Annotated in this window: 44 protein-coding genes, 1 tRNA gene and 2 rRNA genes (1 of these 47 running past the window's edge); 32 read left to right on the top strand and 15 right to left on the bottom strand. The window is 69.9% G+C overall.

Annotation, left to right across the window (positions count from 1 at the left end):
• Both GB932_RS12380 and rrf read left to right on the top strand, forming a co-directional pair.
• A 23S ribosomal RNA gene (locus tag GB932_RS12380) occupies window positions 1-885 on the top strand (it extends 2,215 nt beyond the left edge of the window).
• Window positions 886-1,033: 148 nt separating this feature from the next.
• Window positions 1,034-1,150, top strand: a 5S ribosomal RNA gene (gene rrf / locus GB932_RS12375).
• 88 nt (window positions 1,151-1,238) lie between these two features.
• On the opposite strand, the gene GB932_RS12370 is transcribed toward rrf, so the two are convergent.
• Entirely contained in the window at window positions 1,239-2,393 is a 1,155-nt protein-coding gene (locus tag GB932_RS12370) for an acyl-CoA dehydrogenase family protein (protein ID WP_156761007.1), read from the bottom strand.
• A 364-nt stretch (window positions 2,394-2,757) separates the two neighbouring features.
• On the opposite strand from GB932_RS12370, the gene nrdH reads away from it, so the two are divergent.
• The 4 genes from nrdH (at window position 2,758) to nrdF (ending at window position 6,661) form a co-directional block, all read left to right on the top strand.
• Window positions 2,758-2,991 carry a glutaredoxin-like protein NrdH gene (gene nrdH, locus GB932_RS12365; RefSeq protein WP_156761006.1) on the top strand — a complete coding sequence of 78 codons (234 nt, stop codon included), beginning with the start codon at window positions 2,758-2,760 and terminating at the stop codon, window positions 2,989-2,991.
• 124 nt (window positions 2,992-3,115) lie between these two features.
• The gene (gene nrdI / locus GB932_RS12360; protein ID WP_231916165.1) at window positions 3,116-3,511 is read left to right on the top strand and encodes a class Ib ribonucleoside-diphosphate reductase assembly flavoprotein NrdI; all 396 of its coding nucleotides are present in this window, start codon (window positions 3,116-3,118) and stop codon (window positions 3,509-3,511) included.
• Window positions 3,493-5,655 (top strand): class 1b ribonucleoside-diphosphate reductase subunit alpha, encoded by a 2,163-nt coding sequence (gene nrdE, locus GB932_RS12355; protein ID WP_156761005.1) that lies wholly within the window; start codon window positions 3,493-3,495, stop codon window positions 5,653-5,655. The genes nrdI and nrdE overlap by 19 nt, the downstream gene beginning before the upstream one ends.
• 31 nt (window positions 5,656-5,686) lie before the next feature.
• The gene (gene nrdF, locus GB932_RS12350; RefSeq protein ID WP_156761004.1) at window positions 5,687-6,661 is read left to right on the top strand and encodes a class 1b ribonucleoside-diphosphate reductase subunit beta; all 975 of its coding nucleotides are present in this window, start codon (window positions 5,687-5,689) and stop codon (window positions 6,659-6,661) included.
• Between the two features lie 54 nt (window positions 6,662-6,715).
• On the opposite strand, the gene GB932_RS12345 is transcribed toward nrdF, so the two are convergent.
• From GB932_RS12345 to GB932_RS12325, 5 genes are all read right to left on the bottom strand, one after another.
• A complete protein-coding gene (locus GB932_RS12345; RefSeq protein WP_156761003.1) occupies window positions 6,716-7,762 on the bottom strand; it encodes an NAD(P)-dependent alcohol dehydrogenase in 1,047 nt (348 codons plus the stop codon).
• Window positions 7,762-9,252 carry a mannitol dehydrogenase family protein gene (locus tag GB932_RS12340; protein WP_197517462.1) on the bottom strand — a complete coding sequence of 497 codons (1,491 nt, stop codon included), beginning with the start codon at window positions 9,250-9,252 and terminating at the stop codon, window positions 7,762-7,764. The genes GB932_RS12345 and GB932_RS12340 overlap by 1 nt, the downstream gene beginning before the upstream one ends.
• Window positions 9,249-10,061: a carbohydrate ABC transporter permease gene (locus GB932_RS12335; protein WP_156761002.1), complete on the bottom strand. Its 813-nt coding sequence runs from the start codon at window positions 10,059-10,061 to the stop codon at window positions 9,249-9,251. The genes GB932_RS12340 and GB932_RS12335 overlap by 4 nt, the downstream gene beginning before the upstream one ends.
• The gene (locus GB932_RS12330; protein WP_156761001.1) at window positions 10,061-11,008 is read right to left on the bottom strand and encodes a carbohydrate ABC transporter permease; all 948 of its coding nucleotides are present in this window, start codon (window positions 11,006-11,008) and stop codon (window positions 10,061-10,063) included. Before GB932_RS12330 ends, GB932_RS12335 begins: the two co-directional genes overlap by 1 nt.
• 66 nt (window positions 11,009-11,074) lie before the next feature.
• Window positions 11,075-12,439 carry an ABC transporter substrate-binding protein gene (locus tag GB932_RS12325; RefSeq protein WP_156761000.1) on the bottom strand — a complete coding sequence of 455 codons (1,365 nt, stop codon included), beginning with the start codon at window positions 12,437-12,439 and terminating at the stop codon, window positions 11,075-11,077.
• Window positions 12,440-12,624: 185 nt separating this feature from the next.
• Between GB932_RS12325 and GB932_RS12320 the strand changes: the two genes are divergently transcribed.
• Window positions 12,625-13,581, top strand: coding sequence for an AraC family transcriptional regulator (locus tag GB932_RS12320; RefSeq protein ID WP_156760999.1), 957 nt, complete (start codon window positions 12,625-12,627; stop codon window positions 13,579-13,581).
• Between the two features lie 9 nt (window positions 13,582-13,590).
• Here the strand turns inward: GB932_RS12320 and GB932_RS12315 are convergent, their stop codons facing one another.
• On the bottom strand, window positions 13,591-14,688 hold the full coding sequence (locus GB932_RS12315) for a serine hydrolase domain-containing protein (RefSeq protein ID WP_156760998.1): 1,098 nt from the start codon (window positions 14,686-14,688) through the stop codon (window positions 13,591-13,593).
• A gap of 98 nt (window positions 14,689-14,786) precedes the next feature.
• On the opposite strand from GB932_RS12315, the gene GB932_RS12310 reads away from it, so the two are divergent.
• Window positions 14,787-15,584: an alpha/beta fold hydrolase gene (locus GB932_RS12310; RefSeq protein ID WP_156760997.1), complete on the top strand. Its 798-nt coding sequence runs from the start codon at window positions 14,787-14,789 to the stop codon at window positions 15,582-15,584.
• Window positions 15,585-15,750: 166 nt separating this feature from the next.
• On the opposite strand, the gene GB932_RS12305 is transcribed toward GB932_RS12310, so the two are convergent.
• On the bottom strand, window positions 15,751-16,398 hold the full coding sequence (locus GB932_RS12305; protein ID WP_156760996.1) for a YigZ family protein: 648 nt from the start codon (window positions 16,396-16,398) through the stop codon (window positions 15,751-15,753).
• A 144-nt stretch (window positions 16,399-16,542) separates the two neighbouring features.
• Between GB932_RS12305 and GB932_RS12300 the strand changes: the two genes are divergently transcribed.
• Complete coding sequence (locus GB932_RS12300) at window positions 16,543-19,050, top strand: DEAD/DEAH box helicase (protein ID WP_156760995.1); 2,508 nt, start codon at window positions 16,543-16,545, stop codon at window positions 19,048-19,050.
• 75 nt (window positions 19,051-19,125) lie between these two features.
• On the opposite strand, the gene GB932_RS12295 is transcribed toward GB932_RS12300, so the two are convergent.
• Entirely contained in the window at window positions 19,126-20,583 is a 1,458-nt protein-coding gene (locus GB932_RS12295; RefSeq protein ID WP_156760994.1) for a MinD/ParA family ATP-binding protein, read from the bottom strand.
• A 250-nt stretch (window positions 20,584-20,833) separates the two neighbouring features.
• Here GB932_RS12295 and GB932_RS12290 point away from each other — a divergent pair, with 250 nt between their 5' ends.
• Window positions 20,834-22,348, top strand: coding sequence for a glyceraldehyde-3-phosphate dehydrogenase (locus tag GB932_RS12290; protein WP_197517461.1), 1,515 nt, complete (start codon window positions 20,834-20,836; stop codon window positions 22,346-22,348).
• A gap of 59 nt (window positions 22,349-22,407) precedes the next feature.
• Here the strand turns inward: GB932_RS12290 and GB932_RS12285 are convergent, their stop codons facing one another.
• Complete coding sequence (locus GB932_RS12285; protein WP_156760993.1) at window positions 22,408-23,004, bottom strand: ArsR/SmtB family transcription factor; 597 nt, start codon at window positions 23,002-23,004, stop codon at window positions 22,408-22,410.
• 80 nt (window positions 23,005-23,084) lie between these two features.
• Here GB932_RS12285 and GB932_RS12280 point away from each other — a divergent pair, with 80 nt between their 5' ends.
• The gene (locus GB932_RS12280) at window positions 23,085-24,359 is read left to right on the top strand and encodes an MFS transporter (protein WP_156760992.1); all 1,275 of its coding nucleotides are present in this window, start codon (window positions 23,085-23,087) and stop codon (window positions 24,357-24,359) included.
• A gap of 15 nt (window positions 24,360-24,374) precedes the next feature.
• Here the strand turns inward: GB932_RS12280 and GB932_RS12275 are convergent, their stop codons facing one another.
• Window positions 24,375-25,136: a GntR family transcriptional regulator gene (locus tag GB932_RS12275; RefSeq protein WP_156760991.1), complete on the bottom strand. Its 762-nt coding sequence runs from the start codon at window positions 25,134-25,136 to the stop codon at window positions 24,375-24,377.
• Window positions 25,137-25,288: 152 nt separating this feature from the next.
• Here GB932_RS12275 and iolC point away from each other — a divergent pair, with 152 nt between their 5' ends.
• From iolC to GB932_RS12225, 10 genes are all read left to right on the top strand, one after another.
• The gene (gene iolC / locus GB932_RS12270; RefSeq protein ID WP_156760990.1) at window positions 25,289-26,239 is read left to right on the top strand and encodes a 5-dehydro-2-deoxygluconokinase; all 951 of its coding nucleotides are present in this window, start codon (window positions 25,289-25,291) and stop codon (window positions 26,237-26,239) included.
• Window positions 26,236-27,141: a class I fructose-bisphosphate aldolase gene (locus GB932_RS12265; protein ID WP_197517460.1), complete on the top strand. Its 906-nt coding sequence runs from the start codon at window positions 26,236-26,238 to the stop codon at window positions 27,139-27,141. Before iolC ends, GB932_RS12265 begins: the two co-directional genes overlap by 4 nt.
• A gap of 22 nt (window positions 27,142-27,163) precedes the next feature.
• Window positions 27,164-28,687 (top strand): CoA-acylating methylmalonate-semialdehyde dehydrogenase, encoded by a 1,524-nt coding sequence (locus GB932_RS12260; RefSeq protein ID WP_156760989.1) that lies wholly within the window; start codon window positions 27,164-27,166, stop codon window positions 28,685-28,687.
• A 14-nt stretch (window positions 28,688-28,701) separates the two neighbouring features.
• A complete protein-coding gene (iolD, locus tag GB932_RS12255) occupies window positions 28,702-30,636 on the top strand; it encodes a 3D-(3,5/4)-trihydroxycyclohexane-1,2-dione acylhydrolase (decyclizing) (protein WP_156760988.1) in 1,935 nt (644 codons plus the stop codon).
• Entirely contained in the window at window positions 30,633-31,550 is a 918-nt protein-coding gene (locus GB932_RS12250; protein ID WP_156760987.1) for a sugar phosphate isomerase/epimerase family protein, read from the top strand. The genes iolD and GB932_RS12250 overlap by 4 nt, the downstream gene beginning before the upstream one ends.
• 24 nt (window positions 31,551-31,574) lie before the next feature.
• The gene (gene iolG, locus GB932_RS12245) at window positions 31,575-32,585 is read left to right on the top strand and encodes an inositol 2-dehydrogenase (RefSeq protein WP_156760986.1); all 1,011 of its coding nucleotides are present in this window, start codon (window positions 31,575-31,577) and stop codon (window positions 32,583-32,585) included.
• A complete protein-coding gene (locus GB932_RS12240; protein WP_156760985.1) occupies window positions 32,585-33,358 on the top strand; it encodes a TIM barrel protein in 774 nt (257 codons plus the stop codon). Before iolG ends, GB932_RS12240 begins: the two co-directional genes overlap by 1 nt.
• A gap of 156 nt (window positions 33,359-33,514) precedes the next feature.
• Complete coding sequence (locus GB932_RS12235; RefSeq protein WP_156760984.1) at window positions 33,515-34,501, top strand: substrate-binding domain-containing protein; 987 nt, start codon at window positions 33,515-33,517, stop codon at window positions 34,499-34,501.
• 57 nt (window positions 34,502-34,558) lie between these two features.
• Window positions 34,559-35,602 (top strand): ABC transporter permease, encoded by a 1,044-nt coding sequence (locus tag GB932_RS12230; protein ID WP_156760983.1) that lies wholly within the window; start codon window positions 34,559-34,561, stop codon window positions 35,600-35,602.
• Window positions 35,599-36,396, top strand: coding sequence for an ATP-binding cassette domain-containing protein (locus GB932_RS12225; protein ID WP_156760982.1), 798 nt, complete (start codon window positions 35,599-35,601; stop codon window positions 36,394-36,396). Before GB932_RS12230 ends, GB932_RS12225 begins: the two co-directional genes overlap by 4 nt.
• 99 nt (window positions 36,397-36,495) lie before the next feature.
• On the opposite strand, the gene fdhA is transcribed toward GB932_RS12225, so the two are convergent.
• Window positions 36,496-37,713 (bottom strand): formaldehyde dehydrogenase, glutathione-independent, encoded by a 1,218-nt coding sequence (gene fdhA, locus GB932_RS12220; protein WP_156760981.1) that lies wholly within the window; start codon window positions 37,711-37,713, stop codon window positions 36,496-36,498.
• 143 nt (window positions 37,714-37,856) lie between these two features.
• Here fdhA and GB932_RS12215 point away from each other — a divergent pair, with 143 nt between their 5' ends.
• The 7 genes from GB932_RS12215 to GB932_RS12185 all read left to right on the top strand — a co-directional run bounded on the left by GB932_RS12215 (window position 37,857) and on the right by GB932_RS12185 (window position 45,847).
• Window positions 37,857-39,107 carry a helix-turn-helix transcriptional regulator gene (locus GB932_RS12215; protein WP_156760980.1) on the top strand — a complete coding sequence of 417 codons (1,251 nt, stop codon included), beginning with the start codon at window positions 37,857-37,859 and terminating at the stop codon, window positions 39,105-39,107.
• A gap of 94 nt (window positions 39,108-39,201) precedes the next feature.
• Window positions 39,202-39,732 carry an asparagine synthase gene (locus GB932_RS12210; protein ID WP_231916163.1) on the top strand — a complete coding sequence of 177 codons (531 nt, stop codon included), beginning with the start codon at window positions 39,202-39,204 and terminating at the stop codon, window positions 39,730-39,732.
• 95 nt (window positions 39,733-39,827) lie between these two features.
• Window positions 39,828-39,900 (top strand) — tRNA-Arg (locus GB932_RS12205).
• Between the two features lie 100 nt (window positions 39,901-40,000).
• A complete protein-coding gene (locus GB932_RS12200; RefSeq protein WP_156760978.1) occupies window positions 40,001-42,244 on the top strand; it encodes an ATP-binding protein in 2,244 nt (747 codons plus the stop codon).
• A 108-nt stretch (window positions 42,245-42,352) separates the two neighbouring features.
• Window positions 42,353-43,849: an aldehyde dehydrogenase family protein gene (locus GB932_RS12195; RefSeq protein WP_156760977.1), complete on the top strand. Its 1,497-nt coding sequence runs from the start codon at window positions 42,353-42,355 to the stop codon at window positions 43,847-43,849.
• A complete protein-coding gene (locus GB932_RS12190; protein WP_156760976.1) occupies window positions 43,846-44,943 on the top strand; it encodes an NAD(P)-dependent alcohol dehydrogenase in 1,098 nt (365 codons plus the stop codon). Before GB932_RS12195 ends, GB932_RS12190 begins: the two co-directional genes overlap by 4 nt.
• Before the next feature lie 46 nt (window positions 44,944-44,989).
• Window positions 44,990-45,847, top strand: a complete 858-nt coding sequence (locus tag GB932_RS12185) for a helix-turn-helix domain-containing protein (protein WP_156760975.1) — start codon at window positions 44,990-44,992, stop codon at window positions 45,845-45,847.
• Between the two features lie 96 nt (window positions 45,848-45,943).
• Here GB932_RS12185 and GB932_RS12180 read toward each other — a convergent pair whose 3' ends face one another.
• Window positions 45,944-47,158 carry an MFS transporter gene (locus tag GB932_RS12180; protein ID WP_156760974.1) on the bottom strand — a complete coding sequence of 405 codons (1,215 nt, stop codon included), beginning with the start codon at window positions 47,156-47,158 and terminating at the stop codon, window positions 45,944-45,946.
• Between the two features lie 146 nt (window positions 47,159-47,304).
• Between GB932_RS12180 and GB932_RS12175 the strand changes: the two genes are divergently transcribed.
• The 3 genes from GB932_RS12175 to GB932_RS12165 are packed head-to-tail and all read left to right on the top strand — an operon-like array spanning window position 47,305 to window position 51,754.
• On the top strand, window positions 47,305-48,873 hold the full coding sequence (locus tag GB932_RS12175) for a phenylacetate--CoA ligase family protein (protein ID WP_156760973.1): 1,569 nt from the start codon (window positions 47,305-47,307) through the stop codon (window positions 48,871-48,873).
• 3 nt (window positions 48,874-48,876) lie between these two features.
• The gene (locus GB932_RS19470; RefSeq protein WP_231916162.1) at window positions 48,877-50,724 is read left to right on the top strand and encodes a hypothetical protein; all 1,848 of its coding nucleotides are present in this window, start codon (window positions 48,877-48,879) and stop codon (window positions 50,722-50,724) included.
• The gene (locus GB932_RS12165) at window positions 50,717-51,754 is read left to right on the top strand and encodes a hypothetical protein (protein ID WP_156760972.1); all 1,038 of its coding nucleotides are present in this window, start codon (window positions 50,717-50,719) and stop codon (window positions 51,752-51,754) included. Before GB932_RS19470 ends, GB932_RS12165 begins: the two co-directional genes overlap by 8 nt.
• A gap of 59 nt (window positions 51,755-51,813) precedes the next feature.
• On the opposite strand, the gene GB932_RS12160 is transcribed toward GB932_RS12165, so the two are convergent.
• A complete protein-coding gene (locus tag GB932_RS12160) occupies window positions 51,814-53,283 on the bottom strand; it encodes an alanine/glycine:cation symporter family protein (protein ID WP_156760971.1) in 1,470 nt (489 codons plus the stop codon).
• A gap of 232 nt (window positions 53,284-53,515) precedes the next feature.
• Between GB932_RS12160 and GB932_RS12155 the strand changes: the two genes are divergently transcribed.
• Complete coding sequence (locus tag GB932_RS12155) at window positions 53,516-56,185, top strand: phosphoenolpyruvate carboxylase (RefSeq protein WP_156760970.1); 2,670 nt, start codon at window positions 53,516-53,518, stop codon at window positions 56,183-56,185.
• Window positions 56,186-56,255: 70 nt separating this feature from the next.
• Here the strand turns inward: GB932_RS12155 and GB932_RS12150 are convergent, their stop codons facing one another.
• Complete coding sequence (locus GB932_RS12150; RefSeq protein WP_156760168.1) at window positions 56,256-57,389, bottom strand: IS30 family transposase; 1,134 nt, start codon at window positions 57,387-57,389, stop codon at window positions 56,256-56,258.
• Window positions 57,390-57,671: the final 282 nt, after the last annotated feature.

Here is a 57,671-nt window from a genome sequence, read left to right as displayed (position 1 = left end):
AATTGCACTACGAGTAAAGATGCTCGTTTCGCGCAGCAGGACGGAAAGACCCCGTGACCTTTACTATAGCTTGGTATTGGTGTTCTGTGTGGCTTGTGTAGGATAGGTGGGAGACTGTGAAGCGATCACGCTAGTGATTGTGGAGTCGTTGTTGAAATACCACTCTGGTCACTTGGGACATCTAACTTCGGACCGTGATCCGGTTCAGGGACAGTGCCTGGTGGGTAGTTTAACTGGGGCGGTTGCCTCCCAAAGAGTAACGGAGGCGCCCAAAGGTTCCCTCAACCTGGTTGGCAATCAGGTGGCGAGTGTAAGTGCACAAGGGAGCTTGACTGTGAGACTGACAGGTCGAGCAGGGACGAAAGTCGGGACTAGTGATCCGGCAGTGGCTTGTGGAAGCGCTGTCGCTCAACGGATAAAAGGTACCTCGGGGATAACAGGCTGATCTTGCCCAAGAGTCCATATCGACGGCATGGTTTGGCACCTCGATGTCGGCTCGTCGCATCCTGGGGCTGGAGTTGGTCCCAAGGGTTGGGCTGTTCGCCCATTAAAGCGGTACGCGAGCTGGGTTTAGAACGTCGTGAGACAGTTCGGTCCCTATCCGCTGCGTGCGTTGGAAGTTTGAGAGGATCTGACCCTAGTACGAGAGGACCGGGTTGGACGAACCTCTGGTGTGCCAGTTGTACCGCCAGGTGCATGGCTGGTTGGCTACGTTCGGGATGGATAACCGCTGAAAGCATCTAAGCGGGAAGCCGGCCTCAAGATGAGACTTCCATGGGTTTCGGCCCGTGAGGCTCCCAGCAGATTACTGGGTTGATAGGCCAGATGTGGAAGCACGGTAACGTGTGCAGCTGACTGGTACTAATAAGCCGATGACTTGATAACACTTCGTTCTTCTTAACGATCTTCGCGTCCACTTTGTGGTTCTCAGGGTATGGTTTGCGCCGTACTTGTGGGGACAAGTAAACAGTGTCCAGCTGTTGAAGCACAGGTTTGCCTGCGCCTCTTTTGAGGGGTGTGTGGTGGTAGGTGTTTCGGTGGTTATTGCGAGAGGGAAACGCCCGGTTACATTCCGAACCCGGAAGCTAAGCCTCTCAGCGCCGATGGTACTGCACCGGGGACGGTGTGGGAGAGTAGGTCGCCGCCGGACTTCACGTAGACGAAAGGGTCGCCCAATGCTGGGCGACCCTTTCGTGCATTCTGGGGCCATCCGTTCGCGGATGGCCCCTTCTTCGTGCCTACGCGTCGAGCCAGGCTGCGGCTGCGGCCTGCCGCGCCGAGTCGGGCGACGAGGGATGGAAGGTGCCGGCGCGCACATCTCGCACGAGGCGCGAGAGCTCGTGGGCGCTGCGGAATCCGCCGCCGCCGGCGCTGGTCGCCGCATCGTCGACGATGCGCTGCGCTGTCGTCACCGCGCGGTGCTTCATACCCGACAGGAGGGGGAGCCATCGGGCGCCGTGGTCGACGACGTCGTCGATGTCTCGCGTGAGCGCCGCGAGCTCGAGGAGGATGCCGTCGTGGGCGATCGCCATGTCGCCGATCCGTGCGCGCACGACGGGATCCTCGCCGCGCCGCTTTCCCGTCTTCTTCGAGACGCGTCCCGTGACCGCCTCCGAGGCGAGCTGCAGGGCGCGGCGGCCGATCCCGGCGTACACCGATGCCACGAGCAGTTCGAACGCCGCGAAGATCGCGAACTGCAGGGGGTCGACGCCGTCCGCGGGATCGATGACGCGGACGATGCGATCCGCCGTCGCGCTCGCACCGTTCAGCTCGGTCGTGCGGCTCTGCGTGCCGCGCATGCCGAGCGTGTCCCAGTCGTCGCGGGTCACGACGCGCTCGTCGCGGGGGAGGAACGCGAACACGAGTCGTGGGTGGTCCGGATCCGTGTCGTCGCGTCCGTGCACGCCCAGGGACGTCCAGACGGGCGCGAGGGAGGTGAAGATCTTCGTGCCCGTGAACGCATAGCCGCCGTCCGCTGTCGCCGTGGCCGACGTGTCGCTGTCGAAGAGCACGGCGTCGCCTCCGGCCTCGCTGATGCCGAAGGCGAGGATCTCCCCGTCTGCGGCGCCCTCCTGCACGAAGGCGAGCGCGTCGTCTCCGCGATCGCGGAGGATCCTCGCGACCGCCGTCCACACGAGGTGCATGTTGACCGCGAGGGCAGTCGCGGGCGCCGCGGCCGCGAGGCGCTGCTGGAGAGCCGATGCCTGCGCGAGGGAGAGGCCGGCGCCTCCGCGATCGGCCGGGACGAGGATCCGCAGGTAGCCGCAGTCCTGCAGCTCCGCGAGGTCGGCGTGCGGGAAGACGTTGTCTCGATCGACGTCCGCGGCGCGCGCTCGGACCCTCTCGAGGAGGTCGTCGGGTAGGTGTGCGGCGGGGTCGAAGTCGGCGGCCATGCGGCCAGCCTACGGGCGCCGAGGGGCCCGAGGACGACACGCCGACGGCCCGCTCGACACGCCGGTCCCATCGATTCACAGCCCTTCGTTTGTCAGAGGTCCCGCGTACCGTCGGACCTGTGGACAACTGGTCGCGGCAGCGGGCGCGAGGCGCGCATTCTCGCCGATCGAGTGGGTCGCGCACGACCTCGCTCCTGTGCATGGATCGGTGCAGAAACCTGTGGACGAGCGGTGGAGAGCGGTGGAGAATGACAGTGATGTAACTACTACCCCTTGTGGTCGCCCCCAAGGGTGACACCTATATGTAGTATTGAGGTCCCGGCGGTGCACCGCCGGAGCAGACACTGGTTCAGGAGGGGATTTCATGGCGATCACGGTCTACAGCAAGCCGGCCTGCGTGCAGTGCAACGCGACGTACCGCGCACTGGATGCGAAGGGCATCGACTACCAGGTCACCGACGTCTCGGAGGACGCCGCGGCGCTCGAGCAGGTCAAGTCGCTCGGCTACATGCAGGCGCCGGTCGTCGTCGCCGACGAGGACCACTGGTCGGGCTTCCGTCCCGACAAGATCGACGAGCTCGCCGCGCGCCTCGCGTGACCCGGTCGCTGGCGCGGCAGGAGAGGAGCACCTCGTGACCACCGTGACAGCGACCTTCTCCTCGTCCTCGCTCGACGGCTCCGCCCCGGCGGGGCCGTCGCATGGACGCGGGGCCGATGTTCCGCTGATCGTCTACTTCTCGAGCGTGTCGGGCAACACCGAACGCCTTGTCGAGAAGCTGGGCATGCGGGCCGTGCGGATCCCCCTGCACCGTCGCGAGGATCCCCTCGAGGTGAACGAGCCGTTCGTGCTCGTCACCCCCACATACGGCGGCGGGAACGGCGAGGGTGCGGTGCCCAAGCAGGTCATCCGCTTCCTCAACGACGAAAGAAACAGGCGGTGGATCCGCGGAGTCATCTCCACGGGGAACACCAACTTCGGCGACGCGTACTGCATCGCGGGAGACATCATCAGCCGCAAGTGCCGGGTTCCGCACTTGGACCGGGTGGAGCTGTTCGGCACACCCGATGACGTGGTTCGCGTGAGCGATGGATTGGAAACATGGTGGAAGCAGCAGTGAGCACACAGCAGCTCGACTACAAGCACAACCCCGCGTTCGAGGGGCTCGACTATCACGGGCTCAACGCGATGCTGAACCTGTACGACGCCGACGGGAACATCCAGTTCGACGCCGACAAGCGCGCGGCCCGCGAGTACTTCCTGCAGCACGTCAACCAGAACACGGTGTTCTTCCACTCGCTCCGCGAGCGCCTCGACTACCTCGTCGACAAGGAGTACTACGAGGGCGCCGTCATCGAGAAGTACGACTTCTCGTTCGTCGAGCGTCTGAACGACTTCGCGTACGGCAAGAAGTTCCGCTTCGAGACGTTCCTCGGCGCGTTCAAGTACTACACGAGCTACACGCTCAAGACGTTCGACGGCAAGCGCTACCTCGAGCGCTTCGAGGACCGCGTCGTCATGACCGCCCTCGCGCTCGCCGACGGCGACGAGGACCTCGCGTGGAAGCTCGTCGATGAGATCCTCTCGGGCCGCTTCCAGCCGGCGACGCCCACGTTCCTCAACGCCGGCAAGGCGCAGCGCGGCGAGCTCGTCAGCTGCTTCCTCCTGCGCATCGAAGACAACATGGAGTCGATCGCCCGCGGCATCAACTCTGCGCTGCAGCTGTCGAAGCGCGGCGGCGGCGTCGCGCTGCTGCTGTCGAACATCCGCGAGGCCGGCGCCCCGATCAAGCAGATCGAGAACCAGTCCAGCGGCATCCTGCCGGTCATGAAGCTGCTCGAGGACTCGTTCAGCTACGCGAATCAGCTCGGCGCGCGCCAGGGCGCGGGCGCGGTGTACCTCAACGCGCACCACCCCGACATCATGCGGTTCCTCGACACCAAGCGCGAGAACGCCGACGAGAAGATCCGCATCAAGACGCTGTCCCTCGGCGTCGTCGTGCCCGACATCACGTTCGAGCTCGCGAAGAACGACGAGGACATGTACCTCTTCTCTCCGTACGACGTCGAGCGCGTCTACGGCGTGCCGTTCGGCGACATCTCGGTGACCGAGAAGTACCGCGAGATGGTCGACGACCCGCGCATCAAGAAGACGAAGATCAACGCGCGGCAGTTCTTCCAGACGGTCGCCGAGATCCAGTTCGAGTCGGGCTACCCGTACGTCATGTTCGAGGACACGGTCAATCGTGCGAACCCGATCGCCGGCCGCATCAACATGTCGAACCTGTGCAGCGAGATCCTGCAGGTCAACACCCCGACCACGCTCAACACCGACCTGTCGTACGACCAGATCGGCAAGGACATCAGCTGCAACCTCGGGTCGCTGAACATCGCGCTCGCGATGGACTCGCCCGACTTCGGCCGCACGGTCGAGACGTCGATCCGCGCCCTCACGGCCGTGAGCGACCAGAGCCACATCGAGTCGGTGCGGTCGATCGAGGACGGCAACGACAAGTCGCACGCCATCGGCCTCGGTCAGATGAACCTGCACGGCTACCTGTCGCGCGAGCGCATCTACTACGGCTCCGAAGAGGGCATCGACTTCACGAACATCTACTTCTACACGGTGCTGTACCACGCGCTCCGTGCGTCGAACAGCATCGCCGCCGAGCGCGGTGAGACGTTCGAGGGCTTCGAGAACTCGACGTACGCGTCGGGGGAGTTCTTCGACAAGTACGTCGAGCGCGAGTGGGCGCCCGAGACCGAGCGCGTGGCGGAGCTCTTCGCGGGGCACCACATCCCCACGCAGGCCGACTGGATCGCCCTGAAGGAGCAGGTCCAGGCGCACGGTCTCTACAACCAGAACCTGCAGGCCGTCCCGCCGACCGGATCCATCTCGTACATCAACAACTCGACGAGCTCGATCCACCCGATCGCGTCGAAGATCGAGATCCGCAAGGAAGGCAAGCTCGGCCGCGTCTACTACCCGGCGCCGTTCATGACGAACGACAACCTCGAGTACTACCAGGACGCGTACGAGATCGGCTACGAGAAGGTCATCGACACGTACGCCGCGGCGACGCAGCACGTCGATCAGGGACTGTCGCTCACGCTGTTCTTCCCCGACACGGCGACCACGCGCGACATCAACAAGGCCCAGATCTACGCGTGGCGCAAGGGCATCAAGACGATCTACTACATCCGACTCCGCCAGATGGCCCTCGAGGGCACCGAGGTGGAGGGCTGCGTCAGCTGCACGCTGTGACGCACGCACCGGACATTCGAGAGAGAACACGATGACTGAGAAGCTTCAGCTCCTGGATCACGTCCAGGCCATCAACTGGAACCGCATCGACGACGAAAAGGACGTCGAGGTGTGGAACCGCCTCACGAGCAACTTCTGGCTGCCCGAGAAGGTGCCGCTGTCCAACGACATCCAGTCGTGGAACACGCTCACCGATGACGAGCAGCGCCTGACGATGCGCGTCTTCACGGGCCTCACGCTGCTCGACACGATCCAGGGAACGGTCGGCGCGGTGTCGCTCATCCCCGACGCCCTCACACCGCACGAGGAGGCCGTGTACACGAACATCGCCTTCATGGAGTCGGTGCATGCGAAGAGCTACTCGTCGATCTTCTCGACGCTGAGCAACACGCCGGACATCGACGCCGCCTTCCGCTGGTCGGTCGAGAACCCGAACCTGCAGAAGAAGGCCCAGATCGTCATGGAGTACTACCGTGGCGACGAGCCTCTCAAGCGCAAGGTCGCGTCGACCCTGCTCGAGAGCTTCCTCTTCTACTCGGGCTTCTACCTGCCGATGTACTGGTCGAGCCACGCGAAGCTCACGAACACGGCCGACATGATCCGCCTCATCATCCGCGACGAGGCCGTGCACGGCTACTACATCGGGTACAAGTTCCAGAAGGGTCTCGAGAAGGTCGACCAGGCGACGCGCGACGAGATCAAGGACTACACGTTCTCGCTGCTCTACGAGCTCTACGACAACGAGGTGCAGTACACGCAGGATCTCTACGACGGTGTCGGCCTCACCGAGGACGTCAAGAAGTTCCTGCACTACAACGCCAACAAGGCGCTCATGAACCTCGGCTACGAGGCCATGTTCCCCGCCAGCGTCACCGACGTGAACCCCGCGATCCTGTCGGCGCTCTCGCCGAACGCCGACGAGAACCACGACTTCTTCTCCGGATCCGGATCCTCCTACGTGATCGGCAAGGCCGTTTCGACGGAAGACGAGGACTGGGACTTCTGACGTCCCGCCGCACGCGCTGAGGGCCGCCCCGCTCGGGGCGGCCCTCTCCGTGTCTCACCGTCCCGGATACACGACGGCCTTGAGCTGGCCGGGCTCGCCGCCGACGGCCAGCGCGCCTTCCGCCTCCGCGAGACCGAACCTCGCCGTGACGAGTCCGTCGAGATCGACCTTCCCGCTCGCGACGAGCTCGATCGCGAGCGGCCACGTGCCGGTGTAGCGGAACACGCCGCTCAGCCAGATCTCCCGGTTCCGCAGGAACGAGACGGGGAGCTCGACGTCGTCGGCGCCGAGCCCGACGAGGATCACCCGCCCGGCAGGCCGCACGGCGAGGATCCCCGACCGCACGGCGGCGGGCGCGCCAGTGGCGTCGATGAACGCGTCGACGTCGAGGCCCTCGACCGAGTCCGTGAGCGGATCGACGACGCGGGTCGCCCCGAACCGACCGGCGAGCTCCCTACGACCGGCGTCGATGTCCGTCACGATGACCTCGCTCGCGCCGAACGCGCGCGCCGTCTGTGCGAGGATCACGCCGATCGGCCCGGCGCCGGCGACGAGCACGCGGCTTCCCGGTCCGACGTCCGCGCGACGGCACGTCCATATCCCGACCGAGAGCGGCTCCATGAGCGCGGCCGCCTCATCGGAGACCGCGTCGGGAATGGCGAACGCGAAGTCGCTCTGGATCGCGATGAGCTCCGCGAACGCGCCGTCCACAGGCGGCGTCGCGAAGAACTCCATTCGAGGACAGAGGTTGTACCGACCGGCCCGGCACTGGCCGCAGCGGCGGCAGGGGCGCTGCGGCTCGATCGCGACGCGTTCGCCGATGCGCGCGGGATCGACGTCGTGGCCGACGGCCTCGATCCGCCCCGACAGCTCGTGGCCGAGGATGAGCGGGCCGTCGACGACGAACGGGCCGATGCGCCCGTGCTCGTAGTAGTGCACATCGCTGCCGCACACGCCCACGGCCGACACCCGGACGAGCACCTGGTCCGGCTCGAGGGATGGCACCGCGACGTGTTCGATCGCCAGGGAATGCGGGGCCGTCAGCACGGCCGCCCGCATCTTGGCCGCAGCTGCTCCGGTCATGGTCGACGTGGCGGGCATCAGCGCGTCCCCTCGAGGAGGCGCTCGAGCGTCGCACGGGCGCCGAGGCCGTGGAGGTCGTCCAGCGCGGCGCGGTAGGAGGCGGCGAATCGGTCGTCGTCGACGAGGTCCCCGAACAGGCTCCGCTTCTCGAGGAACGCCAGCGGGTGCTCGCGCTGCGATCGCGCGAGCGGCGTGAGCTCGTCGGCGAGCGCATCGACGACGTCGATCGGCGCACCATCCTCGCCGACACCCTCGGCATACCGCGCCCAGCTCGCGATGATCGCGGCCGCATAGGCGACGGATCCGCCCGTGCGGGCCTGTTCGCGGACGACGGGCACGAGCCACTTGGGGATCCGATTGGACGAATCCGCGCACAGCCGGGCGACCGTGTCGCGCACCGCCGGATTCGCGAATCGCGCGATCAGGGTGCGCTTGTAGTCGTCGAGGTCCACGCCGGGCACGGCACGCAGCGTGGGCGTGCCCTCGAGATCCATGTATCGGCGCAGGAACTCGGCGATGAGGGGATCCGCGGCTGCGTCGTGCACGAGCCGGTACCCCATCAGGTGCGCGAAATAGCACAGCCCCTGGTGGCTGGCGTTGAGGAGGCGCAGCTTCATCAGCTCATAGGGCTCGACGTCCTCGACCATCTGGACATCCGCCTCCTCGAAAGGCGGGCGTCCGAGCGGGAAATCGTCCTCGATGACCCATTGGAAGAACGGCTCGCAGACGACCGGCCACTCGTCGCGCACCCCCGTCCGCGCCGCGACGGAGCGGACGTCCTCCGGGGTCGTGCCCGGGGTGATGCGATCCACCATCGAGCTCGGGAACGAAACCTCGCTGCGGATCCAGGCACCGAGCTCCGGATCTCTCGCGGTCGCGAACGCGGCGATGACGCGCGCCGCGACGTCGCCGTTGCCCTGCACGTTGTCGCACGACAGCACCGTGAACGGCGGCACGCCGCGCTCGCGGCGGCGCCGCAGGGCCTCCACCACGAACCCGAAGGCGGTCGTCGGCACGTCTCCCGCGATGTCGGCGGCGACGGCGGGCGTCGACAGATCGAACTCGCCGGTGATCTGGTCGATGTTGTACCCGCCCTCGGTGATCGTGAGCGAGACGATGCGTGTCTCCGGCGCCGCCATCCGCTCGATGACGGCGTCACGATCATCCGGCGCGAACAGGTAGTCGACGATGCTGCCGATGACCGCGGTCTCCTCGCCGCCATCGGCGCGCCGGACCGTGAGGGTGTAGAGGTGATCCTGCTCCTCGAGCACGGTCTTCATCCGCCGGTCGGTCTCGAGCAGGCCGACGCCGCAGATCCCCCAGTCGGTCGCCTTCCCCTGCTCGAGCAGGCGGTCGATCGTCATCGCCATGTGCGCACGGTGGAAGCCTCCGACGCCGATGTGCACGATGCCGGCAGCGATCTTGTCGCGGTCATAGGACGGGGATCCGATCGAGGGATCCAGGGTCGCGAGCGCGGTGGTCGTCAGTCGGGGAGTCGCGGCGCTCACTTGACCGCTCCCATCGCGAGGCCGCGCACGAGCTGCTTCTGCGCGAGCCACCCTGCGGCGACGACGGGCAGAACGGCGACCGTGCTGGCGGCCGAGAGGACGGCGAGGAACTGGCCTCGGCCGTCGACGAAGCTCGCCAGGAACGGCGGGACGGTGCGGGCGGTGTCGGAGGTCAGGATGCTGGCCAAGAAGTACTCATTCCACGAGAAGATGAAGCAGATCAGCGCCACGGCGGCGATGCCGGGCATGACGATCGGCAGGACGACGCGCACGAGCTCGGTGCGCAGGCTCGCACCGTCGATCTGCGCGGCCTCGATGATCTCCACCGGCACCTCGGTCAGGAACGACCGCATCATCCACACCGCGATCGGGAGGTTGATCGCGACATAGAGCCAGCTCAGCGCCGAGATGTTGTCGAGCAGGCCGAGCGCGAGCAGGATGAAGTACAGCGGGATCAGCGACGCCGCGATGGGCAGGAAGCGCGTCGAGATGAAGAAGAACAGGACGTCGGTCACCTTGGCGATCGGGCGGATGCTCAGCCCGTAGGCGCAGGGGATCGCGAGCGCGAGCACGATGAGCGTCGAGGTGACGCTCGCGATGAACGAGTTCGCGAGGTAGGCGCCCATGCCGCGATCGAAGACCGCGATGTAGTTGTCGAGCGTGAACGGGCCGAACAGCGTGGGCGGAATGTAGGCCGCCGCCTGTTCGGTCTTGAAGCTGGTCAGCAGCATCCACGCGATGGGGCCGAAGAACAGCAGGACGAGGATCCAGGTGACTGCGGTGAGCAGTCCGGCTCGGAACGCGCGCATCAGCTCCGCACCTTCCCTTCGACGAACACGCCGAACAGGGTCCGCAGCGCGATGCCGGCGAAGAGCAGGGTGATCGCGACGGTCATGACGCCGAACGCCGCCGCCTGGCCGATGTCGAGCCCGATGAACGCGCGCTCGTAGAGCAGATAGGGGAGGGTCTTCGTACCGCCCGTTCCCTTGGTCATGATGGCGATCGGGTCGAACATCTGCAGCAGCATGATGCCGCCGAGGAGCACCGCGATCTCGATGTACTGGCGCAGGTGCGGCAGCGTCATGTCGCGGAAGATGCGGATCCGGCCGGCGCCGTCGACGGATGCGGCCTCGAGGACGCTCCGATCCTGGCTCTGCAGGCCGGCGAGCAGGATCAGCATCATGAACGGCGTGAACTGCCACGTCATGACGATGATGATCGTCGCGGGCGGCAGATCCGTGTTCCAGGCGACGGGAGGCAGCCCGAGGAAGCCGAGCCCGACGTTCACGAGCCCGACGTTGACGTCGAGCATCAGGAACTTCCAGATCAGTGAGGCCGCCGCCGGCATGACGAGGAACGGCGTGATCATCAGCGTGCGGGCGAGGCCCTGGCCGAGGAAGTGACGATCCATCAGCAGCGCGAAACCGAGGCCGAGCAGCAGTGCGAGCGCCACGGAGGAGCCCGTGATCAGGACGGTCGCGAGGAGCGATTGGGCGAAGTCGGCGGTCGCGAAGACGGTGGCGTAGTTGTCGAACCACGCGAATCCGGTGTCGTCGGGCCGCAGCTGGTTCCAGTTCAGGAACGACACGACGATCGTGACGAGGAACGGGATCTGCGTGAGGACGATCGAGACGATCAGCGCGGGAAGCACGAGCATCCGTGCGGTGCGTCTCTGGGGCCGGCCGGTGGGGGTGAGGCGCGGATCCGCGCCCTTCCTCCCCCTGCCGGCCGTCGTGAGGACGGCGGTGGTGGTCATGATGTGTCTCCTTGCGGCCTGTCCCGGGGGCGGCGTGGCCGCCCCGGGAGCCGTCGGATGGTGGTCCTACTTCTGCTTCTCGCCCGCGGCCTGGGCGATGTCCTGCCCCGCGGCGAGGGCGTCCTCGACCGATGTGCGGCCGGCGATCGAGTCGGCGACCAGCTGGGCCACCTGATTCCCGACGTCCTGGAACTCGGGGATCGTCACGTACTGGATGCCGACCCACGGCTGCGGCGCGACGCCGGGCTGGTTCGGATCGACGGCGTTCATGACGTCGACGGTGATGGGCGCGAAGGCGGCGGCGGCCTCCTGATACTCGGGGATCTCGTAGGTCGAGCTGCGGGCGCCGGGCGGGACGCGGGTCCAGCCGAGCGTCTCTCCGACGAGCTGGTGATACTCCTTGCTGGTGGCCCACTTCACGAACGTGAGCGCCTCGTCGTAGTTCTTCGTCGTCTCGGGGATCGCGAGGTTCCACGACCACAGCCACCCGGCCTCGTCGGTCTCGACGACCGGCGCGTGGGCGTAGCCCATCTTGCCGGCGACGGCCGACGACTCCTCGTCCTCGAGGATCGACGCCGCCACGGACGCGTCATACCACATGGCCGCCTTGCCGCCGCTGACGAGATTGAGGCACTCCGTGAAGCTGTGCGACACGGGGTCCGGCTCGCCCGATGTCCGGAGCAGGTCGACGTAGAAGTTCACGGCCTCGGTGAACTCGGGAGAGTCGACCTGGGCGTCCCAGTTCTCGTCGTACCAGTTGCCTCCGAAGGTCTGCACGACGGTCGTGAGGGGAGCGAACAGGTCGCCCCAGCCGGGCTTGCCGCGCAGGCAGATCCCGGCGCGGTCGTCGGTGGTGAGCTCTTCGGCGAAGCCGGCGACCTCCTGCCACGTCGGGTGCTCCGGCATGGTGAGGCCGGCCTCGTCGAACAGCTCCTTGTTGTACATCAGGATCGACGACTCGCCGTAGAACGGCACGGCGTAGCGGCGGCCGTCGACGGAGGTGATGTCGGAGACGGGCTGCAGGATGTCGTCCACGTCGTACTCGGCGTCGGCGGCGAGGTCGTCCGTGAGGTCCTTGAGCCAGCCGAGCGCTCCCCACTGCGGCACTTCGTAGGCGCCGACCGTGACGATGTCGTACTGGCCGGCCTTCGACGCCACGTCGGCAGTGACGGCGGCGCGCAGGTCGCCCTCCTCCATCTGGACGAAGTTGACGGTGATGCCGGGGTTGTCCTCCTCGAAGTGACCCTTCAGCTCCTCCATGTCCTTCATCTGGGGGTTGCTGACGGTCGCCAGGGTGAGGGTGACGTCGCCGCCCTCTCCGCCGCCGGTGCCGGCGCCGCTGCCGCCGCCGAAACCGGCGCAGCCCGTGACCGCGAGCGCGCTGACGGTGAAGACCGCCCCGATCGCGCCGATGTGTCGTGTGCGAAGCATGAGAACTCCTTTGTTGTGCTCGCTGCTGTGGACCGCCCGCCGGTCGCGTTCGGGATCGCGACTCGGTGCATCGGCGGCTGTATTGAGGATGCGCGCCCGACCGATGCCGTGTCTCCGCGAAAATCATCCGGTTCTGATACTTTCTTTCCGATGAGATGCGCGAAGGAGCGCTCTGAGGGGGAGGCATGGGAACGAGGGCGTCAGGCGGAAGCCCCGCCTATGAGGTCATGCACCACCCGCCGGAGCGCGAGCTCGTCCCGCTCGCGGCGGGGGAGTCGTTCCGGTGGATGGAGCACGACTATCCGGCTCCGATCGCGCGGTGGAACTACCACCCCGAGGTCGAGATCCATCTCATCCGCAGGGGAACCGGCAACTACATCATCGGCAACACGGTCGGCGCCTTCGGTGCCGGCCAGGTCGCGATCGTCGGCTCCGGAGTCCCGCACGACTGGATGAGCGATCTGAGGCCCGGAGAGGTGATCCGCGGCCGCGACGCCGTCATCCAGGTCTCACCGGTCTGGCTGGAGCAGGCCGCTTCGGTGATCCCCGAACTCCACCGCGTGCAGGACCTCGTGCGCGACTCCGGGCGCGGGATCATCTACTCGGGGCGCACGGCGCTCGCCGCGGCCGAGGAGATCGAGCAGGTCGGGCGTACGGACGGACCGCGCCGCATCGCCCACTTCCTCGCGCTGCTCGACCTGTTCCTCGGCGCGCCCCCCGCGGAGCGGCACTACGTCGCGCACGAGCTCTATTCATCGTCTGTGGGGAGCGAGGGGCGCGCCGCGGTCGACGCGGGCCTCGCCTACGTGGTCGAGAACCTCAGCGGCGACATCCGCATGTCGGAAGCGGCACGGCTCGCGTACATGTCCGAGCCCACGTTCTCGAAGCACTTCAAGAAGGCCAGCGGCATGACGTTCACGGCTGTCGTGCGGCGGCTCCGCATCGCCAATGCGTGTCGACTCCTCGGCGAGACGGATCGGACGGTCGCAGAGATCAGCGGCGCGGTCGGCTACCGCAACCTCGCCAACTTCAACCGGCAGTTCCTCGCCGAGACCGGCGTGACGCCGACCGGATTCCGCCGCCTCGAGGAGCACGCGCGGCCGAGCGCAGGCCCGCTCGGCCTCCTCCGCGCGGGCGGGTGAGCGCGGACCTCACTGCAGATCGCGGAACAGCCCCATGACCTCCGGCCCCATCTCCACCTGCGTGAGGATCACGCGGAACGTGCCGTCGAGGTCGACGTACATGTCGGTTCCGAAGCCTCCCGACCAGCCGTAGCGGCCCGTGTTCGGGCCCGTCGTCTGCACGGCGACGCCGAAACCCCAGCCCATGCCGTTCCAGAAGCCGGGGAAGAAGCTGTCATCGGACTTCGCCGCCACGGGAACCTGGTCGGCGCGCATGAGATCGAGCATCTCCGGATCCAGGATCCGTCGCCCCGCCGAGGAACCGCCGCCTGCGAGCATGCTCGCGAACGCCGCGTAGTCGCTCGCCGTCGACACGAGCTCGGCGTGGCTGAGGTCGAACGGCGCCGGGGCGACGGAGAAGCCGTCGCCGGCCGGTTCGACCTGTGTGAGAGCGCCCGTCTGCTCGTGCCGGAATGCGGCAGGCAGCCGGTGCGCCTGATCACGCGGCACCGTGAACGCGGTGTCGACCATGCCGAGCGGGGCGAACAGCTCGCTCTCGAGGTGCTCCTCGAGGGATCCGCCGACGACGCGGCTCAGGAGGATCCCGAGGATCCCGAACGAGTGGTGATAGCGCCAGCCCGTGCCCGGCTGGAAGGCGAGCGGCAGCTCGGCGAGGGCGTCCAGCCAGTCCTGTGCGCCGAGGGCGACGGGATCCTGGCTGGCCTGCGTGCGATTCGCGATCATCGCGTCCTGCAGGGGGCATGGCGCCGTCATCATGCCGTACCCGGACATGTTCGTGAGCAGGTCGCGCACCGTGATCGGCCGATCCGCCGGCACCGTGTCGTCGAGCGGTGACCCGGTTGTGCGGAGCACGCGGCGGTCGGCCAGCTCCGGCAGCCACTCGTGCACGGGGTCGTCGAGGCGCAGACGGCCGTCCTGCACGAGCTGCAGTGCCGCGACCGCGGTGACGGGCTTCGTCATCGACTGGATGCGGACGATCGCGTCCGAGGCCAGGTCGCCCGCGGTGTCGATCTCGACGTGCCCCGTCGGACCGACGGACGCGACGACGATCCCGGGGGCCGTGCCGCGCGCGATGTGCCGTTCGATCGTCTCGGTCACCGTGCTCATCGTTCCTCGATTCGTCGTGGATGCCGAGCCCCACCATAGATCCCGACGCGCGCGGGCGGGAGGCCCGGAGCCGGATCGAGGGGAGCAGAATGGGCGGCATGCCGATCCCGCTGATCCCCGAGATGCCCGAGCCGCAGTACGTGATGTCGCGGGAGGGATTCCGCCTCGCGACCTACACGTGGGGCGACGAGGACGCCCCCGTCGTCATCTGCGTGCACGGTTTCGCCTCGAGCTGCCGCGACAACTGGGTGAACACGGGGTGGGTGCGCGAGATGCTGCGCCGGGGCTTCCGCGTGCTGGGCGTGGATCAGCGCGGACACGGCGCGAGCGAGAAGCCGCACGAGCCCGACGACTACACGATGGGGGCGCTCGTCTCCGATATCGAACTCATCCTCGACACGTACATGGTCGATCCGGTGAGCTACCTCGGCTACTCGCTCGGCGCACGCGTCGGCTGGCATGTCGCCTCCGAGCTGCCGCTGCGCGTCGAGCGCGCCGTGCTCGGCGGGATCCCGGACGGCCGCCCGCTCGGGCGCCTCGACATCGCGCAGGCGCGCGCATACGTCGATCGTGGCGAGGAGGTCACGGATCCGGTCACACGCAACTACGTCACGCTCGCCGAGCGCGTGGATACGAACGACCTGCAGGCGCTCATCGCGCTCGCGGGCGGCATGCGCTTCGGTGACGAGGATCCGGATCTCGGGAATCCGCCGCGGCAGCCGATCCTCGTCGCAACGGGATCCGAGGACAAGATCCTCGCGCAGTCGCGCGAGGTGGCGGCGGGCCTGCCGAGCGGGCGCTTCGTCGAGATCCCCGGCCGGCATCACTTCAACGCGCCGGGCGCGCGCGAGTTCCGGACGGCAGGCGTCGACTTCCTCGCCGAGGGCATCGAGTGATCCAGGCCGCGTGAACGAGGGTTCACGCCCGAGGCGGGCGTGCGGTGATCGAATGTTCACGCGGGATCTCGGGGCAAGCGGCGCCTTGGGCACGGCGCCGACGAGGGCCATCGGGCCTTCTTGACGCTCATCTTCGCAACGCTGTCGTTCGTTCGCGGCGCGGGCCCTACGTCGGAACGTCGACGACGCGGGTCTCGCCGGTGACTGCGGTGAGCGATCCCGACGACCGGGCGGCGATGTCCGACGCGAGGGCATCGATCTCACACGCGGGAACCCAGAGCTCGAAGCTCGCGGCGGCGGCATATTCGACGCCGCCGAACACGGAGTCGTGGTGCGCCGCCCACTCGCGCAGCAGGTTGTCGTAGCGGCCCGCGTCGGCGTGAGGCACGTCGACCGTGATGAGCGTGAGGGCGCGACGGCGCACGATGCGGGCGCGGTCGAGGGCCTCCGACACGGCGGATCCGTATGCGCGGACCAGGCCGCCCGCGCCGAGCTTCACGCCGCCGAAGTAGCGGGTGACGACCGCGACGATGTCGGTCACGCCGCGCTGTCGCAGCACCTCGAGCATCGGCACCCCCGCGGTTCCGGAGGGCTCGCCGTCGTCTGAGGATCGCGCCTTGTCGGCCGTGGCGCCCGTGATCATCGCGACGCAGTTGTGCCGGGCGTCCCAGAACTCCTTGCGGACGCGTGCGATGAACGCATCGGCGTCTGCGACGGATCCGACGGGAGCCAGGTGGCAGATGAACCGCGAGCGCCGGATCTCGATCTCGTGGTCGACACGCGCCGCGATCGTCGAGGGAAACGTCGCGGCCATCCCCCGAGAGTACCGTCAGCACAATGCAGTCGATCCGGCGCGGTTCGGCCCGGAATCCGGTTCCTGCCGGGAAGTGGCCGCACTCTGACTGCATTGTGTTGAGGCGGCGGCGGGGGAGGGGCGGATGCGGCAGACTCGAGGGTGATGCCTTCCCTCCTCGAATCGGCCCGCGCGGCCGGCGACGACCCCGACGCCCTGTACGACGCCTTCCTCGAGTGGTCGCTCGACAAGGGGATCGAGCTGTACCCGGCGCAGGACGAGGCCGTCGTCGAACTCGTGCAGGGGAACAACGTGATCCTGGCGACCCCGACGGGAACGGGGAAATCGCTCGTGGCGCTCGCCGCGCACGCCGTCGCCGTCGGTCGCCGAGGTCGCACCTACTACACGGCACCGATCAAGGCCCTCGTCAGCGAGAAGTTCTTCGCCCTCGTCGAGACGTTCGGCGCCGAGAACGTCGGCATGGTGACGGGCGACTCGTCCGTGAACGCCGACGCGCCCATCGTGTGCTGCACCGCCGAGATCCTCGCGAACGTCGCGCTGCGCGAGGGAGCGGACGCCGACGTCGACCAGGTGGTGATGGACGAGTTCCACTACTACGGGGATCGGCAGCGCGGGTGGGCGTGGCAGATCCCGCTGCTGCTCCTGCCGCGGGCCCAGTTCCTGCTCATGTCGGCCACCCTCGGCGATACGACCGCGATCGAGCGCGACCTCACGCACCGCACGGGGCGCGAGACGACCCTCGTCGCGGGCGCCGAGCGCCCCGTTCCGCTCCACTTCTCGTATGAGAAGCGCGCCGCTCACGAGGTCGTCGAGGAGCTCCTGACCGAGCAGGAGGTGCCCGTCTACGTCGTGCACTTCAGCCAGGCGGCGGCGATGGAGCGGGCGCAGGCGCTCGCGAGCATCAACGTCACGACGCGGGCGCAACGCGACGAGATCGCCGAGGCCCTCGGCGGGTTCCGCTTCACGACGAACTTCGGCAAGACCCTCTCGCGGCTCGTGCGGGCCGGGATCGGCGTGCACCACGCGGGCATGCTGCCGCGATACCGGCGCCTGGTCGAGACGCTCGCGCAGAGCGGCCTGCTGCGCGTGATCTGCGGCACCGACACGCTCGGCGTCGGCATCAACGTGCCGATCCGCACCGTGCTCGTCACGGCGCTGTCGAAGTACGACGGCCAGCGTATGCGCCGGCTCGGCGCGCGCGAGTTCCACCAGATCGCCGGACGCGCCGGGCGGGCCGGATTCGACCCCTACGGCAATGTGATCGTGCTCGCCCCCGAACACGAGATCGAGAACGAGCAGGCGCTGAGGAAGGCCGGCGACGACCCGAAGAAGCGCAAGAAGATCCAGAAGAAGCAGGCGCCCAAGGGGTTCGTCAGCTGGAGCGAGCAGACCTTCGAGAAGATCATCGAGGCGGCGCCCGAGCAGCTCGGTCCGCAGATGCAGATGACGTCGGCGATGCTCATCAACGTGATCGCCCGCGGCGGCGATGTGTTCGGCAACGTCCGCTCGCTCGTCTTCGACAACCACCAGCCGCGGCGCGAGCAGCTCGCGCTCGCCCGGCGCGCCCTCGCGATCTTCCGCACTCTCCGCGACGCCGAGCTCGTCGAGGTGACACCCTCCGGTGAGATCCGACTCTTCCTCGACCTGCAGCCGAACTTCGCCCTCAATCAGCCGCTGTCGCCGTTCGCGCTCGCCGCCCTCGAGCTGCTGGATCCGGCCCAGGGAGAGGGATCCGTCGGCACCGGGAACTACGCGCTCGACGTCGTCAGCATCATCGAGGCGACGCTCGATGATCCGCGCCAGATCCTCTCGCAGCAGGAGTTCAAGGCGCGCGGCGAGGCCGTCGGCGCCATGAAGCGCGAGGGGATCGAATACGACGAGCGCATGGAGCTGCTCGAGCAGATCACCTACCCGAAGCCGCTCGACGAGCTGCTGCGGCAGTCGTTCGAGACCTTCGCCTCGTCGCAGCCGTGGGTGCGCGACTTCCAGCTCTCGCCGAAGAGCGTCGTGCGCGACATGTACGAGCGGGCGATGAGCTTCGCCGACTTCGTGCAGTGGTACCAGCTCGGCCGCAGCGAGGGCCTCGTGCTGCGGTACCTGTCCGACGCCTTCCGCACGATCCGCCAGACCGTGCCGCCGGAGGCGCACACCGACGATCTCGACGACATCGTCGAGTGGCTCGGCGAGATGGTGCGCCAGGTCGACTCGAGCCTCGTCGACGAGTGGGAGACCCTCATGGCGGGCCTCGACGCGGATCCCGACGACGGCCCGGTCGTGCCGCCGTCGCCGCCCTCGGTCGTGCAGAACCGCCGTGCCTTCACGGTGCTCGTGCGCAACGCACTGTTCCGGCGGGTGCAGCTCGCGGCGCTCGAGCGCGACGACGAGCTGTCCGCGCTCGATCCGGACGTCGACTGGCCCGCCGCGCTCGACCGGTACTTCGCGGTGCACGACGACATCCTCACCGGATCCGCGGCGCGCGCACCGCAGCTCTGCGCGATCGACGAGTCGGATCGGGCGTACTGGCGCGTCGAGCAGACGATCGACGACCCGGCGGGCGACCACGACTGGCGGATCCGCGCGGAGGTCGACCTCGAGGCCTCGGCCGAGGAGGGCGAGGCGGTCGTGCGCGTGACGGAGGTCGTGCGGCTATAGATCCCACAACCCTTCATTTCTGGCACATCTCCGCACGGGAATCCACGCAGAGTTGTGCCAGAAATGAAGGGTTGGCTAGGCGGAGCCGGTGAAGCCGCGGGCGATCGCGGCCGAGGCCGCGAGCCACGCCCGTTGCGTGGCCGGGCGCAGTGCGCTGAAGTGCAGGTGGCCGTCGATCATCGCCGGGTCGAAGGGCACCTGGACGACGTCGCGCGTCAGCCGACGGTATCCGTCGACGACGCGGCGCACCTCGTTCGCGGGGGCCTTCTGGTCAGCCTGGCTCACGACCGTCACGGCGTTGGCGGCGAGCTGAGCGGAGTGCTCGTCGCGCTCCGCCAGGGCGTCGAGCAGCAGGGCGCCTGCCTCGGCGTGCTCGTCGCGCGTCGTCGTCGCCACCACGAGCTGGTCGGTGCGGTCGATCATCCGCTGCCACAGCGGATCCGACTCGTCGTTGCCCGAGTCCATCACGATGAGCCGGTAATAGCGCGCCGCGATCGAGTGGATCCGGTCGACGTCCTCGGCGCTGACGCGCTGCTCGGATGCGAGCGCGATCGGCTGCGATCGCAGCACGTCGAAGCGGTCCTGCCGCTGGTGATGCACGAAGTTCGCGACATCGGCGGCCTGCGCATCGTTGGAGAGCAGGTGCTCCGACGCCTCGAGCATGTCGTGCAGCGTGCCGTCGTGCGGCCCCTGCTCGGTGCGCCAGCCGAGGGTGCCGCGCGTCTGGTTGTTGTCCCAGGCCAGCACGCCTGCGCCTCCGAAGCGCGCGAAGGCCGCGCCGACGAGGATCGTGGTCGGCGTCTTGCCCGAGCCGCCCTTGCCGTTCACGACCGCGATCGTGCGCGGGCCCGGCCAGTGCTGCGCGACGGCGAGCTGATCGGCGCGCTCGGCGCGCTCGTCGGCGCCCGGGGCCATCCGGATCCCCATGCGCGTCATCGCGCCGCGGAAGCCGCGCGTCGCCGGATCCTCGCGCCCGTCGTCATCGCGGTCGTTCGTGAGGAACGTCTCGCGCTGCGAGCGCCGATTGTCGAACTCGTGCGCCGAGACCTGGCCGGCGGTCGGCTCTGCGTCCGCGGCGGGGTGCGCGGGCGAGGCCGCGCTCGCCACAGGGGAAGCGGATCCGCCTGCCGCCGGCGCAGGGTCGATGACCGTCATCGGCCGCGTCGCCGCGTCAGCGGACGACTGGGGGCGCGTGAGGCTCTCATCCGTCGTGCCGCCGAGAGCGGAGGCCGGACGCGGCCCGCCGGCCGCGGTGGCCGGCACGGGGCGGGGTGGGCCATCGGGGGAGTCGTATTCGACGCGCTCGTCGCCGTCGACGACGAGCGGCCACTGTCCGTCGGGCTCCGTCACGATCACCCGCGTCGGGGCGTCGAGCTGGCGCGCGATCTCGGCCGTGAGGCGGACGATCTCGCGCCGCGCGTCCTCCGCGTGGGTCGTGGCGATCTCGCGCGGCGTCTCGTCGATGACGAGTACGGCGGAACCGTCGGGATGGATCGTGGCGTGGAGCCCGTCGTCGTTGGAGCTGTCGCGCATAGCGCCCCCTTCGGTGCAAGAAGCATCGTGGTCGCCATCCCGAGCGGGCGGCATCGCTTCACAGCCTACCGACACCGCCTGTCGACGAGCATCAGGAACTCCGCCGTCGGCGCCGTTGCGTCTCGGGTAAGAACTGCGATTCTTGCGCTCTGATCGGCGCGCAGATCGCGAATACCTCTGCGTAGCCTCGAAGGGCGACAAGCTACGCGGGCGGCGCGCGCCGTCCGCCGGAACGAAGGAGTCACGCGGCGTGAGCACGCTCTACGAATCCAGCCGAATCGAGTGGGCCGAGCGCGAGGAGCTGGCCGAGCGGATGATCCCGCTCATCGGGCGCCTGTATCGCCGTCACGGCATCGTCCCCTCGATCCTGGGACGACGCCTGATCAACCGCTCGCCCATCGAGATCCTCCGCGCGCATCGCTTCACGCGGAAGGTCGGCGATCAGGTGCTGAGCCCCGTCAAGACGATGGCCGTTCTCGAGGCGCTCGAGCGGATCGCGCCGGGGCCCGCATCGATCGACGTCGCTCGGCTCGTCGCCGAGTTCGATCAGGTCGGCGTCTCCTACGGCGGGCGCGAGCTCGACGCCTTCCTGCAGTCGGAGCTCGCGGAGGTGATCGCCGCGGAGCGCAGCACGCCGACCGATGTCGTCCTCTACGGCTTCGGCCGCATCGGCCGCCTCGTGGCGCGCCTCCTCATCGCGCATCAGGGATCCGGCGACGGGCTGCGCCTGCGCGCGATCGTCGTGCGCCGCGGATCCGAGGACGACCTGCGCAAGCGCGCGGCGCTGCTGCGGCGCGACTCCGTGCACGGCCCGTTCCCCGGCACGATCGAGGTCGACGAGGAGGCGAACACGATCCTCGCCAACGGCACGCTCATCCAGGTGATATACGCGAACGATCCGTCGACGATCGACTACACCGCGCACGGCATCGACGGCGCGATCGTCGTCGACAACACGGGCCGCTGGCGCGACGAGGAGGGGCTGCGGCAGCACCTCCGGTCGACGGGCGTGAGCCGCGTGCTGCTGACGGCGCCCGGCAAGGGCGACATCAAGAACATCGTGTTCGGCGTGAACGGCGACGACATCGACCAGGGCGACGCGATCGTCTCGGCGGCGTCGTGCACGACGAACGCCATCACGCCCGTCCTCGCGGCGCTCGACGACGCGTACGGCGTGGCGCGCGGCCACGTCGAGACGGTGCACTCGTTCACGAACGACCAGAACCTCATCGACAACTTCCACAAGGGATCACGCCGCGGGCGCGCCGCGACGCTCAACATGGTCATCACCGAGACGGGCGCGGCGAAGGCCGTCGCCAAGGCGCTCCCGCAGCTGAAGGGGAAGCTGACCGGAAGCGCGATCCGCGTGCCGACGCCGAACGTCTCGCTCGCGATCCTCAACCTGCAGCTCGAGCGGGCGACGACGAAGGACGAGATCAATGCGTTCCTCCGTCAGACCTCGCTGACGTCGCCGCTGCGCCAGCAGATCGACTACAGCGAGTCGCCAGAGGCGGTCTCGAGCGACTTCGTCGGCAACCACCGCGCGGGCATCGTCGATGGGCTCGCGACGCTCGCGGACGGCGACGAGAACGTCGTCCTGTATGTCTGGTACGACAACGAGTTCGGCTACTCGTGTCAGGTGATGCGCGTGCTCGAGCGCATGGCGGGCGTGCACCCGACGATCCTCCCTCACCGAGAGCCGGTGCCGGTCGAGGCGGCCGTCGCGGAGGAGATCGCAACGGAGGCCGCGGTCGCGCTGAGCTGAGAGCTCAGCGAATCCGTCGAGGGCGGGATCCGGGGCGCCCCGGATCCCGCCCTTCTCCGTCAGATCGTGTCGTCGACGGCGAGGATGTCGAAGTCGTACATCCGGCTCTCCCCGGTGTCGGGGTCGTGCGCGGTGCGCGCCTCGTCGACGACGGCCAGGAGGCGCCGGTGGAGGGCGACGGCCTCGGCTGAGGTGAGCCGCAGGTCGATGCTCGAGAACACCCCGTGCGGTTCAGGGTCAGCGCTGCCGACGCTCGCGAGCGACCATGCGGCGAGGCGTCGGGCGCGCTCTGCGTGGTCGGCGAAGAGCTCGCGCAGCACGGTCGCAGTGAGGGCCTCATCGGCAACGGGTCGCCCCGGCTCCCGGATGTTCACCGAGACCTCGGCGGGAACCCACACGCGCTCGCGCCGATCGGCCGCGCGCGACGGATCCTCGACGATGAGTCCGCCGGCGGCGAGCGACCGCAGGTGGAAGCTCATGGTGTTCGGCGCGACGTCGAGGTCGGCCGCGAGGTCGGAGGCCCGGGCGGATCCTCGTGACTGCAGGGCGCGGAGCGCCGCGCGGCGCAGGGGGTGTGACATCGCCTTGAGCATCGCGGTCGTCGCGGTCGCGTCGTCAGGTTGAGGGGCAGCGGCATCGTCCGTCGGGGAGGCCATGTCTCGAGCCTATGCGGTGCGCGGGAAAAATCGCGCACGAATCATTGCGCAAGTATAGTTGCGCAACTACTCTTGCGAACATGAGCACCTTGACTGCCGCGGATGCGCGGCCCTCCCTCTGGCGAAATCGCGCGTATGTCACGTGGCTGGTGAGCGACACGGCCGGCGGCCTCGGCGCGGCGCTCGTCTCGTTCGCGCTTCCGCTCGTCGCGTTGGCCGTGACGGACGAACCCGTTCAGGCAGGGGTGATCGGTGGTGTGGGGGCGGCCGTGCGCGTCATGACCACGCTCGGCGGAGGCGTGCTCGCCGACCGCCGCTCGCGTGTGCGGCTCATGATCGCCGGCGGCGCCGTCGGGGCGATCATCGCGTCGGCATTCCTCGTGCTCTCCCTCGGTGACGCGCTCACCTTCTCCTCCCTCCTCGCAGTGAACGCTCTGCTCGCGGGGCGCGAGGGCTTCTTCGGCCCGGCGGGCGAGGCGGCGCTCAAGGACCTCGTCCCTGCGGCGGCGATGGGGCGCGCGCAGGCCGCGAATCAGGGACGCAACGCGGTGCTCGACCTCGCGGGCGGGCCGCTCGGCGGCGTGCTCCTCGCGGTGGGCGCGTGGCTCGTCGCCGCGGTGGTCGTGGCGTGCCAGGTGGCTGCGGCCGCGACGGCGTGGGCCCTCGGGCGACGGGCGCTCGCTCGCCCGCCCGCGGTGACGGCGGAGCGGGGCGGCGCGCTCGCCGACATCCGGCAGGGCTTCGCCTGGCTGTTCGCGCGGCGCGATCTGCGCGGGGTGCTGATCGTCGTCACGATCATCAATCTCGGGCTGTCGTCGCTCATGACGACCGTCATCTACGCGCTGCAGCAGGCGGGCCGCTCGCCCGTCGAGATCGGCTGGCTGTCGACCGGCATCGGCGCCGCGATGCTCGCCGGGGCGCTCGCCGCGCCGCTGCTCGTCGCGCGGGTTCCGGCGGGGATCCTGCTGATGGGTGGACTCACCGTGATGGCCGGCGCGGCGGTCGCGCTTCCGTTCGTCGACGCGCTGATCCCCGTGATCCTCCTCGTCGCCGGTGCGCTCTTCCTGCTTCCGGCGATGAACGCGGGGATGGGCGGCTACGTCATGGTTGCGGTGCCGACGGAGCTGGTGGGGCGTGCGAACGCCGCGTCGATGGTGCTGTCGATGGGGGCCATGCCTCTCGCGCCGCTCCTCGCCGGCGTCGGGCTCGGATGGGTCGGACGCGGTCCGACCTTGGCCGTCTGTGCGGGGCTCTGCGCGGTCGCCGCGCTGCTCGCGCTCACGAGTCGTCCGCTGCGCGCCCTCCCCGCCGAGCGCGGGTGGGCCGGACATGCCGCGCGCTTCGCCGGGGAATGAGCCGTCGGGAGCGTCCTACTTCGCGACGAGCGTGGTCTCGAAGCTGTACATGTCGGGGCGGTACACGTGCCGGCCGTACTCGACAGCGCGGCCCGACGCGTCGAACGCGACGCGCTCCATCGTGAGCAGCGGGCTGCCCGCGTCGACGTCCAGCAGGCCGGGCTCGTCGTCGTGCGCGCGGCGCGCCCCGATGTGCTGCTTCGCGACCCGGATCGTGACGCCGCGCGCCCGCATCATCGCGTAGAGGCCGCCGGTCTCGAGCTGCGCCTCGGTCACATCGGCGAACTCGGATGGCAGGTAGTTCTCGAGCACGGCCATCGGGGATCCGTCGGTCGTGCGCAGCCGGCGCAGGCGCAGCACCTCCGTGCCCGGCGCGAGGCTGAGCTTCTCTGCGACCGCCTCGGGTGCCGCGACGATCTCGTGCGTCAGGACGCGGGTGCCCGGTTCGAGAGACGAGCCCTTGAGGTCCTCGTAGAGGCTCGTCAGCTCGACCTCGCGCGTCACCTGGCCCTGCACGACCTGCGTGCCGATGCCGCGGCGTCGCACGAGCAGGCCCTTGTCGACGACCTCCTGGATCGCGCGTCGCACGGTCGGTCGCGAGAGGCCGAGGCGCTGGCCGATCGAGATCTCGTTGTCGAGGCGCGCTCCCGCGGGGATCCGTCCGGAGCGGATCGCGTTCTCGAGGCGGCTCGATATCTGGAAGTACAGGGGGATGGGCCCCGTGCGGTCGAGGTCGGCGAACAGGTCGTCGGGCCAGACGGGTGTGTCGGATGCCATGGGTCCCCCTTGGACGTCTATGTCCACACAATGTTACTCATGCGGGTGTTTGTTCGGTTGCGCGATGCCCATGTTGTGATATTGTCAGGACATATGGCGGCGAGTGATCCACTCGTCGCGGGTCCCCAGTCTCGACAACGGAGTGTGACGACATGACCGCTGCCCCCGACGTATTGGCCATCGGCCGCCTCGGCGTCGACATCTACCCGCTGCAGGACGGCGTCGGCCTCGAGAAGGTCGAGACATTCGGCAAGTACCTCGGCGGCACGGCCGCGAACGTCACGGTCGCCGCGGCACGGCACGGGCACACTCCGGCGCTCGTCTCGCGCGTGGGCGACGACCCGTTCGGCCGGTACCTGCTCGCGGAGCTCGGCCGCCTCGGCGTCGAGACGCGCTACGTCGGCACGGATCCCGACCTGAACACGCCCGTGACGTTCTGTGAGATCTTCCCGCCCGACGACTTCCCGCTGTACTTCTATCGTGAGCCCAAGGCGCCCGACATGAACGTCACGCCGGCCGAGGTCGACGCGGACGCCGTGCGCGCCGCGCGGATCCTCTGGATCACGACGACCGGCCTCAGCGAGGATCCCAGCCGCTCGGCCCTGCATGCGGCGCTCGCCGCGCGCGAGCGCCGGGAGCACACGATCCTCGACCTCGACTACCGGCCCATGTTCTGGGAGACGGCGGCGGACGCGACCGCTCACCTCGAGCCCGTGCTCGGGCAGGTCACGGTGGCCGTCGGCAACCGCGAGGAATGCGAGGTCGCGGTCGGCGAGACCGAGCCCCAGCGCGCGGCCGACGCGCTGCTCGAGCGGGGCATCGAGATCGCGATCGTCAAGCAGGGCCCGAAGGGAGTGCTCGCCAAGACCCGCGACGAACAGGTCGAGGTTCCGACGCACGTCGTCGAGGTCATCAACGGCCTCGGCGCCGGCGACGCCTTCGGCGGCGCGCTCTGCCACGGGCTGCTCGAGGGCTGGGGCCTCGAGCGCACACTGCGATTCGCGAACGTCGCGGGCGCCATCGTCGCGTCGCGGCGCGAATGCTCGACCGCGATGCCCACGCCCGACGAGGTCGAGCGGGCGCTCGAGGGGATCCGGGCATGAGCGCCCTCGACGCGCGGGCGTTCGCGGACCTGCGCGAGATGCGCGCGCGCCGGCCCGACGCGATCGGCGAGGCGTTCCGCGCCCGCCGGCGGCGCAGCCTCGTCGGCGACGACGGCAAGCTGCTGATCGTCGCCGCGGACCACCCGGCGCGCGGGTCCCTGTCGGTCGGATCCGACGCGACCGCCATGGCGAATCGCTGCGACCTGCTCGACCGCCTCGCGACGGCGCTCGAGCGCCCCGGGGTCGACGGCGTGCTCGGCACCCCCGACATCATCGACGACCTCGCGGGCCTCGGTCTGCTCGACGACAAGCTCGTCGTCGGATCCATGAACCGCGGAGGCCTGCGCGGCGCCTCCTTCGAGATGGACGACCGCTACACCGGCTACGACGTGCAGGCGATGGTCTCGCGCGGGATCGACATCGCGAAGACTCTCGTGCGCATCAACCTCGACGACGCGGGCACGGCCCCGACGCTCGAGGCCACGGCGCGCGCCGTCACGGAGGCCGCCCGCGCGCGCCTGCCGATCATGCTCGAGCCGTTCATGAGCGCGTGGCGCGACGGGGCGATCGCGAACGACCTCACGCCCGACGCCGTCATCCGCTCCGTGGCCATCGCGTCGGGCCTCGGCGCCGACAGCGCGTACACGTGGATGAAGCTCCCCGTCGTCGACGACATGGAGCGCGTCATGGAGTCGACCACGATGCCGACGCTGCTGCTCGGCGGCGACGGCGCGGGCGACCCGGACGCGATGTTCGCCTCGTGGCGCGACGCGCTCGCGCTTCCCGGCGTCGTCGGCCTCACGGTCGGCCGCAACCTGCTGTACCCGGCCGGGGGAGACGTCGCCGACGCCGTCGACACCGCCGCATCCCTCGTCCACCCCACCGCTTCCGTCCGCGTCTGACGACGCACCGAGTGAGGATCCCATGAGCATCACCGACACCACCGCCATCCCGACGATCGGCCACTGGATCGACGGCGCGCCGCGCGCATCGCACAGCGGCCGGACGGCCCCCGTGTTCAACCCCGCGACGGGGGTGCAGCAGGCCAGGGTCGCCCTCGCCGACCAGTCCGAGATCGACGAGGCGATCGCCTCCGCCCAGCGCGGGTTCGAGACGTGGTCGACCTACTCGGTCGCGAAGCGCCAGGCCGTGCTGTTCTCGTTCCGTGAGCTGCTGAACGCCCGCAACGGCGAGCTCGCCGAGATCATCACCCGCGAGCACGGCAAGGTCCTCTCGGACGCGATGGGTGAGATCGCCCGAGGACAGGAGGTCGTCGAGCTCGCGACGGGCTTCGCCCACTTCACGAAGGGCGCCTTCAACGAGAACGTGTCCACCGGCATCGACGTCTACTCGCTCAAGCAGCCCCTCGGCGTCGTCGGCGTCATCAGCCCCTTCAACTTCCCGGCGATGGTGCCGATGTGGTTCTTCCCCGTCGCGATCGCGGCCGGCAACGCCGTCGTGCTGAAGCCGAGCGAGAAGGATCCATCTGCCGCGCTCTGGATGGCCGAGCTGTGGAAGGAGGCCGGCCTGCCCGACGGCGTGTTCACGGTGCTGCAGGGCGACAAGCTCGCCGTCGACGGCCTGCTCACGGACCCGGCGGTGCAGTCGATCTCGTTCGTCGGATCCACGCCGATCGCGAAGTACATCTACGAGACCGCCTCGCAGCACGGCAAGCGCGTGCAGGCGCTCGGCGGCGCGAAGAATCACATGCTCGTGCTGCCCGACGCCGACCTCGACATCGTCGCCGACCAGGCCATCAACGCCGGCTACGGCGCGGCGGGCGAGCGCTGCATGGCGATCTCCGTCGTCCTCGCGGTGGAGCCTGTGGCCGACGAGCTGATCGAGAAGATCACCGAGCGGATCTCCGCCCTCCGCATCGGCGACGGCGCATCGCACCCCGAGCCGCAGATGGGGCCGCTCATCACGGCCGAGCACCGCGCGAAGGTGTCGGGATACGTCGACATCGCCGAGGCCGATGGCGCGAAGATCGTCGTCGACGGCCGCGGCTTCACGGCACCTGGCTGCGAGGGCGGGTTCTTCTTCGGGCCCACGCTCATCGACGAGGTGCCGACGACGTCGCGGGCCTACACGGAGGAGATCTTCGGGCCCGTGCTCGAGATCGTGCGGGTGAAGAGCTACGACGAGGGCGCCGCCCTCATCAACTCCGGGCAGTTCGGCAACGGCACCGCGATCTTCACGAACGACGGCGGCGCGGCGCGGCGCTTCCAGAACGAGATCCAGGTCGGCATGATCGGCATCAACGTGCCGATCCCCGTGCCCGTCGCGTACCACTCGTTCGGCGGGTGGAAGCAGTCGCTGTTCGGCGACAGCAAGGCGTACGGCGTGCAGGGCTTCGAGTTCTTCACGCGCGAGAAGGCCATCACGAGTCGCTGGCTGGATCCCGCGACGCATGGCGGCATCGACCTCGGCTTCCCCCAGAACGACTGAGAAGGATCCCCGATATGGCCCAGACGACGCGGATGACGGTGGGGCAGGCCCTCATCGAGTTCCTCGCGAACCAGTGGACGGTCGACGGTGACCGCGCCGAGCGCACGATCCCCGCCACGTTCGGAATCTTCGGGCACGGCAACGTCGCGGGCATCGGCCAGGCGCTGAAGCAGCTCCACCACGAGCGGCCGGGCAGGATGCCGTACCGCCAGGCGCGCAACGAGCAGGCGATGGTGCATCAGGCCGTCGGCTATGCCCGCATGCGCCGCCGCCGTGCGACGTACGCGGCCGCCGCCTCGGTCGGCCCCGGCGCGGCCAACATGCTCACGGGCGCCGCCCTCGCGACGGCCAATCGCCTGCCCGCCCTCCTGCTGCCGAGCGACACGTTCGCGACGCGCGTCGCGGATCCCGTCCTGCAGCAGCTCGAGCACCCGCACGATCTCGGGATCCAGGTGACCGACGCCTTCCGCCCCGTGTCGCGGTTCTTCGACCGCGTGCAGCGGCCCGAGCAGCTGTTCTCGATCGCGCTCGCCGCGATGCGGGTGCTGACGGATCCCGCCGAGACGGGCGCCGTCACGATCGCGCTCCCCGAGGACGTGCAGGCCGAGGCGCTCGACGTGCCCGTGGAGTTCCTGCAGCGGCGCGAGTGGCGGATCCGGCGTCCCCGCCCGGACCGCGGCGCGATCGCCCTCGCGGCGGAGGCGATCCGCTCCGCGAAGCGGCCCGTGATCGTCGCGGGCGGCGGCGTGCTGTACTCCGGCGCGGAGGACGAGCTGCGCGCCCTGGTCGAGGCGACGGGGATCCCCGTCGGGATCTCGCAGGCGGGCGGCGGCGTGCTCACGTGGGACCACCCGCAGAACCTCGGCGGCGTCGGGGCGACGGGCACGCTCGCGGCCAACCGGCGCGCGGCGGAGGCCGACGTCGTCATCGGCATCGGCACGCGCTACAGCGACTTCACGACGGCGTCGCGCACGGCCTTCCAGAATCCGAACGTGACGTTCGTCAACATCAACGTCGCCTCGTTCGACGCCTACAAGCACGGCACGCAGCTGCCCGTCGTCGCCGATGCGCGCGAGGCGCTCGTCGAGCTCGCCGAGGCGCTGGCGGGGCACGCGGTCGATGCCGCGTACGCCGAGACCGTCGCGCGCGAGAAGGCCGAATGGGACGAGACGGTCGACGCGGCCTTCGCCCCGACGGGGCTCGCCCTGCCCGGCCAGCCCGAGATCATCGGCGCCGTGCAGCGCGCCTCGTCGCCCGAGGACGTCGTCGTGCAGGCGGCGGGGTCCCTGCCCGGCGACCTGCACAAGCTGTGGCGCGTGCGGGATCCGCTCGGCTACCACGTCGAATACGCGTTCAGCTGCATGGGATATGAGATCGCCGGCGGCATGGGCGTCAAGCGCGGCGCGGAGGCCGACGGATCCGATCGCGACGTCATCGTCATGGTCGGCGACGGCTCGTACCTCATGCTCAGCACCGAGCTCGTGACGGCGGTCGCCGAGCGCATCAAGATCATCGTCGTCCTCATCCAGAACCACGGATACGCGTCGATCGGGCACCTCTCCGAGACGGTCGGATCTGAGCGATTCGGGACGAAGTACCGCGCATACGATCCGCAGGCGCGCGGCTTCGACGGCGAGGACGTGCTGCCGGTCGACCTCGCGGCGAACGCGCGCAGCTACGGCATCGAGACGATCGAGATCGCCCCGGGGCCCGGCGCGATCGACGATCTCGGGGCGGCGATCGCCCGCGCGAAGGCATCGGACGCCTCCACCGTGATCCACATCAACAGCGATCCGCTCATCTACGCGCCCGACGGCGCCGGGTGGTGGGACGTGCCGGTCGCGGAGGAGTCGACGCTCGACTCGACGGCGGCCGCGCGCGCGGAGTACCTCGAGCAGCGGCGGGCGCAGCGGCAGTTGCTGGGGGATCGGACGGAGGGCCGCGCATGAACGGCACCATCGCCGGGGCGCCGGTGAGCTTCGGGGTGTTCGAGCTCACACCGGAAGGCGCCGAGACGCTCGGTCCCGACGATCTGGGCGAGATCCTGCAGGCCACCGGATACGCGGGAATCGACCTCGGGCCCCTGGGCTATCTGGGGCGCGGCCGGGAGCTGCGATCGCGACTGGAGCGCTTCGGGCTCGACCTCGCGGGCGGGTGGATCCAGCTGCCGTTCTCCGACGACGACGCGTTCGCGGCCTCGATGCCAGCGCTGCAGGACGCGCTGCGGGTCTTCGCCGAGGCGTCCGAGGCGGGACCGTCGCGGCTGCCGCTTCCCACCCTCGCCGACGACGGATCGGCGGCCCGCGCCGCGGCGCCCGGCCGCGGGCGGGAGGCAGATCCGCTCGGCCCCGACGTGGCCGCACGCCTGTACGCGAACGTCGATCGGGCCGCCGGAATCGTGCGGGCAGCCGGGTTCGAGCCGACGTTCCACCACCACGCCGGCACATTCGTGGAGTCGCCCGAGGAGATCGACGCGTTCCTCGCGCAGACCGACATCGGCCTCACACTCGACACCGGTCACCTCTTCATCGCCGGCGGCGATCCCGTCGAAGCGATGCGTCGCTGGGGCGGCCGTATCAATCACCTGCACCTCAAGGACGTCGATCTGGCGGCGCTTCGCGGTGTCCTCGCGTCCGGCGGAGGGATGGCGGAGGTGTGGTCCGGCGGCGCGTTCGTGGCGTTCGGGCGCGGCGACGTCGACCTCGCCGGCGTCATGTCGCTCGTCGACGAGAGGGGGTACGACGGCTGGATCGTCGTCGAGCAGGACGTGCTCAACGCCCTCGACGTCGCGCTCGGCGCGTTCCGGGCGGAGCGCGCGCACGATCAGGCAGTCAATCGGAACGCCCTGCGCCCCTGGGCGTGACCTCATCCGGAAAGTGAGAACTCAATGACGAATCGCCCCCTCCGCATCGGCCTGATCGGCACCGGCCGCATCGGCCAGGTGCACGCCGCGAACATCGCGGCCGACGCCGAGACGACGTTGTCGTGGATCGCGGATCCGTTCGTCGCGGGTGCCGAGGCCGTCGCGGCGCGGCATGGTGGCCGCGTCACCGACGACCCGGAGCGGCTTCTGACGTCCGGCGAGGTGGACGCGGTGCTCGTGGCGTCGCCGACCGCGACCCACGTCGACCTCATCGCGCGATCGGTCGACCTCGGCCTGCCGGTGCTGTGCGAGAAGCCGATCGACCTCGACATCGCCCGCGTGGATGCGCTGCGCCCGCGGATCGCGTCGGCCGGGGTCCCCGTCGCGCTGGGATTCAACAGGCGCTTCGACCCCGCGTTCGCCAGCGCGCGCACACGCGTCGAGGCGGGCGAGGTCGGGGCGCTTGAGCAGCTGACGATCATCAGCCGCGATCCGGCGGCGCCACCCGCCGACTACGTCGCCGTCTCGGGTGGGATATTCCGTGACATGACGATTCACGACTTCGATATGGCGCGCTTCTTCCTGCCCGACATCGTCGAGGTGCAGGCGACGGGGACGACGACGTTCGACGCGGGAGCCCGACTCCACGGTGACTTCGACACCGCGGTGTGCACCCTGCGGACGTCATCGGGAGCCATCGTCACGATCGTCAACTCGCGACACAGCGCCGTGGGCTACGACCAGCGGCTCGAGGCCTTCGGCGCTCGGGGGCATCTGTCGGTCGCCAACGCGCCGTCGAGCCTCGTGAGCCTCTCGACGACCGCGGCCGTCGAGGCCAAACCACCGTACGAGAACTTCTTCCTCGAGCGCTACGCGCGCGCCTACGCCGCCGAACTGCACGAGTTCGCGAAGCTCGCGCGCGGCGAGGCGTCGACGAGCCCGACCTACGAGGACGGGCGCGCGGCGCTCGTGCTCGCCGACGCCGCCCAGCGCTCTGCGGTCGACCGCGTCGCCGTCGCCGTGGATCTCGGCTGATGGGGTTTCGGCTCGCCGCCTGCGCCGAGATGATCTACCTCGACCAGCCGTTCGAGGAGCGCGTGCGGCGCATCCACGAGCGCGGCTTCGAGGTCGAGATCTGGGACTGGACGACGAAGGACCTGCACGCGCTCGCGGACACCGGCGCGGTGTTCTCGTCGATGACGGGGTATGTGCGGGGCGATCTCACGAGCGATGACGGCATCGACGCGCTCCTCGAGACGGCCGCGAGGTCGCTCGAGCGGGCCGACATCCTCGACGTGCCGCGTCTGGGCCTGCACGGCACGGGGCTCGGCGAGAGCGGTCTGCCCGTACGCCCGGTCGAGACGACATCGGGCGCTGACTGGCTGCGCGCCGCCGACGCACTCCGACGCGTCGCCGAGCTGGGCGAGCGCGCGGGCCGCGTGTTCACTCTCGAGAATCTGAACACCGCGGTCGACCACCCCGGTGTGCCGTTCGCGCGCGCGGAGGACACGATCGCTCTCGTCTCCGCCGTCGACAGCCCCGCGCTGCGCCTCAACCTCGACCTCTATCACGCGCAGATCGGCGAGGGGAACCTCATCGAGCTCGTCCGGCGGGCGCTGCCCTGGATCGGCGAGATCCAAGTCGCGGACGTGCCGGGCCGGTGCGAGCCCGGGACCGGCGAGATCCGCTACGAGGCCGTTGCGCAGGCGCTGCGGGATCTCGGATATGACGGGGTCGTCGGCATGGAGGCGTGGGCGAGTGCGGACTCCGATGCTGCGCTCCATGCGTTCCGCTCCGCGTTCGCCTGACCGTGGGGGCGGAGAAGCGGGCCCGAGTCGATGACTCGAGCCCGCTTCTCTTAAAGACAGTATGTCTAGACAAATGCCGTCATCTGGTTCATACTGATCCCGACACAGCAGTCAGTCAGTCGGCAATCGAGTCGACTGCGCGTGAAGGGAACTTCGATGAAGAAGCGCATTCTCGCCGGCCTCGGCATCACCGCCGCAGCGGTCCTGCTCGCAGGGTGCTCCGGCACGGGGCAGGAGACGACCTCGCCCGATGATGATGGCGGCGCGGGGGCTCCGTCCGGCGGCGACCACACATACGCCGTCGTCACCCACGCACCTCCCGGCGACGCGTTCTGGGACCGGATCAAGTCAGGTGCCGAGCAGGCGGGCGTCGACTACGACGCCACCATCGTCTACAACGGCGATCCCGACCCCGCCCTGCAATCACAGCTCATCGACAACGCGGTCGCGCAGGAGGTCGATGGCATCGTCGTGTCGATGGCCAATCCGGAGGGCGTGAAGACGAGCGTGGAGGCGGCGGTGGCCGCCGGGGTGCCCGTCGTCACGATCAACGCCGGCATGGAGGAGTCGGCCGAATACGGGGCGCTGACGCATATCGGCCAGAGCGAGAGCGTCGCCGGTGCGGCGGTCGGCGAACGACTGAGCGAAGAAGGCTTCGAGAACGTGATCTGCGTCATCCAGGAGGCAGGCCATGTCGGGCTCGAGGAGCGATGCTCCTCAGCCGGCGGTGCGTTCTCGGGCGAGATGGACAACATCATCGTCGACGGGCGCAACGATGCCGAGGTGAAGAACACCCTGCGCGCGAAGCTGCAGTCCGACGACTCGATCGACGGAGTGCTCACGCTCGGCGGGCAGTATGCGATCGACGCGGTCGGCGCCGTCGAGGAGTCCGGCAGCGCGGCGCGGGTTGCGACCTTCGATCTCTCGTCCGACGTCCTGACCGAGATCGAGGATGGGCGCGTCGTATTCGCGGTCGACCAGCAGCCGTTCGTCCAGGGCTATGTGGGCGTGACGTCGCTCTATCTCAACACGATCAACGGCAACGTCCTCGGCGGCGGACAGCCCGTGTACTCGGGGCCCGCGTTCGTGACGGCGGAGAATGCCGAGGCCATCTCCGAGTTCGCCGCCAACGGAACACGATGATCGCACCGATCAGCAGGTCGGAACGGCGATGCTCCACCGGCCGGAGGGGAAGATGACATGACGACGACGGACATCGTGACGGTCGCGACGAGACCGCGCCTCGAGAATCATCCGCTTCGGCGCCTCATGGCGCGGCCCGAGATCGGCGCGCTCGTCGCCGCCCTCGCCGTGATGATCTTCTTCTCGGCGTACACGAGCAACTTCATGTCCCTGTCAGGCGCGGGGGTGTGGCTCGAATCGGCGTCGACCTTCGGCATCATGGCCGTCGCGGTCGCGCTCCTCATGATCGGGGGCGAGTTCGACCTCTCCGCTGGCGTCATGACGGGGTTCACGGCGCTCATCGTGGGCGTGCTGACCACTGGATACGGGCTCAACATCTGGGTCGCCGCGCTCGTCTCGCTCGCGATCGCACTCGGCATCGGTGCGCTCAACGGCTGGATGGTGATGAAGACCGGCCTGCCGAGCTTCATCATCACGCTCGCGACGATGTTCATCCTCGCGGGGGCCAACCTCGCGGTGACGAAGCTGGTGACGGGCCAGGTCGCCATCCAGGGGATGCGACAAGTGCCCTTCTACGACACGATCCAACCTCTCTTCGGCGCATCGATCTCGATCGGCGGAGGCACGTTCTACGTCTCGGTCCTGTGGTGGCTGGCCTTCACGGGGCTCGCGACGTGGGTGCTCCTGCGCACGAAGGCGGGCAACTGGATCTTCGCCGTCGGCGGGCAGCTGAACTCCGCCCGGCAGATCGGCGTGCCCGTCATGGGCACGAAGGTCGCGCTGTTCATGACGACGGCGGGGGCCGGCTGGCTCGTCGGCATGATCTCGCTGTTCCGCACCTCGACGGTGCAGGCGAACACGGGCTTCGGCCAGGAGTTCATCTACATCATCTGCGCGGTCGTCGGCGGATGCCTCATGACCGGCGGATTCGGATCCGCGATCGGCGCCGCGCTCGGCGCCCTCATCTACGGGATGGTGTTCCAGGGCATCACGTTCGCCCAGTGGGACACGAACTGGCTGCGCACCTTCCTCGGTGTCATGCTGCTGTTCGCCGTTCTGCTCAACCACTATGTCCGTGCGAGAGGAGGGGCGGCGCGATGAGCACGCCCATCATCGAGGTCCGGGACGTCGCGAAGACCTACGGTCCGATCAACGCGCTCTACGGCGTCAGCACGCAGGTCGCCGCGGGGACCGTGACGTGCGTGCTCGGCGACAACGGAGCTGGGAAGTCGACGTTCATCAAGATGCTGGCCGGCGTGCACCGGCCGAGCGAGGGGAAGCTGCTCATCGATGGCGAGCCCGTCGCGCTGGACTCGCCGCGAGCCGCCCTCGACGCCGGCATCGCCACCGTGTATCAGGATCTCGCGGTCGTGCCGCTCATGCCCGTGTGGCGCAACTTCTTCCTCGGCAGCGAGCTCACCAAGGGCTGGGGCCCGTTGCGGCGGCTCGATGTGCGACGGATGAAGGAGATCACGCTCGTCGAGCTCGCGAATATGGGCATCGACCTGCGGGACGTCGACCAGCCGATCGGCACGCTCTCCGGCGGAGAGCGACAGTGCGTCGCGATCGCCCGCGCGGTGTACTTCGGTGCCCGCGTGCTGATCCTCGACGAGCCGACGGCGGCCCTCGGCGTCAAGCAGTCGGGCGTCGTGCTGAAGTACATCGCCCGGTCTCGCGACCGCGGTCTCGGCGTCGTGTTCATCACGCACAACCCGCACCACGCCTATCCGGTGGGCGATCGGTTCCTGCTGCTCAACAGGGGGACGAGTCTCGGCGACTTCGCGAAGTCGGAGATCAGCCTGGCCGATCTCACGAGCATGATGGCGGGTGGGGGCGAGCTCGATGCGCTCGCCCACGAGCTGGAGCGCTCGGACGCCGACGAGTCTCGTCGCTGAGTCGCCGCGCCACCCGTTCCGTCGGAGACATCCCGTTCTGCGGATCCCTGTCGCCAGGGGACCGCAGAACGGGATATCTCCGACCCTATGCGCGCGGTATCACGCCGCGATGGAGCCGTGCGGGTCGAGGACGTACTTCCTGGCCGCGCCCTGATCGAACTCGGCGTAGGCCGTCGGCGCGTCGTCGAGCGCGATCGGCGTCGCGTTCACGGCCTTCGCGATCTGCACCTTGTCGTGCAGGATCGCCTGCATCAGCTGCCGGTTGTACTTCATGACCGGGCACTGTCCGGTCGCGAACGACAGCGACTTCGCCCATCCGAGGCCGAGCCGGATCGACAGCGAGCCGACCTTCGCCGCCTCGTCGACCCCGCCCGGGTCGCCGGTCACATACAGCCCGGGGATCCCGAGCGATCCGCCCGCCTCCGTGAGGTCCATGAGCGAGTTCAGCACGGTCGCGGGCGCTTCGTGGCCGGCGTCGGCGCCGTGGCCCCGGGCCTCGAAGCCGACCGCATCGACTCCGCACTCCACCTCGGGAACGCCCAGGATCCGCTCGATCTGGTCGCGAGGGTCGCCCTTCGAGACGTCGACCGTCTCGCACCCGAACGAGCGCACCTGCGCGAGCCGGTCGGCGTTGAGGTCGCCGACGATGACGCACGCCGCACCGAGGAGCTGGGCGCTCACGGCCGCGGCGACCCCGACGGGGCCGGCGCCGGCGATGTACACCGTCGAGCCGGGCCGCACCCCGGCCGTATAGGCGCCGTGGAAGCCCGTCGGGAAGATGTCCGACAGCATCGTGAGGTCGAGGATCTTCTCGAGGGCCTGATCGCGGTCGGGGAACTTCAGCAGGTTCCAGTCGGCGTAGGGGACGAGCACGTACTCGGCCTGCCCGCCGACCCAGCCGCCCATGTCGACGTATCCGTACGCGCTGCCGGGGCGGTCCGGGTTGACGTTCAGGCAGATGCCGGTCTTGCCCTCCTTGCAGTTGCGGCAGCGCCCGCACGCGATGTTGAAGGGCACCGAGACGATGTCGCCCACCTGGATGAACTCGACATCGGGGCCGACTTCGACGACCTCGCCGGTGATCTCGTGCCCGAGGACGAGGCCCTCGGGCGCGGTCGTCCGACCGCGCACCATGTGCTGGTCGGATCCGCAGATGTTCGTGCTCACGGTGCGCAGGATCACTCCGTGGGGCACCTTGCGGCCGACATTGGCGGGATTGACGCCGGGGCCGTCCTTGAGCTCGAACTCCGGATAGGGAGTGTCGATCACCTCGACGACTCCGGGGCCCTTGTATGCGACTGCTCTGTTGCCAGACATCCTTGTCCTCTCCGGGGTGTGCGGCGGGTTTCGCCTCCCCGAGCGTCCCCCGGGTCGAATGGCACGACAATCGTCCTTCGGATGGGCTCCGGCCATACGTTCGTATAGGTCGATCACGAGGGGTGGACGGCTATCCTGTGGCGATGGACGACGGCCTGCGCGGCGACCTCCTGGGCCGGCTCTACGACGTGCTCGCATCGCCTCTGCGATCGATCGTCCGCGAGCTCTCGGCCCTCCTGGCTCCGTATGTGGCCCATTCCGCGCTCGTCGTGCTGGCCGCCGACACCAGCGGGGGGAGGCTGCAGGGAACGGGGGACGCCGCGTTCATCCGCGGCGTGAGCGGGCTCGAGCTCGACCGGCTGCGACGCGAGGCGCCGAGCGTCGAGGCGGTGCGACGTACGTCGCTGCTCATCGAGGGCGTCGAGCGCTCGGTGCTGCTCGTGCTGTCTCGCAACGATGCCGTCCTCGTCGTCGCCGATCCGGGTCCGCTCGACGACCCGTCCCAGGTGCTGGACATCTGGAACATCGTCGCGCTGCACGTGCAGGAGCGCGCGGACGAGGCCGCCCCCGAGTACCTGCAGCACGCGCGCGCGACGTCCGGTGCGCGGCTGAAAGCGCTGACGGAACTCGCCGATGAGTATTCGATGACCCTCGAATCGGTGCTCTCGATCCTGCGCTCGCCGCGGGTCGGCGACGCGGAGGCGCGCGGCGCCGGGATCGTCCGCGCTGCGGACGGACTCGTGAGTCTGCGGACCGCGAGCGACCAGGTGCGCACTCTCACCGAGGAGCCGGTCATGACGGCGTTCGATCGGCTGAAGGAGGACCTCCGCCCGATGACGCGACATCGGGAGATCGAGGTGCAGTTCGTGGACCCGCCGACCGACGGCCGTCCGCTGCCGGGGGAGGTCGCCCGCGGCGCGCGGGCCGTCGTGCGGCGTGCGCTCCTGTCGCTCGTGGACCTTCCCGGGGTGGGGCGGGCGCGTGTGCAGTGGGACTGCGACGGGACCAATCTCCTGATGAGCATCCGAGACGACGGACCCGGGACGATGTCCGGCGCGGATGCGGTGGTGGGCGGCATCCGGCAGCGCATCCAGGCGCTCAACGGACGACTGTCCGTGGATGCGACGCCCGGCTGGGGCACCGAGCTCTCCGCCGTGATCCCGCTCGACCCGCCGCGAGCGCACGCGGCGTCCGCGGCCATGGCGCACCTGCGCCCGCGCGAGGTGCAGGTCGCGGCGCTCCTGGCAGCCGGCTACCGCAATCGCGCCATCGCGGATGAGCTCGGCATCAGCGAGAACACGGTGAAGTTCCATGTCTCGCGGATCCTGCAGAAGCTCGGCACCGCGTCGCGCGGCGAGGCGATCGCCGTCCTCCTCGCCGCCAAGGGATCCTGAACCGCGTCCTGCTCCGCGCGGGGGTCGCGCACTAGGATCGTCGGGAAGACCGGGAGGTGCCGTGAGGCGGAACGCTGAGGCAATCGAGGAGGGCGTGGCGATCGCGCTCGCCGCCGCGCGCCTGCAGGTCAAGAACCGGATCCTCGTCGACACGATCGTCGACGGCGACGACTTCGCGCCCGAGGTGTTCGGGGGCGACGCCCGAGAGGCGCTCCTCAATCTCGCCGACGAGCAGGACGAGGCGGCCTCGGCGATGAGCATGCTCCGGGTGAAGGCCTGGGGGCGACACAGCGACCCGCACGGCACGCACGACTACCGCGACCGCGATGTGCGCAACCTGCGCCGCCGCGCGAAGCAGTACACGGGAGTCGCGAAGCGCCTGCGCCTGCTCGCCGAGTCGGACGACGACGTTCACAGGATCGTCGAGGACGCCCGTGATGCCGCGTGGCACGACGTCGAGAACAACATCGAGTCGCGGCTGCGGATCGAGGCGATGCGGCCCGACGACGACCCCGACTACGAGAAGATGCGCGAGGCGCGGATGCAGGCACTCCGCCTCGTCGACCTCGAGCGCCTGTCGAGCGACACGAAGAAGCGGCGATCAGCCCGAGACGCGGCCAGCTGACGCCCAGACACGCCCGGGGCTGAGGCGATGCCCGCCCGATTTCCGTTCCGAGCGGTGGGCGTTGTAGGCTATATGAGTTGCCACGGCAATGGAAGGCGCCCGTAGCTCAATGGATAGAGCATCTGACTACGGATCAGAAGGTTAGGGGTTCGAGTCCCTTCGGGCGCACCGATGTGATGAGTCGAGAGACGCGTCACCCGACGAGAGCCTGGCCGACACGCCAGGCTCTCGTCATCTGCTGGGCAGAGTCGGAGACGAAGGAGTCTCGGTGATCAAGGAGCCGCGCAGCGAGTTCATCGGGCGCCACGACGAGCTCTCCGCCCTCGACGGTCTTCTGACACGGTCACGACTGGTCACGATCACCGGGGTCGGCGGCGTCGGGAAGACGAGACTCGCGATTCGCGCTGTCAATGCCCGTACCGCCCGCTCCGGTGCACGATGCTGGTTCGTCGACCTCGGCCGCCTGCATGATGGCCGCGGCCTGCCGCTCGCCCTCGCCCGCGCGCTCCGGCGCGTCGAGATGTCGACGCGGGAACCGCTGGACTTCCTTCGCGACGAGGTCGGCGACGACCCGGCCATCATCGTGCTCGACAACTGCGAGCACCTGGTAGACGATGTCGCGGCGTTCGTCGACGATCTTCTGGAAGCGATCCCCGCGCTCACGATCGTCGCGACCAGTCGTCGGCGACTGGAGATCGACGGCGAGCAGGTGTTCCCCGCACCACCGCTCGACGTCGAGGCGACGGACGGCTCTGTCGCCGAAGCGGTCGAGCTGCTGCTGGTCAGGGCACGCAGCGCCGATGCATCGTTCGCGTTCCGCGACGACGAGCGCGAGACGGCGGCACAGCTGTGCCGGGCGCTCGACGGGCTGCCGTTGGCGATCGAACTCGCCGCCGCACGCCTGCGCACCCTGTCTGTGGCCGACCTCATGGCGCGGCTATCGGCGCGGTTCACGATCCTCGGCGGATCGTCACGCTCAGCGGTCGCGCGGCAGCGCACCCTGCGTGCGGTCGTCGACTGGAGCTACGAACTGTGCACGCCCGCGCAGCGCACGCTCTGGGCGCAGCTCAGCGTGTTCGCTGGGTCGTTCGCGATCGAGGACGTCGTCGCGGTCACGGGCGATCAGGACGGCGAGGTCGTCGATGCGCTCGACGAGCTGGTCGCGCAGTCGGTCGTCGAGGCGGATCCCGCGTCGGGCCGTTTCCGGCTCCTCGAGACCATCCGCGGCTATGGGCGGGAACGCGCCGACGACGCAGGGACGCGGCTGCGGTCGGAGCTGCGCCATCTCGACCATTATCGGCGGCGTGCGGCGGCGGCGGACGCGCAGTGGTACGGACCCGCGCAAGCGCAGATCCTCGCCGAGCAGGCGGCCGATCGCGCGGAGTCTCAGGCGGCGCTGGAGACGGCGACTGCCGTCGGCGCCGATGCCGCACTGGCTCTGTTCACGCATCTTCGGTACCACTGGGGCGTCGGAGGATTCCTCCCGGAGGGACGTCGGTGGGCCGCACGCGTGCTCGCGCTGCCGGGGCCGAGCGCGCAGAGCCGGGCATCGGCCCTCCTGGCCGCCGCATGGTTCTGCCTCCTGCAGGGAGACCTGGCGGAGGCGGACCAGTACCTGAACGAGGTGGACGGCAGGAGCGAGGCTCTGTCATCAGGACCGGCGATCGTGGTGGAGATCGAACTGCACCGTCTGAAGGGCACGCACGCGCTGTTCGCAGGTGACCCGGCGGCCGCCCATGCGGAGTTCCGTCGCTCGATCGCCCTGGCGACGGGCGCCTGTCTGCCGCACGAGGCGCTCATGGCGCAGTTCCAGCTGACCGTGGCCGCAAGTCACCTCGGTCTGCCCGCCGCCGCCGAGTCGGCCCGGGAGGCGGCGCGCTGTGCGGAGTCCATCGGCGAGAGGTGGGTGCGAGCGCTCGCGCAGTGGTCGATCGGCCTCGCGGCGTTCGCCGACGGGGAGTTGGACGAGGCGGAACGCCAGGCGAACGCCGCCCTCGCGGTCGAGGACAGCATCGACGACCCCGTGGCGGAGTGCCTGGTGCTCGAACTCCTCAGCTGGATCGACGCGGCGCGCTCGCCATCCGAGAGGTCCGCCGTTCTGCTGGGCGCCGCACGGCGCCGGTGGCGCCGGATCGGATCCGACATCTCGGTGCATGGCCCTCAGATGGCTGAGTATCACGACCGATGCGCCGCAGTGGTGCGAGCGCGCCTGGGAGAGCGCAGCTACGCGCGTCTGACCGCGATCGGCGAGCGGCTCGGCCCCGTCGAGGCCGCCTCATACGTCCCGGCGAGGCCTCCGGCGGCGGAGCTCAGCGACCGGGAGGCGGAGGTCGCCGCGGGCATCCATTCCGGGCTCAGCAATAGGGAGATCGCGGATCGGCTCGTGCTCTCGGTGCGCACCGTCGACACGCACGTGCAGCACATCCTCGCCAAGCTCGGCTTCGGCTCCCGCGCCCGCATCGCGGCCTGGTACGAGGCGCGCTACGGGGAGACATCCGCGGAGAATCGGTAATCCTACGGATACCGGCATCGGAACACGGGGCACGAGACTTGCCGTGCGGGTTCCGTTGTGCCTTCCACGTCGGAGCCGGACTCGATGACGAGGACGAGGGGTACCAACATGACGATCGCCGACACGGCATCCGCTGCTACGACGACAGAGATCGCGCCAGGACGGCTGTTCATCGGGGGCAGGTGGACGGAGGCTTCGGACGGCGGCCGCACGGACGTGGTCTCCCCGGCCACGGGGCGAAAGCTCACCGACGTGGCCCGCGGGACGACCGCCGATGCGGATGCCGCCGTGGCCGCGGCGCGCTCCGCCTTCGACTCGGGGGTGTGGTCCCAGCTGTCGAGTCGAGAACGCGCCCGCATCCTGCACCGTGCCTATGAGCTGATGCGCGACCGGGCCGAGGAGCTGGCGCAGGTCGAGAGCGCGAACGTCGGCAAGCCGATCACGTTCGCCCGCAGCGTCGACGTGAACAACGCCGCCGAACTGTACGAGTACTACGCGGCGCTCGGGCATCATCTCGACGCCGACGTCCGTGAGATCACGGCGAACGCCCACGCCTATGTCAGAAAGGAGCCTCATGGCGTGGTCGTGGCGGTCACGCCGTTCAACTTCCCGTTGATCCTCGCGAGCACGAAGATCGCGCCGGCGCTGATCGCGGGCAACACCGTCGTGCACAAGCCGGCCAGCATCACCCCGCTGTCCGCGCTGATCATGGCGGACATCCTGCAGCAGGCGGGCGTCCCTGACGGCGTGTTCAACGTCGTCACAGGGGCCGGCTCGACTCTGGGCGACCATCTGGTCTCCCACCCGAGCGTCGACAAGGTCGCATTCACCGGATCGACCGAGGTCGGGGCGCATGCCGCGGCGCTCGCGGCGCAGTCGCTCACGCCGTTCACCGCAGAACTCGGCGGCAACGCAGCGAACATCCTGTTCGCCGACGTGGATCTCGACGCCGCGATGCAGGCCGTGATCTCTGCGTTCGTCTTCAACTCCGGCCAGTTCTGCATGGCGGGTCCGCGTCTGCTCGTGGAGCGCCCGATCTACGACATGGTGCTCGAGATCCTCGGGAACGCGCTGCCGCACGTGCCGTTCGGCGACATCTCCGATCCGGAGACCGTGATCGGACCGCTCGCCAGCCGTGCGCAGCTCGAGAAGGTGGCGGGCATGGTCGATCGCGCCCGAGCCGCGGGCGCGCGCGTGATCACCGGTGGCCATCCGGTCGACCTGAATGGTGGCTTCTACTACGCACCGACCGTGCTCGCCGATCTGGACCCGGCCACAGAGATCGTCGTCGAGGAGACGTTCGGCCCCGTGCTGACCGTGCAGCCCTTCGACACAGAGGAGGAGGCGATCGCGCTCGCCAACGACACCAGGTACGGGCTGGCCAGCGGCATCCAGACCGCGGACCTCGCCAGGGCTCACAGGGTCTCGACCCGGCTGGAAGCCGGCATCACGTGGGTCAACGGGTGGGGGACGCTCGACCCCGCGATCTCGTTCGGCGGCGTGAAGTCGTCGGGATGGGGGCGTGAGGGAGGCCCCGAGGCGATGGCGTCCTACCTGAGGTCCCACTCCATCGTCATTCATCTCGGACAGGACGGCTCCCGGTGATATCGGGACGGGCCGCCGTTCTGGAGCACGGCGAACTGATCATCACGGACGTCGAGTACGACGAACCGGGAGCGGGCGAGGTGCTCGTGCGGATCGTCGCGACCGGGCTGTGCCACACCGACCTCGGAGTCGTCGCGGGCGGTGTACCGTTTCCGAGCCCCGGTATCATCGGGCACGAGGGCTCCGGCGTCGTCGAACGCGTCGGCGCCGGCGTCTCGGACGTCGTCCCCGGTGACAAGGTGCTGCTCAGCTTCACCTCCTGCGGCGCATGCACCGGCTGCGAGACGGGACATCCCGCGTACTGCGAGACCTGGGCGCCTCGGAACCTCATGGGCGCGCTGCGCGAGAAGGGGTCGGCGGGTGTGACCCGCGACGGCGGCCCTCTCGCATCTCACTTCTTCGGTCAGTCGTCGTTCGGCACCCACGCGATCGCCGACGAGCGGTCCCTCGTCAAGGTCGACGCGGACGCCGATCTCGCCGTGCTGGCACCGCTCGGGTGCGGTGTCCTCACGGGATTCGGATCGATGTGGAACGTGCTCGACCCCGGTCCGAACGACGTCGTCGCGGTGTACGGCGCCGGCGCCGTGGGGCTGTCGGCGCTCATCGCAGCGTCGCTTCGTGCGCCCGCCGCGCTGATCGCCATCGACCTGGTCGACGCGCGCCTGGCGACCGCTCGGGAGCTCGGTGCGACGCACACCATCAACGCGGGATCCGAGTCGGTCGCGGCCCGTCTGGAGGAGTTCACCTCCGGACGCGGAGTCGACCTCAGCTTCGACACGACAGGCAGCCCCGCGGTCGCGCGCGGCGCGCTCGATGCCGCCGGGATCCGCGGCACCGTCCTGGTGTGCGGCGCCCCTCCGCCCGGAACCGAGATCCCCGTCGACATCCAGGGGATCCTCGCGGGCAAGGTGCTGCGCGGCGTCACGATGGGCGACACCGTGCCGCAGCACCTCATCCCGGAGCTGGTGGAGCTGCATGCGGCGGGCCGGCTGCCGCTCGAGAAGATCGAGAAGGCCTACTCCCTGGACGAGATCTCGCAGGCAGCGGCCGACATGCGTCAGGGCGTGACGGTGAAACCCGTGATCGTGTTCTGAGCGGCGCCACCGGAATAGGCCGCGCTCGCCGGAGGTTGTCGCCTGCATGGCAGACACCGCGCAGTTCGCCGGATCCGAGTCGCTCGAGAGGATGCTCGCGGGGATCCGCTGGCGAGTGCTCGACGGCCACCGCCCGACGCTCGCGGCGGGGGAGCGGCTGCGCCTGAGGGCGGGCGTTGCAACGCTCGGGTACGTCGTCTCCGGCCGCGTCGCGGCCTCACCCGCGGCCGGCGTCGTCGACATGCCGGCGGGCGCCGCGATCGTCTCGATGGGGCGGGAGCACCACACGCTTCGCGCCGACACCGCCGCCGAGCTGGTGGTCTCCGAGCTCGAGCTGGTGTCCGGCGCGCCGCCGGAGACCGACGTCATCCCCGACCTTCTCGCGGTGTCGGCGTTCGCCGATGCCGAACCGACGATCGCGGCGGTGGCCGGCGACATGGCGCGGGACGGATGCGCGGTCCCGCGCCCCGCGAACGGCACGATCTGCGCGCTCATGGCCACGACGGTGGTGCTCGCGGCGATTCGCGCGTGGGCTGAGGCCGGCTGCGCGCCGACCGGCTGGCCCGCGCGCTCCGCGGATCCGTTCCTCGCGCGCGTTCTCGACGCGATCCACGCCGATCCGGGGCGGCCCTGGTCCGTCGAGCGCCTCGCGGCGATCGGCGCGATGTCGCGCACGGTGTTCGCGGACCGGTTCCGCGCCGTGACCGGGCGGACACCGGCCGCCTACCTCACGGCTGTCCGCGTCGACGCAGCCAAGACGCTCCTCGCGGACGGTGCCAGCGTGTCCGATGCGGCGCGACGGCTCGGATACGCCTCGGACGAGGGCTTCAGCCGCGCGTTCCGCCGGAGCACCGGCCTGGCACCCTCCGCGTGGCGCGCGCGGCCGGTCCTGGAGCCCGCGTAGGAGACCGCGGCAGAGCCGGATCCGCGGGTCGGCGCGACGTGCGTCGATGCGCATCCGGCTCGTCTCCGCGCGAGGGGCGCGGTGGCGCGGCCGGGCCTACCGTGCGCCGGATCCGCGGCCGGCCGCGACGAACAGCGCGGTGCCGACACCCGTGCAGATCGCCGCGAGCGCGTAGGTCGGCGGCACGCCGCCCAGGTCGACGATCAGGCCGCCGAGGCCCGCCGCGAGGACGATCGCCAGCTGGAAGCCGACGACGACGAGGGCGCCGCCCGACTCGAGGCGGTCGGGCGCGTGGCGGCCGATCCACGCGTTCAGGACGATGAGCCAGCCGCCGAACGCCGTGCCCCAGACGAAGACGGCGATGCCGAACACCCACGCGGATCCGGATCCGACGAGCGCCACGAGGATCGAGGCCGCGACGAGCATCGGAACGGCCGCGCGCAGCGTGCCGAGGTGGCGGTCGACGAGCGCACCCGTCGCGACGTTGCCGACGAGGCCGCCCGCGCCGAAGAGCACGAGCATGAGCACGACGCCGGCCTCGTCGAGGGGCCGCCCGTCGATGCTCACCCGCTCGAGCGCGAGCCGGATGTACGTGTACGCCGTGACGTGGCCGAAGACGATCAGCACGTGGCCCACGAGCCCCAGGGAGAGGCCGGGGCGGCGCAGCGTGTCGACGAGGCCGCGGATGCTCGTCGCCTTCTCGGCGGGAACGGACGGCAGCAGGATCCGCAGGCCGAGCGCGACGCCCGCCGTGACGACGGCCGCGGCGACGAACACCGCGCGCCAGTCGGCGAAGCTCGACAGCAGCACGCCGATGGGGACGCCGGCGACGGTCGCGAGCGAGACGCCCGCCGTGGTGAACATCACGGCGCGGCCGAGGTGCTCCGGGCCGGCGATGCGCGCCGAGACGCTCAGCGACATGGCCCAGAACCCGCTCAGCGCGATGCCGAGGAGGATGCGCGCGACGAGGATCAGCCAGAGCTGCGGGGCGAATGCGACCGCGAGGTTCGACACGGCGGCGGCCGCCGCCAGCACGGCGAGCAGCGTGCGCCGGTCGGCCTTCGGCACGACGAGCCCCACCGTCGGGGCCGCGATGAGCCCGACGAACGCCGTGACCGTGACGGTCTGCCCGGCCTGTCCGGGCGTCACCCCGAGATCGGCCGCCATGTCGGTGAGGAGGCCGTTGGGGAGGAACTCCGCGCTGACGAGCGAGAAGCTCGTGAGCGTCATCATCACGAGGGCGGCGTAGCGCAGCCGCGTCGGCGCAGGCGCGGCGGCGGGCGGGATCCGGACGGTGTCGGTATCGGTCATGCTTCGACGCTCGCAGGGCGCGGTCCGCGCCGCCCGACCGAGCGTCCGGCGCACCCGACCGATCGTCCGGGACGATCAGAGCCTCGTCGCGCGGCCTCCCGCGCCCTATGCTCAGGGCAGGGTGTCGTCATCGAGGGGGAGGGCGCATGACCATTCCGGTTCCGGCCGACGAGGGGCGCGCGAGCCTCGTCAGGCAGGTGGCGCTGCGCGCCGTGTCGAAGCTGCTCACGAGCGTGTACTCGCTGTACCGCCTCCACCCGGCCCTGTGGCGCTTCGCGGCGCGGCGCTACCGCCCGACGCTCGACCGCTTCGCGCGGCTGCACGCGTGGATGATGTGCCAGCACGGCTTCCTCGACGTGCCCGCATACCGGCACTTCCAGCTCGCGAACGGCTTCCGCTTCCGCTGGTGGGACCTGGAGCGGTACACGCCGACCGACAAGGCGGACTATGTCGTGCCCTACGACGAGGCGGATCGATGCTGGGGCGGGCGCATCGAGATCGCGGGCACCGTGATCGACGAGTCGAGCGGATCCAGCGGCACCCCGTTCAACTGGATGCGCTCGAAGCGAGAGCTGTCGACCGTGCACCGCAACGTCGCCGGATACGTCACGTCGCTCTTCGGGACCAGGCGGCTGTTCTGCATCAACGCGTTCTCGATGGGGGCGTGGGCGACCGGCACCAATACGGGCATCGCGATGGCGCGCGTGGCGATGGTGAAGAACACGGGCCCCGACCTCGACAAGATCGTCGACACGATGCGGCACTTCGGGCCGCGCTACACCTACCTCGTCTCGGCCTACCCGCCGTTCCTGAAGCACCTGCGTGATCGGCTCGACGCCGAGGGCTGGGAATGGGACCGCTGGGACCTCAACGGCTTCGTCGGCGGCGAGGCGATGACGGAGGGGCTGCGCGACTACCTGCAGGAGCGGTTCCGGCGCGTGTACTCCGGCTACGGGGCATCGGATCTCACGATCGGGATGGGCGGCGAGACCGACCTGTCGGTGTGGCTGCGGCGCAGCCTGATCGCGCATCCGGGGCTGCGCGCCGAGGTGCTCGGCGACGACGAGACCCGTACGCCGATGGTGTTCCAGTACAACCCGCTCGACACATACCTCGAGACGACCCAGGACGGCGAGCTGCTCGCGACGCTGAACGCGACGTCGATCATGGCACCGAAGCTGCGCTACAACATCCATGACGAGGCGGCCCTCGTGTCGTTCCCCGAGATGCGGCGGCACGTCGCCCGCCATCCGCGCCTCGCCGCCGAGTTCGACCGCGCCCACGCGACGCAGCGGCTCGGGCTGCCGTTCCTGCTGCTCTACGGGCGCTCCGACGCGACGATCTCGTACATGGGGGCGAACATCTACCCGCTCGACGTCGAGAACGGGCTCTACCGCGACAATCCGCACGCCCGCGCGATCGCGTCGTTCACGCTCGGCCTCGTCGACGTCGGCCTGCACGACCGTCGGCCGATCGTGCACCTCCAGCTGCGCGAGGACGCGGAGCTCTCGGACGCCGCGCGCGACGAGCTCGCGACGCGGGCTTCGGCGGGCGTCGTCGCCCACCTCGCCTCGGTGTCGCGCGACTTCGCGCAATCGCTCGAGGAGGATCCCTCGACGGGCGACATCCGCGTCGAGGTGCACGACTTCGACACGGGCCCGTTCGCGGGAGGGCCGAAGAAGATCAAGAACGTCTACCTCACCGACGAGGGCTGAGCCGTGCGCACGGACGACTTCTCGCACGCGCCGCCCCATTCCCGCTGCGAGGCGATGGTGCTCGCGCCCGCCGACGCCCGCCCCGCGCGGCGACGCGACGGACGAGGGCGGTCGTTCCGCATCGTCGACGGATCCCGCCGCGCGCGCATGACGCTGTTCGCGGCCGTCGACGATGCCAGGGCGTACGCGGCGCGCACGCCGGGCGCGCGGCTGTGGACGGCGGATCCGCACGGCTTCGCCAACGGATCCTATGCGGGGCGCGATGGGCTCGACGTCATCGAGCGCTTCACGCCCCTGTCGGCCGAGCGCGAGCGGGGCGTCGACCCTCCGGCCGTGCGCCGCCCGCCCGGCGTCGCGGAGCGGCCCACGCGCGCCGCGCGGAGGTCGCAGCGGCGCGCGGACGACGACCGCCCGGGCCCGCTCGACGCGGGCGCGCTCTTCTTCGGCGAGACCCGCTATCGCTCGCCGCTGTCGTGGATCGCGTTCTCCCGACGCTGGGTGCGGCTCGTCGCGCGCATGTCGCGGATGCGCGGCTACCGCGGGCACCGCGTGTACTGGACGGCGCCCTTCGCGCTCGGGACGATCGCGTTCTTCGCCGACGACGACGCGATGCTCGCGATGGCGCGCGGCGCCGAGCACCGCGAGCTGATGGTGTGGCTCACGGCGACGGATCGCTGGGCGACCGCCGGGTTCATCCGCTTCTACCGCGCCGAGCCCGAGCGCGAGGATCCTCCGCTCGCCGTGCGCGAGGTGACGACCGGTCGCGAGCTCGGGGCGTTCGTCGGCCAGCCGCTGCGGGCGGCCGAGCGAGAGCTCGCGGTCCCGCTCCTGCGCCCCGTGATCCGCTCCTGGTTCGCCGGCACGAGCCCGCATCCGGAGCTCATCACGCTGCTGACGGCGCACGACGCGTCGGGCCGCGCCGTGGCGCGCACGACCGTGCACACGGATCCGCGTTTCGACGAGAAGATCGGCGCCCGCGCGCTGCTCTTCGGGGCGACCGACCTCGGCGGCGACGAGCGCGCGGGCCGCGCGGCGATGGCCGCCCTGCTGCCCGAGCTCGAGCGCCGCGCCCGCGCGATCGGCGCCCGCGAGCTCGTCGGGCCCGTCTCGCTCCTCCCGAACCAGGCCGGCGGCGTCATCACGAGCGGATTCGACGAGCGCGGCTTCGTCGACTCGGCCTGGAACGCCGAGTGGGTGCCCCGCGCATACGAGGAGGCGGGGTTCGCGCGCTGGAATGAGTCGGACACGTGGATCGTCGACGTCGCCGGCAACGGGGATCCGGCGCCGCCCTCGGCCGACGAGCTCGCGCGCGCCGGCATCACGATCGAGCACGCGTCGCGCCGCGACGTGCCGCGCCTGATCCCCGAGGTGCGTGAGGTCCTCAACGCGGCATTCGCGCAGCTGCCGTACTACACGCCCATCACCCCCGACGAGATGGCCGCCGCGACCGACGGACTCGCCTGGCTCCTCGACGAGCGGCTGCTCCTCGCCGCGCGAGATCGCTCGGGCGACCTCGTCGCGTTCGTCATCGCGATCCCCGACATCACCCGCGCCGTGCAGCGCAGCGGCGGGCGGATGGATCCGCTGACGCTCGCCCGCCTTCTCGCGGGCCGTCGCCGGATCCGCGACGCCGTCCTCGTGATCCAGGGCACGCGCCCCGACGCACAGGGGAGGGGCATCCTCACGCTGCTGAGCCGCGAGCTGCAGCACGGCCTGCGCGCCGGCGGCTACCGGACCCTGCGCTCGACGTACGTCGGCCGCGACAACCCCGCGTCGGCGCGCCAGTTCGAGCGCTTCGGCGGGCGCCCGCTGCACGGATACACCTTCTATCGCAGGAGCATCGATGGATGACGCGGCTCTCAGCGCTGTCGCCCGCGCCGCCGGCCGTGCGCCGAGCGCGCACAACGCGCAGCCGTGGCGCGTGCGGCAGACGGCCGACGGCTTCGATGTCGGGCTCGACGGCGACCGGCTCCTGCGGGAGGGGGATCCGACCGGACGCGACGCCCTCCTCGGGCTCGGCTGCTGGATCGAGGCCGCGGCGATCGCGGCGGCCGAGCGCGGGCTCGCTCTGCGCGCCGAGGCCGTCGACGGGGCGCTGCGCGCATTCGACGCGGATCCGGCGACCGCGCCGGAGGATCCCCTGGTCCGGGCGCATCTCGAGGTGGGGGAGGCGGCGACGCCGTTCACGTCGGCCGATGTCGACCGCCGCGCGGTGTATCGCGGGAGGCTCGTCACCTCGGGCGACGCCGGCATGCCCGACGCGCTCGGCGAGCCGTGGCTGCGTCTGCTGCGCGTGCCTCCCGGCGCCTCTGCGCGGCTCATCGCGGCGGGCGACGCCGGATCCGCGGGCCGCCCGGCCATCGCACGCGAGACGGTCGACTGGCTGCGATTCACCTCGAGGGATCCGCGATTCCACCGCGACGGCCTCACGGCGCCGGCGCTGCTGATCCCGCCGCGCGCCGCCCGCGTCGCGGCCGCTGTGACGGCGAGGCCCGTCGGGCGCCGCGCATTCGCGGGGGCACTCGCCGCGGCGTCGCGGCTCGCTCCGCTGACGGCGCGCGGCGGGCACCCCGGGCTGTTCGTGCTCGTCGCCGATCACGCGCCCTCCGGGCGGATGTGGCCGCGCGGCCCCGAGCCCGGCGACGTCGTCCGCGCCGGGCGCGCGCTCCTCCGCGCGTGGCTCGCCGCGCACCGCGCGGGCTGGGCCGTCGCGCCCGCTTCGCAGGTCATCGATGGGCCGCGCGCGCACGCGGCCCTGCGGCGCGGCCTCCGGCTGGCCACCAGCAGCTCCGCGCTGGCGGTCTTCGCGGCCGGGGCGCCGGATGCCGCTCCGCCGCGCTCGCCGCGCCTCGTCGACCGCCACCTCCACGCGAGCGGGTAGAGACTCGCGGGCGAGCATCCGATCGGATGCTCGCCCGCGAGAGACGATCTCGCCGCAGCTCAGAGCTCGGGGCCCGCGTTCTCGCGGCGCTTCCAGTCCTCCCATGACGGGTCGCCCGACATGAACTGCTCCACCTCGGTCTGCGACGCCGTCAGCTTCGGGTCGTGCCGCAGGTAGGCGCGGGTCTCGCGCGCGATGAGCCCGGACAGGATCAGCAGCCCGATGAGGTTCGGCAGCGCCATCAGGCCGTTCATCACGTCGGAGAACAGCCAGACGACCTCGAGCTCGGTCGTGCAGCCGACGTAGACGACGAGCGCGAACACGACGCGGAACGGCATGACGGCGCGGCGCCCCAGCAGCTTCTCGATCGCGCGCTCGCCGTAGTACGACCAGCCGAGCACCGTCGAGAACGCGAAGAGCGCGAGCCCGATGGTCACGATCCAGTGCCCCCATTCGCCGGGGAGCCCGTGTGTGAACGCCTCGCCCGTCATGAGCGACGCGGGGATCTGCGCGCCCGCGTCGTCCGTGAACGTGAACGCTCCGGTCGTGACGATGACGAGGCCCGTCATCGTCACGACGATGATCGTGTCGATGAAGGTCTGCGTCATCGACACGAGGCCCTGGCGCACGGGGTGGCTCGTCTGGGCGGCGGCCGCGGCGATCGCCGCGGATCCCATGCCCGACTCGTTCGAGAAGATGCCGCGCGCGACGCCGAACTGGATCGCGATGATGATGACGGATCCGGCGAAGCCGCCGGCCGCGGCCGATCCCGTGAAGGCGTCGCGGAAGATCGTCGCGAACGCCTCGGGGACGTCGCCGATGTTGACGATGAGGATGTACAGCGCCGCGAGGATGTACAGCACGATCATGACGGGGACGAGGCCCGCCGTGACGCGGCCGATCGACTTGATGCCCCCGACGAGGACGACGAGCACGATGACCGTGAGGATGATGCCCGTCAGCCACGTCGGCACCGAGAAGCTGCTCTCGAGGTTCGCCGACACCGAGTTCGCCTGCGTGAGGTTGCCGATGCCGAACGAGGCGAAGATGGCGAACAGCGTGAAGGCGAGGGCGAGGATCTTGCCGAAGACGTTCGGGATCCCGCGCTCGAGGTACTGCTGCGGCCCGCCGTTGCGCTCGCCCGCCGTGTCGGTCGTGCGGAACCGCACGCCGAGGAACGCCTCGCTGTACTTCGACGCCATGCCGACGAGGCCCGTGATCCACATCCAGAACAGCGCGCCGGGGCCGCCGACCGCGAGGGCCGTCGCGACGCCGACGATGTTGCCGGTTCCGACGGTCGCCGCGAGGGCCGTCGTGAGCGCCTGGAACTGCGAGATGTCGCCGCCCGCGCCGGCGTCCCTGCGGCGGAGCAGACCGAGGCCGAGACCGGCGCCGAGACGCACGAACTGGATCCCGCCCAGCCGGATCGTGAGATACAGGCCCGTTCCGAGCAGCAGCGGGATGAGCAGATACGGTCCCCAGATGAAGCCGCTGGCGGCGCCGAGGAACGCGATGATGTTGTCGAGCATCGTGGTGGTGTCTCCTGGTCGGGCGCGACGTCGCGCCGAGTGACGGAAGATGCGGCCGGATGCGGCCGATGAGGGAGAGTGTAGGGGTGCGCGGCGCCCATGCCGAGAGGGGGCGTCCATCGGCGATGCGGCCGAAACATCTCGTCACACCCGCGCGCCACGGGGCGCGGAACGCGGGGATCCGGCGACGCTCGTTTCGGCGCTGGCGCCGTCTCTCGCTACCGTGGGACCCATGCCCACTCCTACCCCCACTGAGACTCTCGACGTCGTCGGACGCCTCGAGGCCGAGCAGGAGATGCCCGAGCCGATGCGCGCCGACGTGCGACTCCTCGGCACGCTCCTCGGCCAGGTGCTGCGCGAGAGCGGCTCGGACGGCCTCTTCGAGGACGTCGAGCGCCTGCGCACGGCGACGATCGAGGCGTACACGGATCCGTCGTCCGGCGCGTTCGACCGCGCCGTCGCCATCGCGGACGAGCTGTCGCCCGCCCGCGCAGACGAGGTCGCGCGGGCGTTCACCTGCTACTTCCACCTCGTGAACCTCGCCGAGGAGCGCCACCGCGTGCGCATCCTGCGCGACCGCGACGGGGCATCGCCCCGTGACCCGCGCGGCACGATCGCGGGCGCCTACACCGCACTCGCCGACGAGATCGGCGAGGATGCGGCGCGCCGACGCCTCGAAGGTCTGTGCTTCCACCCCGTCTACACGGCGCACCCGACCGAGGCCCGGCGCCGCGCGGTGTCGACGAGCATCCGCCGGCTGTCGTCGCTCGTCGACGCGCTCTCGGCGGCGCCGCGCGAGGGATCCGCCGAGCAGCGCACGCGCCGACAGATGCTCGAGGAGATCGACACCCTCTGGCGCACCTCGCCCATCCGTCCCGAGAAGCCGTCGCCCCTCGACGAGGTGCGCACGGTGATGGCCGTCTTCGACGACACGCTCTTCACCGCGATCCCCGAGGTGTACCGCCGCGTCGATGACGCGCTGCAGGGCGCCGCCGCGGGCGGCACCGCTCCCGCCGTGCGGCCGTTCGTCCGCGTCGGCAGCTGGGTCGGCGGCGACCGCGACGGCAACCCGTTCGTCACCGCGAAGATCAGCAGGAAGGCGGCCGCGATCGCGAGCGAGCACGTGCTGCTCGGCCTCGAGCGAGCGGCCCAGCGCGTGGGCCGCGGTCTCACGCTCGGCGACGCCTCGACGGCGCCCAGCGCGGAGCTGCAGTCGCTGTGGGCGCGCCTGCGCAGCGCCGACGAGGACGCCGCGGCCGATATCGCGAAGCGCTCGCCGAACGAGCCGCACCGCGCGACCCTGCTCCTGCTCGCCCGCAAGATCACCGCGACGCGGACGCGCAACGCCGACCTCGCCTACCGCGATCCCGAGGATCTCATCGCCGACCTGCGCACCGTCCAGGCGTCGCTCACAGGCGCGGGCGCCGCGCGCCAGGCATACGGCGAGCTGCAGAAGCTCATCTGGCAGGTCGAGACTTTCGGCTTCCACCTCGCCGAACTCGAGGTGCGCCAGCACTCGGCCGTGCACGCCAAGGTCCTCGCCGAGCTCGACGCCGGCGAGCCCCGCAGCGAGCTCACGGAGGAGGTGCTCGAGGTGTTCCGCGCGATCGCCTTCGTGCAGGATCGCTTCGGGCCCCGCGCCGCCGGCCGCTACATCGTGTCGTTCACGCAGTCGGCGGAGGACCTCGCGAACGTGCACCGTCTCGCGCGCTACGCGGTCGGCGAGGGCGGCGCGCTCCCCGTGCTCGACGTGATCCCGCTGTTCGAGACGTTCGATGACCTGCAGGCGGCACCCGGAATCCTCGCTGAGATCGTCGACCACCCCGCGTTCGCGGCGCGGCTGGAGCAGACGGGGCGCCGCCTCGAGGTCATGCTCGGCTACTCCGACTCGTCGAAGGACGTCGGCCCCGTCGCGGCGACGCTCGCGCTGTATGAAGCGCAGGCGCTGATCGCCGACTGGGCGCAGGCTCACGACATCGAGCTCACGCTGTTCCACGGCCGCGGCGGCGCCCTCGGGCGCGGCGGCGGGCCGGCGAACAGCGCGATCCTCGCGCAGCCGCCGCACTCGGTCGACGGCCGCTTCAAGCTCACGGAGCAGGGCGAGGTCATCTTCGCCCGCTACGGTGATGCCGACATCGCGATGCGGCACGTCGACCAGGTCGCGGCCGCGATCCTCACCGCCTCTGCGCCCTCGAACGAGGACCGCAACCGCGAGGCGGCCGAGCGGTTCGCCGATGTCGCGCAGCGGATGGAGCAGGCGTCGCGGGCGCGGTTCTTCGATCTCGTGAAGGCGGATGGCTTCGCGCCCTGGTTCGCGACCGTCACGCCCATGGAGGAGGTCGGGCTGCTCGCGCTCGGCTCGCGTCCCGCCCGCCGCGGCCTGTCGGTCGAGTCGCTCGAGGATCTCCGCGCGATTCCGTGGGTGTTCGCCTGGACGCAGGCCCGCATCAACCTCGCGGGCTGGTTCGGCCTCGGCGCGGCGCTCGACGCCGTCGGGGACGAGGCCCTGCTGCGCGAGGCGTACGCCGAGTGGCCGCTGTTCCGCACCATGATCGACAACGTCGCGATGAGCCTCGCGAAGACCGACGACCGGATCGCGCGCCGGTACCTCGCCCTGGGCGACCGCGACGACCTCGCGGCGCTCGTTCTCGATGAGATGTCGCTGACCCGCGAGTGGGTCGTGCGGATCGTCGGCGGAGACGACCTGCTCTCGAACAAGCCGGTGCTGCAGCGGGCGGTCAAGCTGCGCAGCCCGTACGTCGACGTGCTGTCGCTCCTGCAGCTGCGGGCCCTGAGGGCGCTGCGCGATGCGTCGGAGGACGTGCCGGCGGATCCCGAGGCGCAGCGTCTGCTGCTGCTCGCGGTCTCGGGCGTCGCGGCCGGCCTGCAGAACACGGGCTGACGCTCCGACTGGTCACGACACGCCCTGTCCGCGTTGGCGGATTCCAGTGGTGGTCGCAACACCGGGTGTTTTATACGAGTTGTAGCAGACGCTCGGCTGGGGTGTCCCAACCGAGTGTCTTGCGGGGACGGCCGTTGAGTTTCTGCGCGACGTGCTCGAGATCTTCCGGACCGTGGATCGACAGATCGGTGCCCTTCGGGAAGTACTGCCGCAGCAGCCCGTTGGTGTTCTCGTTCGAGCCGCGTTGCCAGGGCGCGGCGGGATCACAGAAGTAGACCGGGACGTTCGTGGCGATCCGGAATGCCTTGTGGTCGGCCATCTCCGATCCCTGGTCCCAGGTCAGCGACCCGCGCAGATGCGCAGGCAACGAACCGATCAGGGGGACGAGAACATCCCGGACAGCCTCGGCGGTATGGTCGCTAGGCAGATGCCCGAGCATCACGTAACGCGTGGACCGTTCGACGAGGGTGACGATCGCGGACTGGTTGCCCGCCCCGACGATCAGGTCCCCTTCCCAGTGCCCGGGGACGGCGCGGTCTTCGACGTCCGCGGGGCGGTCGCTGATCATGATCATCGGATCGACGAACCGGCTCGTGCGGTGTCCCGGCGATCGGTGCGGCTTACGACGGGTCCGTCCGGTGCGCAGCGCGTCGACGACGGCGCGTTTCAGGCCGCCGCGGGCCTGGACATAGATCGCCTGGTAGATCGTCTCCGTGCTCACCTGCATGCTCTCGTCGCCGGCGTGATCACGCGACAAGACGCCGCTGATCTGCTCCGGAGACCATTGTTGCGCCAACCGGTCCGACACGAACTCCCGCAGCCGTCCCGGCTGGGCGAGCTTCGCTGGCTTCGGGCGCGCCCGTTTCACGGCCGCGTCACGATGCGCGCCATACGGCAGATAGACGCCGCCGGTGGTCCGGGCGTCGAGCTCGCGTTTGATCGTCGATGCCGACCTTCCCAGGTCCCGGCCGATCGCCCGCAACGACCAACCGAGTCGGGTCAGATCCGCGATCTTCTCCCGTTCTGGAAGCGACAGCAGACGAGAACCCGTCTGCTCGGGAACCTGTGATGGTGGTGGAGTCGTCATGGACTCCATCGTGACCTGACCGGTGGAGTAATTCACGCGGCGCCCGTCGGGATGAAACCGCGAGTTCCGCGAGTGATGGACACCGTGGTCCCAGTCCTGGGCGGTGCGTTCGTGGATCCCGACCCGCTGGGCCGCGTCTCGTCGAGACGCTCCCTCTTCCCGGAGCCGCTTGTACTCGCCCTGGCGCGAATCCGGACGCGGCTGGCGGACCGATCGCTTTCCCGCTTTCCGCGCCCAATTGCGGGCGGTGTAGTAGTTCACGCCCAGCTCGCGAGCGGCGATCCCCACGTTGCCGACCTCGTCGAGCAGGACGAGGAACTGTTGACGCTTCTCCGAAAACGACACGATGGCCGCGACCTCCTGAAAGTCAGGGCGTTGCGACCACCGCTAGAACCCAAC

Source organism: Microbacterium karelineae, assembly GCF_009745985.1.
Classification (GTDB): domain Bacteria; phylum Actinomycetota; class Actinomycetes; order Actinomycetales; family Microbacteriaceae; genus Microbacterium; species Microbacterium karelineae.
This window is presented reverse-complemented; position numbering and strand designations above follow the sequence as displayed.

Bases quoted from the DNA above. Each gene is read 5' to 3' on its own strand.
- GB932_RS12370 (WP_156761007.1), bottom strand. From the start codon at position 2,393: ATGGCCGCCGACTTCGACCCCGCCGCACACCTACCCGACGACCTCCTC.
- GB932_RS12260 (WP_156760989.1), top strand. From the start codon at position 27,164: ATGAGCATCACCGACACCACCGCCATCCCGACGATCGGCCACTGGATC.
- GB932_RS12300 (WP_156760995.1), top strand. From the start codon at position 16,543: ATGCCTTCCCTCCTCGAATCGGCCCGCGCGGCCGGCGACGACCCCGAC.
- iolD (WP_156760988.1), top strand. From the start codon at position 28,702: ATGGCCCAGACGACGCGGATGACGGTGGGGCAGGCCCTCATCGAGTTC.
- GB932_RS12315 (WP_156760998.1), bottom strand. From the start codon at position 14,688: ATGAGCACGGTGACCGAGACGATCGAACGGCACATCGCGCGCGGCACG.
- nrdH (WP_156761006.1), top strand. From the start codon at position 2,758: ATGGCGATCACGGTCTACAGCAAGCCGGCCTGCGTGCAGTGCAACGCG.
- GB932_RS12325 (WP_156761000.1), bottom strand. From the start codon at position 12,439: ATGCTTCGCACACGACACATCGGCGCGATCGGGGCGGTCTTCACCGTC.
- GB932_RS12295 (WP_156760994.1), bottom strand. From the start codon at position 20,583: ATGCGCGACAGCTCCAACGACGACGGGCTCCACGCCACGATCCATCCC.
- GB932_RS12280 (WP_156760992.1), top strand. From the start codon at position 23,085: ATGAGCACCTTGACTGCCGCGGATGCGCGGCCCTCCCTCTGGCGAAAT.
- GB932_RS12305 (WP_156760996.1), bottom strand. From the start codon at position 16,398: ATGGCCGCGACGTTTCCCTCGACGATCGCGGCGCGTGTCGACCACGAG.
- GB932_RS12185 (WP_156760975.1), top strand. From the start codon at position 44,990: ATGGCAGACACCGCGCAGTTCGCCGGATCCGAGTCGCTCGAGAGGATG.
- GB932_RS12230 (WP_156760983.1), top strand. From the start codon at position 34,559: ATGACGACGACGGACATCGTGACGGTCGCGACGAGACCGCGCCTCGAG.
- GB932_RS12195 (WP_156760977.1), top strand. From the start codon at position 42,353: ATGACGATCGCCGACACGGCATCCGCTGCTACGACGACAGAGATCGCG.
- iolC (WP_156760990.1), top strand. From the start codon at position 25,289: ATGACCGCTGCCCCCGACGTATTGGCCATCGGCCGCCTCGGCGTCGAC.
- GB932_RS12155 (WP_156760970.1), top strand. From the start codon at position 53,516: ATGCCCACTCCTACCCCCACTGAGACTCTCGACGTCGTCGGACGCCTC.
- nrdF (WP_156761004.1), top strand. From the start codon at position 5,687: ATGACTGAGAAGCTTCAGCTCCTGGATCACGTCCAGGCCATCAACTGG.
- GB932_RS12335 (WP_156761002.1), bottom strand. From the start codon at position 10,061: ATGCGCGCGTTCCGAGCCGGACTGCTCACCGCAGTCACCTGGATCCTC.
- GB932_RS12240 (WP_156760985.1), top strand. From the start codon at position 32,585: ATGGGGTTTCGGCTCGCCGCCTGCGCCGAGATGATCTACCTCGACCAG.
- GB932_RS12175 (WP_156760973.1), top strand. From the start codon at position 47,305: ATGACCATTCCGGTTCCGGCCGACGAGGGGCGCGCGAGCCTCGTCAGG.
- GB932_RS12165 (WP_156760972.1), top strand. From the start codon at position 50,717: ATGGATGACGCGGCTCTCAGCGCTGTCGCCCGCGCCGCCGGCCGTGCG.
- GB932_RS12215 (WP_156760980.1), top strand. From the start codon at position 37,857: ATGGACGACGGCCTGCGCGGCGACCTCCTGGGCCGGCTCTACGACGTG.
- GB932_RS12225 (WP_156760982.1), top strand. From the start codon at position 35,599: ATGAGCACGCCCATCATCGAGGTCCGGGACGTCGCGAAGACCTACGGT.
- GB932_RS12345 (WP_156761003.1), bottom strand. From the start codon at position 7,762: ATGCCCGCCACGTCGACCATGACCGGAGCAGCTGCGGCCAAGATGCGG.
- GB932_RS12180 (WP_156760974.1), bottom strand. From the start codon at position 47,158: ATGACCGATACCGACACCGTCCGGATCCCGCCCGCCGCCGCGCCTGCG.
- GB932_RS12250 (WP_156760987.1), top strand. From the start codon at position 30,633: ATGAACGGCACCATCGCCGGGGCGCCGGTGAGCTTCGGGGTGTTCGAG.
- GB932_RS12275 (WP_156760991.1), bottom strand. From the start codon at position 25,136: ATGGCATCCGACACACCCGTCTGGCCCGACGACCTGTTCGCCGACCTC.
- GB932_RS12310 (WP_156760997.1), top strand. From the start codon at position 14,787: ATGCCGATCCCGCTGATCCCCGAGATGCCCGAGCCGCAGTACGTGATG.
- GB932_RS12265 (WP_197517460.1), top strand. From the start codon at position 26,236: ATGAGCGCCCTCGACGCGCGGGCGTTCGCGGACCTGCGCGAGATGCGC.
- GB932_RS12235 (WP_156760984.1), top strand. From the start codon at position 33,515: ATGAAGAAGCGCATTCTCGCCGGCCTCGGCATCACCGCCGCAGCGGTC.
- GB932_RS12285 (WP_156760993.1), bottom strand. From the start codon at position 23,004: ATGGCCTCCCCGACGGACGATGCCGCTGCCCCTCAACCTGACGACGCG.
- GB932_RS12160 (WP_156760971.1), bottom strand. From the start codon at position 53,283: ATGCTCGACAACATCATCGCGTTCCTCGGCGCCGCCAGCGGCTTCATC.
- GB932_RS12330 (WP_156761001.1), bottom strand. From the start codon at position 11,008: ATGACCACCACCGCCGTCCTCACGACGGCCGGCAGGGGGAGGAAGGGC.
- GB932_RS12320 (WP_156760999.1), top strand. From the start codon at position 12,625: ATGGGAACGAGGGCGTCAGGCGGAAGCCCCGCCTATGAGGTCATGCAC.
- iolG (WP_156760986.1), top strand. From the start codon at position 31,575: ATGACGAATCGCCCCCTCCGCATCGGCCTGATCGGCACCGGCCGCATC.
- nrdE (WP_156761005.1), top strand. From the start codon at position 3,493: ATGGTGGAAGCAGCAGTGAGCACACAGCAGCTCGACTACAAGCACAAC.
- fdhA (WP_156760981.1), bottom strand. From the start codon at position 37,713: ATGTCTGGCAACAGAGCAGTCGCATACAAGGGCCCCGGAGTCGTCGAG.